Annotated in this window: 38 protein-coding genes (1 of these 38 running past the window's edge); 22 read left to right on the forward strand and 16 right to left on the reverse strand. The window is 62.5% G+C overall.

The features are described from left to right. Positions 1-253: 253 nt before the first annotated feature. The 8 genes from CKO42_RS06925 (at position 254) to CKO42_RS06960 (ending at position 10,043) form a co-directional block, all read left to right on the forward strand. Positions 254-1,069, forward strand: coding sequence for a F0F1 ATP synthase subunit delta (locus CKO42_RS06925; RefSeq protein WP_200241047.1), 816 nt, complete (start codon positions 254-256; stop codon positions 1,067-1,069). 31 nt (positions 1,070-1,100) lie between these two features. After that, positions 1,101-2,741 carry an alternate F1F0 ATPase, F1 subunit alpha gene (locus CKO42_RS06930; RefSeq protein WP_200241049.1) on the forward strand — a complete coding sequence of 547 codons (1,641 nt, stop codon included), beginning with the start codon at positions 1,101-1,103 and terminating at the stop codon, positions 2,739-2,741. Then, complete coding sequence (locus tag CKO42_RS06935; RefSeq protein ID WP_200241051.1) at positions 2,738-3,718, forward strand: F0F1 ATP synthase subunit gamma; 981 nt, start codon at positions 2,738-2,740, stop codon at positions 3,716-3,718. Before CKO42_RS06930 ends, CKO42_RS06935 begins: the two co-directional genes overlap by 4 nt. Before the next feature lie 120 nt (positions 3,719-3,838). Beyond that, positions 3,839-4,153, forward strand: a complete 315-nt coding sequence (locus CKO42_RS06940; RefSeq protein WP_200241056.1) for a DUF1840 domain-containing protein — start codon at positions 3,839-3,841, stop codon at positions 4,151-4,153. 204 nt (positions 4,154-4,357) lie between these two features. Beyond that, the gene (locus CKO42_RS06945) at positions 4,358-4,888 is read left to right on the forward strand and encodes a hypothetical protein (protein WP_200241058.1); all 531 of its coding nucleotides are present in this window, start codon (positions 4,358-4,360) and stop codon (positions 4,886-4,888) included. A 9-nt stretch (positions 4,889-4,897) separates the two neighbouring features. After that, the gene (locus tag CKO42_RS06950; RefSeq protein ID WP_242479181.1) at positions 4,898-5,971 is read left to right on the forward strand and encodes an HlyD family secretion protein; all 1,074 of its coding nucleotides are present in this window, start codon (positions 4,898-4,900) and stop codon (positions 5,969-5,971) included. A gap of 56 nt (positions 5,972-6,027) precedes the next feature. Next, positions 6,028-8,916: a ribosome-associated ATPase/putative transporter RbbA gene (rbbA, locus tag CKO42_RS06955; protein WP_476737467.1), complete on the forward strand. Its 2,889-nt coding sequence runs from the start codon at positions 6,028-6,030 to the stop codon at positions 8,914-8,916. 2 nt (positions 8,917-8,918) lie between these two features. Next, positions 8,919-10,043: an ABC transporter permease gene (locus CKO42_RS06960; RefSeq protein WP_200241060.1), complete on the forward strand. Its 1,125-nt coding sequence runs from the start codon at positions 8,919-8,921 to the stop codon at positions 10,041-10,043. Positions 10,044-10,063: 20 nt separating this feature from the next. Here the strand turns inward: CKO42_RS06960 and CKO42_RS06965 are convergent, their stop codons facing one another. Together CKO42_RS06965 and CKO42_RS06970 are read right to left on the reverse strand one after the other, a co-directional pair. Further along, the gene (locus CKO42_RS06965) at positions 10,064-10,417 is read right to left on the reverse strand and encodes a type II toxin-antitoxin system HicB family antitoxin (RefSeq protein ID WP_200241062.1); all 354 of its coding nucleotides are present in this window, start codon (positions 10,415-10,417) and stop codon (positions 10,064-10,066) included. Continuing rightward, positions 10,414-10,668, reverse strand: a complete 255-nt coding sequence (locus CKO42_RS06970; protein WP_200241064.1) for a type II toxin-antitoxin system HicA family toxin — start codon at positions 10,666-10,668, stop codon at positions 10,414-10,416. Before CKO42_RS06970 ends, CKO42_RS06965 begins: the two co-directional genes overlap by 4 nt. A gap of 191 nt (positions 10,669-10,859) precedes the next feature. On the opposite strand from CKO42_RS06970, the gene CKO42_RS06975 reads away from it, so the two are divergent. The 7 genes from CKO42_RS06975 to CKO42_RS07005 all read left to right on the forward strand — a co-directional run bounded on the left by CKO42_RS06975 (position 10,860) and on the right by CKO42_RS07005 (position 21,717). Then, positions 10,860-13,217: a phosphoketolase family protein gene (locus CKO42_RS06975; RefSeq protein WP_200241066.1), complete on the forward strand. Its 2,358-nt coding sequence runs from the start codon at positions 10,860-10,862 to the stop codon at positions 13,215-13,217. 330 nt (positions 13,218-13,547) lie between these two features. After that, positions 13,548-13,913: an STAS domain-containing protein gene (locus tag CKO42_RS06980; RefSeq protein WP_200241070.1), complete on the forward strand. Its 366-nt coding sequence runs from the start codon at positions 13,548-13,550 to the stop codon at positions 13,911-13,913. A 232-nt stretch (positions 13,914-14,145) separates the two neighbouring features. After that, the gene (locus CKO42_RS28245) at positions 14,146-17,319 is read left to right on the forward strand and encodes a chemotaxis protein CheW (RefSeq protein ID WP_200241072.1); all 3,174 of its coding nucleotides are present in this window, start codon (positions 14,146-14,148) and stop codon (positions 17,317-17,319) included. Between the two features lie 64 nt (positions 17,320-17,383). Then, entirely contained in the window at positions 17,384-19,114 is a 1,731-nt protein-coding gene (locus CKO42_RS06990) for a methyl-accepting chemotaxis protein (protein WP_200241075.1), read from the forward strand. A gap of 121 nt (positions 19,115-19,235) precedes the next feature. Beyond that, the gene (locus tag CKO42_RS06995) at positions 19,236-19,691 is read left to right on the forward strand and encodes a chemotaxis protein CheW (protein ID WP_242479182.1); all 456 of its coding nucleotides are present in this window, start codon (positions 19,236-19,238) and stop codon (positions 19,689-19,691) included. After that, complete coding sequence (locus CKO42_RS07000; RefSeq protein ID WP_200241078.1) at positions 19,673-20,878, forward strand: protein-glutamate methylesterase/protein-glutamine glutaminase; 1,206 nt, start codon at positions 19,673-19,675, stop codon at positions 20,876-20,878. The genes CKO42_RS06995 and CKO42_RS07000 overlap by 19 nt, the downstream gene beginning before the upstream one ends. After that, positions 20,875-21,717, forward strand: a complete 843-nt coding sequence (locus CKO42_RS07005; protein ID WP_200241079.1) for a CheR family methyltransferase — start codon at positions 20,875-20,877, stop codon at positions 21,715-21,717. The genes CKO42_RS07000 and CKO42_RS07005 overlap by 4 nt, the downstream gene beginning before the upstream one ends. 66 nt (positions 21,718-21,783) lie before the next feature. Here CKO42_RS07005 and CKO42_RS07010 read toward each other — a convergent pair whose 3' ends face one another. After that, on the reverse strand, positions 21,784-27,213 hold the full coding sequence (locus CKO42_RS07010; protein WP_200241080.1) for a PAS domain S-box protein: 5,430 nt from the start codon (positions 27,211-27,213) through the stop codon (positions 21,784-21,786). Positions 27,214-27,560: 347 nt separating this feature from the next. Between CKO42_RS07010 and CKO42_RS07015 the strand changes: the two genes are divergently transcribed. From CKO42_RS07015 to CKO42_RS28465, 4 genes are all read left to right on the forward strand, one after another. After that, a complete protein-coding gene (locus tag CKO42_RS07015) occupies positions 27,561-28,703 on the forward strand; it encodes an EAL domain-containing response regulator (protein WP_200241081.1) in 1,143 nt (380 codons plus the stop codon). A 33-nt stretch (positions 28,704-28,736) separates the two neighbouring features. Then, positions 28,737-29,462, forward strand: coding sequence for a response regulator transcription factor (locus tag CKO42_RS07020; RefSeq protein WP_200241082.1), 726 nt, complete (start codon positions 28,737-28,739; stop codon positions 29,460-29,462). A gap of 263 nt (positions 29,463-29,725) precedes the next feature. Beyond that, positions 29,726-30,946, forward strand: a complete 1,221-nt coding sequence (locus CKO42_RS07025; protein ID WP_420844279.1) for a protein-glutamate methylesterase/protein-glutamine glutaminase — start codon at positions 29,726-29,728, stop codon at positions 30,944-30,946. A 213-nt stretch (positions 30,947-31,159) separates the two neighbouring features. Further along, complete coding sequence (locus CKO42_RS28465) at positions 31,160-35,809, forward strand: PAS domain-containing protein (protein ID WP_200241093.1); 4,650 nt, start codon at positions 31,160-31,162, stop codon at positions 35,807-35,809. Positions 35,810-35,884: 75 nt separating this feature from the next. Here CKO42_RS28465 and CKO42_RS07035 read toward each other — a convergent pair whose 3' ends face one another. The 10 genes from CKO42_RS07035 to CKO42_RS07085 form a co-directional block, all read right to left on the reverse strand. Further along, complete coding sequence (locus CKO42_RS07035) at positions 35,885-36,025, reverse strand: DUF433 domain-containing protein (protein WP_200241095.1); 141 nt, start codon at positions 36,023-36,025, stop codon at positions 35,885-35,887. A 118-nt stretch (positions 36,026-36,143) separates the two neighbouring features. Further along, complete coding sequence (locus CKO42_RS07040; protein WP_200241097.1) at positions 36,144-36,473, reverse strand: type II toxin-antitoxin system YafQ family toxin; 330 nt, start codon at positions 36,471-36,473, stop codon at positions 36,144-36,146. Next, positions 36,445-36,723 carry a type II toxin-antitoxin system RelB/DinJ family antitoxin gene (locus CKO42_RS07045; protein ID WP_200241099.1) on the reverse strand — a complete coding sequence of 93 codons (279 nt, stop codon included), beginning with the start codon at positions 36,721-36,723 and terminating at the stop codon, positions 36,445-36,447. The genes CKO42_RS07040 and CKO42_RS07045 overlap by 29 nt, the downstream gene beginning before the upstream one ends. Before the next feature lie 72 nt (positions 36,724-36,795). After that, positions 36,796-37,986, reverse strand: a complete 1,191-nt coding sequence (locus CKO42_RS07050; protein ID WP_200241101.1) for a hypothetical protein — start codon at positions 37,984-37,986, stop codon at positions 36,796-36,798. A gap of 275 nt (positions 37,987-38,261) precedes the next feature. Continuing rightward, entirely contained in the window at positions 38,262-47,462 is a 9,201-nt protein-coding gene (locus CKO42_RS07060; RefSeq protein ID WP_242479193.1) for a GH36-type glycosyl hydrolase domain-containing protein, read from the reverse strand. Between the two features lie 243 nt (positions 47,463-47,705). Beyond that, a complete protein-coding gene (locus CKO42_RS07065) occupies positions 47,706-48,122 on the reverse strand; it encodes a hypothetical protein (protein WP_200241103.1) in 417 nt (138 codons plus the stop codon). Between the two features lie 311 nt (positions 48,123-48,433). Further along, positions 48,434-48,652: a hypothetical protein gene (locus CKO42_RS07070; RefSeq protein ID WP_242479183.1), complete on the reverse strand. Its 219-nt coding sequence runs from the start codon at positions 48,650-48,652 to the stop codon at positions 48,434-48,436. A gap of 57 nt (positions 48,653-48,709) precedes the next feature. Then, positions 48,710-48,886, reverse strand: a complete 177-nt coding sequence (locus CKO42_RS07075; protein ID WP_200241105.1) for a CsbD family protein — start codon at positions 48,884-48,886, stop codon at positions 48,710-48,712. Positions 48,887-49,121: 235 nt separating this feature from the next. Then, positions 49,122-50,195, reverse strand: coding sequence for a DUF2333 family protein (locus CKO42_RS07080; RefSeq protein ID WP_200241107.1), 1,074 nt, complete (start codon positions 50,193-50,195; stop codon positions 49,122-49,124). 22 nt (positions 50,196-50,217) lie between these two features. Then, positions 50,218-50,406 carry a Thivi_2564 family membrane protein gene (locus CKO42_RS07085; protein WP_200241109.1) on the reverse strand — a complete coding sequence of 63 codons (189 nt, stop codon included), beginning with the start codon at positions 50,404-50,406 and terminating at the stop codon, positions 50,218-50,220. A 146-nt stretch (positions 50,407-50,552) separates the two neighbouring features. Between CKO42_RS07085 and CKO42_RS07090 the strand changes: the two genes are divergently transcribed. The 3 genes from CKO42_RS07090 to CKO42_RS07100 all read left to right on the forward strand — a co-directional run bounded on the left by CKO42_RS07090 (position 50,553) and on the right by CKO42_RS07100 (position 52,873). Beyond that, on the forward strand, positions 50,553-51,269 hold the full coding sequence (locus CKO42_RS07090; protein WP_200241111.1) for a helix-turn-helix domain-containing protein: 717 nt from the start codon (positions 50,553-50,555) through the stop codon (positions 51,267-51,269). A gap of 192 nt (positions 51,270-51,461) precedes the next feature. Further along, a complete protein-coding gene (locus tag CKO42_RS07095; protein ID WP_420844278.1) occupies positions 51,462-52,211 on the forward strand; it encodes a Crp/Fnr family transcriptional regulator in 750 nt (249 codons plus the stop codon). 176 nt (positions 52,212-52,387) lie between these two features. Beyond that, on the forward strand, positions 52,388-52,873 hold the full coding sequence (locus CKO42_RS07100) for a sulfur globule protein CV1 (RefSeq protein ID WP_200241113.1): 486 nt from the start codon (positions 52,388-52,390) through the stop codon (positions 52,871-52,873). Positions 52,874-53,049: 176 nt separating this feature from the next. Here the strand turns inward: CKO42_RS07100 and CKO42_RS07105 are convergent, their stop codons facing one another. The 3 genes from CKO42_RS07105 to CKO42_RS07115 all read right to left on the reverse strand — a co-directional run. Further along, positions 53,050-53,901 carry a transglutaminase family protein gene (locus tag CKO42_RS07105; RefSeq protein WP_200241114.1) on the reverse strand — a complete coding sequence of 284 codons (852 nt, stop codon included), beginning with the start codon at positions 53,899-53,901 and terminating at the stop codon, positions 53,050-53,052. A 75-nt stretch (positions 53,902-53,976) separates the two neighbouring features. After that, on the reverse strand, positions 53,977-56,196 hold the full coding sequence (locus CKO42_RS07110; protein WP_200241118.1) for a diguanylate cyclase: 2,220 nt from the start codon (positions 56,194-56,196) through the stop codon (positions 53,977-53,979). 155 nt (positions 56,197-56,351) lie between these two features. Further along, positions 56,352-57,671: the end of a chemotaxis protein CheB gene (locus CKO42_RS07115; RefSeq protein WP_200241120.1), read on the reverse strand. It continues 1,356 nt past the right edge of the window; the window shows 1,320 of its 2,676 coding nt (coding positions 1,357-2,676); the start codon falls outside the window, past its right edge; its stop codon occupies positions 56,352-56,354.

Here is a 57,671-nt window from a genome sequence, read left to right on the forward strand (position 1 = left end):
CGTGATGGCCCGGTCTTTGTGAGTCTCTGTCATTGGTCTGCTCCGCTACCTTGGTTGACGATGGGTTCTCATCATCGCTTATTGTGCCCGCTCGGGGTGTGTTGGAGGAGCGGGGCGGACCATTCCATTACTGTTCGTCGGTCTGGCCATGGTTGAGTCCACGGCCATCTACTGCTTCGTGGTGTCGATGATCCTGATCTTTGCCAATCCCTTCTGGAACCTCGCGCTCGCCCAGGTCGCCGGGAACTAGGCCATGCTCATCGACTGGTTCACCGTCGGCGCGCAGGTGGTCAACTTTCTGGTGCTGGTGTGGCTGCTGAAGCGCTTTCTCTATCGCCCGATCCTCGATGCCATCGACGCACGCGAGCAGCGGATCAGCGCGGAGCTGGCGGATGCCGACGCCAAACGCGCCGAGGCCCAACAGGAGCGCGAGACCTTCCAGCACAAGAACCAGGCGTTTGATCAGCAGCGCGCGGCGCTCATGACTCAGGCGACGGAAGCAGCGAAGGCCGAACGCCAGCGGCTGCTCGATGAGGCGCGGCAGGCTGCCGACGCCCTGCGTGCCAAACGGCAGGAGGCGTTGCGACAGGAGGCCGATCAACTCCATCAGGCCCTGCGGCGCCGAACGCAGCAGGAGGTCTTCGCGATTGCGCGCAAGACCTTGGCGGATCTCGCTGGGGCGAGTCTGGAGGCACGCCTGGTGGCGGTCTTCATCGAGCGCCTAACGGCAATGGATGCCCAAGCGCACCGCGTCTTTGCCGAAGCACTGAAGGCGACGTCCGAGCCGATGCGGGTACGCAGCGCATTCGAGCTGCCGGCAGCGCAACGCGCGGCGATTCAAGCGGCGCTCAACAGCGCCTTTGCCACCGAGGTTCCGGTCCAGTTCGACACTGAGCCTGATCTGATCGGCGGGATCGAGCTGACCGCGAATGGACAACGCATCGGTTGGAGCATTGCCGATTATCTGAGAGCGCTAGAGCAAGGCGTTGGGGAATTGCTCAAGGCAAAGGACGAACCCAGCGCGGATCCCAAACCAGCCGAGCCCGAGCTTTCCATGCCGACGCCATGAACCGCCTACCCAAGCTACCCGCCCCCTCGCCATGAAGGCTGCTCACGACAGCTTGCAGTCAGTCGTCGACGAGGTCTTCGACGCCATCGATCAAGCAAACGACACCTTTGTGCCGCAACTCACCCCCCACGAGATCGGCACCATCGCCAGCGTCTCCACCGGCATCGCCAAGGTCTCCGGTCTGCCCAGTGTCGGCTTCGAGGAACTGCTCGCCTTTCCCGGTGAGGTGTTCGGTATCGCCTTCAACCTGGACCCAGACGAGATCGGCGTCGTACTCCTTGGCGACTACTGGCAATTACAAGCCGGCGATTCGGTCGAGCGCACCGGCCGGGTCATGGATGTGGCCGTCGGCGATGGCCTGCTGGGGCGCGTCATCGACCCGCTCGGACGACCGCTCGATGGCCTGGGGCCGCTGTCCACCAGCCAACGCCTGCCGATCGAGCGCCCCGCCACCGCCATCATGGACCGCGCACCGGTCACCGTGCCGCTGCAGACCGGCCTCAAGGTCATCGACGCCCTCATCCCCATCGGGCGCGGCCAGCGCGAGCTGATCCTCGGTGATCGGCAGACCGGCAAGAGCGCCATCGCCATCGACACCATCCTCAACCAACGGGGTCAGGATGTGCTGTGCGTCTATTGCGCCATTGGCCAGCGCGCCTCGGCCATCGCCAAGACGCTGGCGACCTTCCGCGAACAGGGCGCGCTGGAGTACACCCTGGTGGTCCTGACCGAGGGCAACGACGCGCCGGGGCTCACCTACATCGCCCCCTACGCCGCGACCAGCATCGCCGAGCACTTCATGGAACAAGGCCGCGATGTGCTGATCGTCTATGACGACCTCACCCACCACGCCCGCGCCTATCGCGAGTTGTCGCTACTGCTGCGCCGCCCGCCCGGTCGCGAGGCCTTTCCCGGCGATATCTTCTACATCCACTCGCGTCTGCTGGAGCGTGCCACGCATCTGCGCGAGGGGCTTGGCGGCGGCTCGCTCACCGCACTGCCCATTATCGAGACCGAGGCGCAGAACCTTTCCGCCTACATCCCGACCAATCTCATCTCCATCACCGACGGACAGATCTACCTGTCGCCGTCGCTGTTCGAACTGGGCGTGCTGCCGGCGGTCGATGTCGGCCAATCCGTCTCGCGGGTTGGTGGCAAGGCGCAGCGGGCGGCCTATCGCGCGGTGGCGGGCGATCTGAAGCTAGCTTATGCGCAGTTCGAGGAGTTGGAGACCTTCGCCCGCTTCGGCGCCCGGGTGGATGAAGACACCAAAACCCGCATCGCGCATGGACGCCGCATCCGCGCCTGCCTCAAGCAGCCGGAATTCGCGCCGGTATCGATGCCGGCGCAGATCGCCATCCTGCTGGCCTTGACCGACGGACTGTTCGACGCCGTGCCGCTCGAGCGGATGCCCGAGGCCGAGGGGGCGCTGCAGGAGGCGGCGACGATGATCCCGGACGAGGTCATCGAGCGGTTGGTCAGCGCCGATGCCCTGAGCGAGGCAGATCATCGAACCCTCGTCGACATCGGGCGCCAGGCGCTCTCCGCGTTCCAGCCCCGGCCTGACCGCAATCCCCAACCGAGCGTCAGTGTCCTCGGGGGGCGGCGCGATCAGCGCCATCACCAGGCCGAACCCCTCCCAGAATCGGCGGCATCATCGGAGCAGCCATGAGCGAGACCACCGCCAGCCTGCGCCACAAGATCGGAAGCGCCAGTGATCTGCACTCCGTGGTCCGCACCATGAAGTCGCTGGCGGCGTCGAGCATCGTCCAGTACGAGCAATCGGTGCAGGCCCTGGCTGACTATGCGCGCACCCTAGAGCTGGGCTTGAGCATCTGCTTCCGGGAGATTGGCAACGCCGACGTATCGGCTGGCAATCCGGACTTATCGGCTGGCAATACCGGCGTATCAGCTGGCGATTCCAATATATCGGCTGCTGAAGCCAAAGGCGCCAACTCGGGCGTGATGGGCGCGGTTGTGTTCGGCTCCGATCAGGGGCTGGTCGGCCAGTTCAATGATCTGGTGGCTGATCATGCGGTGAAGACGCTCGACAAGCTGGCCGAGCCGACAAGCGATGCATTACGGAAAGGGCCGCGCGTTTGGGCGGTCGGCGAGCGTGTTCAGGCACGTTTGACGGACGCTGGCCTGGCGCTGGCTGGCCAGTTCAAGGTGCCGACTTCCGTCGCGGCGATCACCGCGCTGGTCGGCGAGATCCTGGTGGAGACCGAGGCGCACCATGCTCAGGGCGAGTTCAGCGCGCTCTACCTGTTCTACAACCGCCCCTCGTCCGCCGCAGTCTACACGCCCGTCGGTCAGCGTTTGCTGCCATTGGATGAGCGCTGGCGGCGCTCGCTGGCCGCGGCCCCCTGGCCAACGAACACTCTACCCGAGGTCATCAGGGCCGGTACCGGTGCTGATACGCGCACCCTGCGCGCGCTCATCCGCGAGCATCTATTCGTCTCGCTCTTTCGCGCCTGCGCCGAATCCTTGGCTAGCGAGAACGCCAGCCGGCTCGCCGCCATGCAACGCGCCGACAAGAACATCGAGGAGCTGCTGGAGACCCTCAACAGCGCCTTCCACCAACAACGCCAAAGCGCGATCGACGCCGAGCTCTTTGATGTCATCGCCGGTTTCGAGGCGCTGGCCTAACGATCATGGCGCGGCGCCACCCCAGACAATGAATCGCGCGAGATTCACGTTAACTGCGGTGTTCCGTTCAGCGCAACGGCGTTGATCCATTCATCTCATAAAGACAGGAGTGAAGCGACCATGTTGATCACATTCAAAACCAAGGCCTATGCCAACATCACGATGTTCGGCGATGTCGCCATCTCATTGCTGAAGCTGATGGGGCATAGCGGAACGGTGCCTAGCGCACTGATGGCCGAGGATGTGCCGGGCGCGCTGGCTCGGCTAAAGGCAGCGGTCGAGGCGCATCCTGAGGAAACCCTGGAAATGCCCCAAGCCCCAGCGAGTGATGGTGAAGACGGCCAGCGCGTCAGCCTCGCTCACCGGGCATTGCCTCTGATCGAACTGCTCACGGCCGCAGCCGCAGAGCACGAGAACGTGATCTGGGACGGCTAGTCGGGCCGACTGCGGTTGGCTTCCTAGCGGGTCGGCGGGTCTCGGCGTTTCAGTGCGCTAACGAACAGACAGCTGCGGTCGTTTCGGCCAAGCTTGCCATGAAGTCTCGATGCGCGCCTGTCGTGCGGTCAGGGTCTGCAGCAGGAGGCGCGCGCCTACCCGATCGCGAATTACCCAATCGCGAACCACGAGAGGTCTCTCGTTATGACACCTATCGATGATGGAAGACGCCACCTGCCATGGTGGCTCTGTTGGGGATTGCTGAGTGGCGGGTTGCTGAGTTGGCTCGCCCCTTTACTGGTCGTGGCCGCTGACTGGCAAGGAACCTTGCCGGATGGCTCACAGATCGAGGTGGATGCGAGCACGCATCGTGCCTGGCATCGAGCAGGCAGCAGGGTCGAGCCCTTGTGGGATGGGGTACACCAGCTCGCGGATGGCTCGGTGGTGATCGTCCGCCATGGCACCGTGATCCCCACCCAGCGAATGCTGGAGACCTGGATGGCACTTCCCGAGGATGCAGCTCAGCCCTCGACATCGGCCTGTGACGACTTGATCAAAGCGGTCTGCGGTGCGGATCACCGCTGCGCAACCTCGCAACCCTGTGCGCTGGCACATCAGTTAGGCGAGATGGCAACAGGCAAATCTGCCCATGGGAGGGATGCGGATGCGGCGGGCAAGAACACTGAGCAGTGTCGCGAGGCGCTGGCAAATCCGTATTTCGTACGCTGCGATTGATGCATCATGATGACCCCACAACGCAAGAAAAGCGTCATTCTCATTGCCATCGCCATCGCGCTGGCCGTCGGTGGCGCGCTGCTGTGGAACGCCATGCAGCCATCAGGCCCAGGCGCCGGCTTCGTCAGCGGTAATGGTCGCATCGAGGCGACCGAAGTCGATGTCGCGACCAAGCTCGCCGGACGTGTGGACAGCATCCTGGTCAACGAGGGCGATTTCGTGCAGGCCGGGCAGCCGCTGGCGCAGATGCGGATCGCGACGCTCGACGCCCAACGTGACGAGGCGCTCGCGCAGTCGCGCCAGGCGGTCACGGCGGTGGCTAGCGCCAAGGCCCAGGTCGCCGTGCACCAAAGCGATACCGCTGCCGCAAAGGCCCGAGTGGGCCAGCGCGAGAGCGAGCTGGACGCGGCCCAGCGGCGCTACGCGCGCTCTGAGACCTTGTCCGAAAAGGGCATGACGACGCGCCAGATCCTCGACGACGATCGCGCCCAGGTGCATGGTGCCGAGGCGACGCTGGCCGGCGCCGAGGCGCAGGTGACCGCGAGCCAGGCGGCGACCACGGCCGCGCGTGCCGCGGTCGTCGGTGCCGACTCCGGTGTCGAGGCGAGCGAGGCGACGGTGGCCCGCGTCGAGGCCGATATCGAGGACAGCCTGCTCAAGTCTCCGCGTGCGGGGCGGGTGCAATACCGCATCGCACAGCCCGGCGAGGTGCTGGGCGCCGGCGGCAAGGTGCTCAACCTGGTGGATCTCAGCGATGTCTATATGACCTTCTTCCTGCCCGAGCGGGCGGCCGGGCGGGTGGCGCTGGGCAGCGAGGTGCATCTCGTGCTCGACGCGGCGCCGCAGTATGTGATCCCGGCGCGGGTATCCTATGTCGCCAGCACCGCGCAGTTCACGCCCAAGACGGTGGAGACCGCCAGCGAGCGGCAGAAGCTGATGTTCCGCGTCAAGGCGCGGATCGACCCGGCGCTGCTGGAAAAGCACCGCAACCTGGTCAAGACCGGCCTGCCCGGCATGGCTTGGCTGAAGCTCGACGCAGACGCGGCCTGGCCGGCCAATCTGATCATCAAGGTGCCTGATTGAGCGCCGGTCGGCGGCATCCGCCGTCGCCTGCGGCCGATCCCTCTGAGCGGGATGCCTTGGCGCCCGTCGCCAGTCAGGACGCTGGCGCCATTGCTCATCCAGACGCTCATCCAGCCCTCGATTCAGTTGGCAATCCGGCCGCCAATCCAGTCGGCAATTCGGTCGCCAATTCGGCTGCCCATTCAGTCGCCAACCCAGTCGCCAGCCTGGTCGGCGTCGGTCTGCGCTACGGCAAGGTGGTGGCGCTGGATGACATCACCCTGGACATCCCAGCCGGGCGCATGGTCGGCCTGCTCGGCCCGGACGGTGTCGGTAAATCCAGCCTGCTGGCGCTCTTGTCCGGCGCCCGTGCGATTCAACAGGGCCAGGTACAGGCCTTGGGCGGAGATATGGCCAGTGCGCGCCATCGCGGGCGCGTCTGCCCGCGCATCTCCTACATGCCCCAGGGCTTGGGCAAGAACCTCTATCCGACCCTGTCGATCGAGGAGAACCTCCAGTTCTTCGGTCGGCTGTTCGGCCATCCGGCTGCTGAGCGCCGCCGTCGCATCGATGCGCTGACCGCAAGCACCGGCCTGACCTCCTTCCTGTCGCGCCCAGCCGGCAAGCTCTCGGGCGGCATGAAACAAAAGCTGGGGCTCTGCTGCGCGCTGATTCACGACCCGGACCTGCTGATCCTGGACGAGCCGACCACCGGCGTCGATCCGCTCGCCCGCTCGCAGTTCTGGGACCTGATCAAAGCAATCCGCGTCGAGCAAACCGGCATGAGCGTGATCGTCGCCACCGCCTACATGGACGAGGCGCAGGGCTTCGACTGGCTGGTGGCGATGGACGCCGGTCGTGTCCTGGCCACCGGCACGCCGGCCGAGCTGCTGGAGCGCACCGGCACCGACTCCCTGGACGCGGCCTTCATCGCCCTGCTGCCGGAGGACCGGCGGCGCGGTCATCGAGCCGTGACCATCCCGCCGCTCGCCGCCGGAGTCGATGCCGAGATCGCCATCGAGGCGGAAGACCTCAGCATGCGCTTCGGCGATTTCGTCGCGGTCGATCATGTGAATCTCGCCATCCGTCGCGGCGAGATCTTCGGCTTCATCGGCTCCAACGGCTGCGGCAAGTCCACCACCATGAAGATGCTGACCGGACTGCTGCCGGCCAGCGCGGGCCGCGCCGCGCTGTTCGGGCAGACGGTCGACCCCAAGGACATCGCCACGCGCCGGCGCGTGGGCTACATGTCGCAGGCGTTCTCGCTCTACTCGGAACTGTCGGTGCGCCAGAACCTGGTGCTGCACGCGCGCCTGTTCCAGGTGCCGGAGACCGAGATCCCGGCGCGGGTAGACGAGATGGTTCAGCGTTTCGGTCTGGCCGACTCGATCGACGCGCTGCCCGGCACGCTGCCGCTGGGCATCCGCCAGCGTCTCTCGCTGGCCGTGGCCATGGTGCATCGCCCCGAGCTGCTGATCCTGGACGAGCCCACCTCGGGTGTAGACCCCATCGCGCGCGACAGCCTCTGGCAACTGATGATCGACCTGGCGCGCCAGGACCGGGTCACCATCTTCATCTCCACCCATTTCATGAACGAGGCCGCGCGCTGCGACCGCATCTCGCTGATGCACGCCGGGCGCGTGCTGGTCACCGATGCCCCGGCCGAGCTGGTGCGTCAACGCGGCGCGGCGACGCTGGAGGCAGCCTTCATCGGCTATCTGGAGGACGCCGGCGCGCGAGGCGAGACGGCGAAAGCAACCCCATCAGCTCCAGCCGCTTCATCGGCTCGATCCGTTCCGGCACCTACACCACACGCCCGCCGCCATCTCTTCAGCCCCGGGCGCGCCTGGAGCTACGCCCTGCGCGAGACGCTGGAGCTGAAGCGCGACCCGATGCGCGCCACCATGGCGCTGCTGGGGTCGGCGCTGCTGATGTTCGTCTTCGGGTATGGCATCAGCCTGGACGTCGAGGATCTGAGCTACGCCGTGCTCGACCGCGACCAGACCGGCTTGAGCCGGAACTACACGCTGAACCTGTCCGGCTCGCGCTATTTCGTCGAGCGCCCGCCGATTCTCGACGACCGCGATCTCGACCGGCGGATGCGGGCCGGCCAGCTCGCGCTGGCCATCGAGATCCCGCACGGCTTCGCCCGCGACATCGCGCGCGGTCACAGCGTGCAGATCGGCGCCTGGGTCGATGGCGCCATGCCGGTGCGCGCCGAGACGGTGCGCGGCTATGTGCAGGGTATGCACCAGGGCTGGCTGCTGGAGCAGGCGAAACACCGGCTCGGCCAGGACGCCGCGAGCGGCCCGAATGCGCTCCCGGCCAGCATCGCGACCCGCTTTCGCTACAACCCGGATGTGCGCAGCCTGCCGGCCATGGTGCCGGCGGTCATCCCGATGCTGCTCTTGATGATCCCGGCGATGCTGACCGCGCTCGCGGTGGTGCGCGAGAAGGAGCTGGGCTCGATCATCAATCTCTATGTCACCCCGGTCACCCGCAGTGAGTTCCTGCTCGGCAAGCAGCTCCCGTACATAGTGCTGGCGATGCTCAACTTCGCGCTGTTGACGCTGCTGGCGGTCACCGTCTTCGGGGTGCCGCTGAAGGGCAGCCTGCTGGCGCTGACGGCCGCGGCGCTGCTCTTCGTCACCTTCTCGACCGGCTTCGGGCTCTTCGCCTCAACCTTCACGCGCAGCCAGATCGCGGCCCTATTCGTGACCATCATCGGCACCATCATCCCGGCCATCCAGTTCTCCGGCATGTTGAATCCGGTGTCCTCGCTGGAAGGCGTGGGGTATCTCATCGGACAGGTCTATCCGGCCGCGCACTTCCTGACCATCACGCGCGGCGTCTTCAACAAGGCGCTGGGCTTCACCGGCCTCGAGGCCTCCTTCTGGCCGCTCGCGCTGGCGGTGCCGGTGATCCTGACCCTGTCGATCCTGCTGTTGAAGAAGCAGGAGCGCTGAGGATGCCGCATCTCGCCAACATCTATCGGCTGGGCATCAAAGAGCTCTGGAGCCTCGCGCGCGACCCCATGATGCTCGTCCTCATCGCCTACACCTTCACCGTGTCCATCTATGTGGCAGCCACGGCGATGCCGGAGACCCTGCACAAGGCGCCGATCGCCATCGTCGATGAGGACGCCTCACCACTGTCGGCGCGCATCGCCAGCGCCTTCTATCCGCCACGCTTCGATCCGCCAGCGATGATCAGCCTGTCCGCGATCGACGCCGGTATGGACGCCGGAACCTATACCTTCGTGCTGGACATCCCGCCGGACTTCCAACGCGATGTGCTGGCCGGGCGCGCGCCCACCATTCAGCTCAATGTCGACGCCACGCGCATGAGCCAGGCCTTCACCGGCAGCAGCTTCGTCCAGCAGATCGTTCTGGGCGAGGTCACGACGTTCATGCAGGGCCATCGCGGCAGTGTCGCGTTGCCGGTGGAACTGGCCCTGCGCAACCGCTTCAATCCCAACCTGGAACAGTCCTGGTTCGGCGCACTGATGGAGCTCATCAACAACGTCACCCTGCTCTCGATCATCCTGACCGGCGCGGCGCTGATCCGCGAGCGCGAGCACGGCACCATCGAGCACCTGCTGGCGATGCCCGTCACGCCCGCCGAGATCATGCTGGCCAAGGTCTGGTCGATGGGGCTGGTGGTGCTGCTGGCCGCCGGCGTGGCGATGGTGTTCGTCGTGCAGGGCCTACTGCGCATCCCGATCGAAGGCTCGCTCGCGCTCTTTCTGGTCGCCGCCGCGCTGCATCTCTTCGCCACCACCTCGCTCGGCATCTTCATGGCCACGCTGGCGCGCTCGATGCCGCAATTCGGGATGCTCGCGGTGCTCATCCTGCTGCCGCTGCAACTGCTCTCCGGCAACGCCACCCCGCGCGAGAGCATGCCGGAACTGGTGCAGGACGTGATGCTGGCCGCGCCGACCACACACTTCGTCACCGCCGCCCAGGCCATTCTCTATCGCGGCGCGGACCTCGAGGTGGTCTGGCCGCCGTTCCTCGCGCTGGCCGCCATCGGCGCGGTGTTCTTCGGCATCGCGCTCAGTCGCTTTCGCCGGACCATCAGCGCGATGGCCTAGAACGTGCCGGCTGCAACGGGTCAGTCCGAGCGACTTGCATGAGCCGCCTCGGCCAGCACCCGCGCGGCCCATTGGTTGAGGCTGGTGCGGCTACGCTTGGCAGCCTTGAGCGCGGCGGCATGAATGGCCGGATCGACACGTAGCATCAACCGGCCCGAGGCGGGCTTATCCGGCTCTTGGTCGAGCTTGGCGCAGGCTTCGAGGTAACTGTCGATCGATTCGCGAAAGGCTTGCTCGAACTCACTCACCGATTCGCCATGAAAGCCAATGATGTCGTCGATGCCGAGTACGCGTCCGACTATGATCTTGTCGTCCGGGTCGAAGGTCATGCTGGCCTGATAACCGCGATACTGCATCAGGTTGGTTGCACTCATGGAGTCACACCGAGTTGTTGGAGGTATTCGCGCACCTGCTTGACGCGGTATTTCAGCGCCTCTTTGCGCGGATGCGGCCGATGAAAGTTGGCTTTACGGCCTGCTTTCTCGAAGGTGACCGCCGATCCGCTGCCTTCGATTACCAGGCAGCCGACGGCGATCAGCAGCGCTTCGATCCTCGACCACTCCAGATTGCCGTTGACGGGCTCGGAGAAGATCGTCTCAAGGGTCTTGCGGTGCTTGCTGTTCATGGACGAAACGATAGCAGAAAATAGAACATCTGCAATCAGTCGATGGGAGCGGCCATGCTAGGCCTAACCTTCGACGCCTGCACTCCGCACCGTGCGTGTTGAAGCCTTTGAAACCCTAGGTTCTGTAGCGCACAGACCGGAGCGGCGGACATGGTGTCTTCTAAGCAGCCGCCCCCTTCAGGAATCAGCGCATGACCACGGCAACCCACACCCTCGACCCCGAACAATTGCGCAAGCTCGACGCCTGGTGGCGCGCGGCGAATTATCTCTCGGTCGGTCAGATCTATCTCTACGACAATCCGCTGCTGAAAGCGCCGCTGGCGCTGTCGCACATCAAACCGCGCCTGCTCGGTCATTGGGGTACGACGCCGGGATTGAGCTTCATCTACGCGCATCTCAACCGTGTTATCAGAGACTGCGACCTGAGTTGCATCTATGTCGCCGGACCGGGTCACGGCGGACCGGCGATGGTGGCGAATGCCTATCTGGAAGGCACCTACAGCGAGGTCTATCCGAACATCTCCCAGGATGAGGACGGGATGCGGCGGCTGTTCAAGCAGTTCTCCTTTCCCGGCGGCATCCCCAGCCATGTCGCGCCCGAAACGCCGGGGTCGATCAACGAGGGCGGCGAGCTGGGCTATGCGTTGTCGCATGCCTATGGCGCGGCCTTCGACAATCCTGATTTGATTGTGGCCTGCGTGGTTGGCGATGGCGAGGCGGAGACCGGTCCGCTGGCGACGAGTTGGCACTCGAACAAGTTCCTCAACCCGATCCACGACGGCGCCGTGCTGCCGATCCTGCACCTGAACGGCTACAAGATCGCCGGCCCCACGGTGCTGGCGCGCATCCCGCGCGAGGAGCTAGAGGCGCTGTTCATCGGCTATGGCTACGCGCCCTATGTCGTCGAGGGCGATGATCCGATGACGATGCATCAGCTCATGGCCGCCACGCTCGACACCGTGGTCGCCGAGATCCAGCGCATCCAGAATGATGCGCGTGCCTTCGGTTTCGAGACCCGTCCGCGCTGGCCCATGATCATCCTGCGCTCGCCCAAGGGCTGGACCGGGCCGGAGAGCGTCGATGGCAAGGCGACCGAGGGGACCTTCCGCTCGCATCAGGTGCCGATGGCCGACATGACGCACCCAGGGCATCTGGAGATCCTCGAGGACTGGCTGAAGAGCTATCGCCCGGAGGAATTGTTCGACGCCAGCGGCCGACTCAACGCGGACATCGCCGCCCTCGCCCCACGAGGTGAGCGGCGCATGAGCGCCAATCCGCACGCCAACGGCGGGCTGTTGCTGCGCGCGCTGCGAATGCCAAATTTCCGCGATCATGCGGTGGACGTGCCACAACCGGGATGCGTCGACGCCGAGGCGACCCGCGTCCAGGGCCGCTTCATTCGCGATGTCATCCAGCTCAATCCGCAGACCTTTCGCGTCTTCAGCCCGGATGAGACGGCATCGAACCGCTGGGACGCGGTGTTCGAGGTCACGGATCGCTGTTCAGTCGCAGAGGTCCTCACCGGCGACGAGCACGTCGGACCCGATGGCCGGGTGATGGAGATGCTGAGCGAGCATCAGTGCGAGGGCTGGCTCGAAGGCTATCTGCTCACCGGCCGTCACGGCTTCTTCTCCTGCTACGAGGCCTTCATCCATATCATCGACTCGATGTTCAACCAGCACGCCAAGTGGCTCAAGGTGTGCAACGACATCCCTTGGCGGCGACCGATTGCCTCGCTCAACTATCTGCTGTCGTCGCATGTCTGGCGGCAGGATCACAACGGCTTCAGCCATCAAGACCCCGGCTTCATCGACCACGTCATCAACAAGAAGGCGGCAGTCATCCGGGTCTATCTGCCGCCCGATGCCAACACCCTGCTGTCAGTCACCGATCACTGTCTGCGCAGTCGCAACTACGTCAATGTCATCGTCGCCGGCAAACAGTCATCGCCCCAGTGGCTGGACATGGACGCTGCCATCAAGCACTGCACCGCCGGCATCGGCATCTGGCCCTGGGCCAGTAACGACCAGGACGGCGAGCCGGAGGTGGTGATGGCCTGCGCCGGTGATGTGCCAACGCTCGAGACCTTGGCCGCCGTCACCCTGCTGCATGAGCATGTGCCTGACCTGAAGATCCGGGTGATCAACGTCGTCGACCTGATGAAGCTGCAGCCGCCCGCCGAACATCCGCATGGCTTGAGCGATGCGGAGTTCGACCTGCTGTTCACCACCGACAAGCCGATCATCTTCGCCTATCACGGCTATCCCTGGCTGATCCACCGGCTGACCTATCGCCGCACCAACCACCATAATCTGCATGTGCGCGGCTACAAGGAAGAGGGCACCACCTCGACACCCTTCGATACCGTGGTCAAGAACGATCTGGACCGCTTCGATCTGGTCGCCGATGTCATCGACCGCGTGCCACGGCTTGGCCCCCGGGCCGCCTACGCCAAGCAGGCGATTCGCGACAAGCTCATCGAGCACAAGCACTACATCGCCGAGCATGGTGAGGACATGCCGGAGATCCGGGATTGGACCTGGGATTAACCTGATTTTCCAAAAAACGCTTCCCTTTCGAATGCTTATCCTCGGGGATAGCACTTCGGAATGATGCTCTCCAGAGTGGTGATTGCCTTGGCCGCACTAACGATCATGGCGCGGTGCCACCCCGGAAAATGAATCTCACACGATTCATTTTCCGGGGTGGCTGGCGGAGAGCAGGTACATGAGAGCCTTGAGCGTCATCGCGACGCTCGGGTAGATGTTGTCTTAACAAGTCTTTACATCTCTTCGTACTTGTCTGATGTAGGCTGCAGTTCAAGGTTTGGGGTTGTTCGACCCCCCGTCCGTTTTCAACCCTAGATCAAGAGCATTCACATGAATCAGCCACAGCTTTTACAAGCCTCGAACTCAGTCCAGGCCATTGTCATCGATGAGCTGACAGCCGCCGTTGTACCTGTTCTGCAACGCAGGCTACGCGATGCGCTCACGACGAACGGCGCCAACCTGGTTGTCGATTTGGAACAGATTCAGGTCATCGACGCTGCTGGCATCGGCTTGTTGATCGCAGCAAAAAACAGCGTCGCAGAGCAACAGGGTCAGCTTCGCCTGATCAACGTCCCCGTCCCAGTCTACAATCTGCTCAAGACCATGCGCTTGGCTGGCTGTCTCAACGCCGAGCCTGCTAGCAACGACTCAGACGAGGATCTCGATCGCTACTTTGAGGAAGCTCAAGCCGCTTGAACGATGGCCTGGCTCAGGGAGACTAAAGCGCAGGCAGACTCACGAGAGCCAGCGGGCCTCAAGCCCCTAGAGCGCGCCCGCTACTGATAGGCGGCACATAGGACTGTTTGCGACGCGTCACTTCGCCAGCCATCCAGGCACTCTATCATTGCGACTCCTCCGCGCCCCCTCCGCGGCAACGATCGCACTTAGGGGACTAACGCAGGACCAGCCGTAAACCGAGAACCAGACGATGGATGAGCTGCTACAAGAGTTCATTAACGAGGCGCAGGAGCATCTTGCCACCATTGAGGAAGATCTCCTCACCATCGAGGAAGATGGCGCCAGCGCGGACAAGGAACTGATCAACAAGGTCTTGCGCGCAGCCCACTCGATCAAGGGCGGTAGCGGCTTTTTCGGCCTGGTCCAGGTGAAGGAGTTAGCGCACGTAGCCGAGACCGTCCTGGACATGATGCGCAGCGATAAGATGACGCCCAATGCGGAAGTCATCAATCTGTTGCTGAATGCCTTCGATACACTGCGCACGATGCTCGATGATCCGGCCAGCAGCGAACAGGCCGACAATACGGCGTTGTTGCAGAGCCTGAACGACCTGGCCTCATCCTATCTGCCCCAAGCGCAAAAGGCCTCGCTCAACGAGGATCAGATCCTCGACTCGCCGCTCGGTCCGGTCAGCTTACCCAAGGTCGATGTGGACCGGGTGATCCGCGACGCCCATTCCATCTATCTGGTGGAGTTCGACCTTGCGCAGGATATCGAAGGCAAGGGCAGCGACATCTTCCACTTTTTCGACAGCCTGTGGGACAGTGCTGAGCTGCTCGACTGCATCGTCAATACCCAAGTCGTCGGCACCTTGGAGCATGACCTGGACCGCCCCCTACCCTTGCAGTTGGTGATCGCAACCCCGCTCGAGAAAGCGACGATCAGCCACCTCTTTGCGGACATCGACCTGAGCCGCATCCATCCGCTGCTTGGGCCAGAACTGGAGCCAAAGCCGGAGCCAGAGCCGGAGAGAGCACCCTCCGCCCAAGCGCTCACTGATCCCGCTCCCACCGCGCTCGCGCAACCTGCCGCGAAGTGCCCTCCGGTGGCGACATCCGAGCGGGCAGCGACATCCGAGCAGGCGGCAAAGCCAGAGCCAACGGCGGATGCCGAGCGCTCCAAAGCGACCACGGACGATACCCTTAGGGTCAGCGTCAAGCTCTTGGAAGACCTGATGAATCTGGCCGGCGAATTGGTGCTGAGCCGCAACCAGCTCCGCACTGCGGTGGCGATGGATGACCGCCTGTTGTTATCGAGCGTGGATCAACGCATCAACCAGATCACCGCCGAGCTCCAGGATGTGATCATGCAGACCCGGCTGCAGCCGATGGGGAATGTCTTCGCCCGCTTTCCTCGGGTGGTGCGGGATCTCTCGCAGACGCTCGGCAAACAGGTCGATCTGCAGATCATCGGCAAGGAGGTGGCCCTGGACAAGACCCTGATCGAGGGACTATCCGATCCCCTGACGCACATGCTGCGCAACGCGGTTGACCACGGCTTGGAGACCGAGCCAGAGCGCCGCAGCAAGGGCAAGCCACCGATGGGTCAGCTGCGCATCGAGGCACGCTACGAGGCCGGTCAAGCCATCGTCGAGATCGCCGACGACGGCAAAGGTCTCGACCCCGATGCACTCGCCGACTCAGCGGTGCGCAAAGGACTAATTGCCCAAGAAAGCGTCCAGGGCATGTCGATGCCAGACAAGCAGGCCTTGATCTTCCTGCCCGGCTTTTCAACCGCTGAGCAGGTCACCGATGTCTCCGGTCGCGGCGTTGGCATGGATGTGGTCAAGACCAACCTCGACCGACTCGGCGGGCAGGTCGAGATCCACTCCGAGCTTGGCCAGGGCACCACCTTTCGCATCAAGCTGCCCCTCACCCTCGCGATCATCCCCTCGCTGATCGTCTCGGTGGAGCAAGAGCGCTTCGCCATCCCGCAGGCCAATATCGAAGAATTGCTGCGCCTGCGCCCGGAAGAGGTCAGTAAGCGCCTGGAGATCGTCGGTGATCGCGAGGTCTTGCTGCTCCGCGATCGCGTCCTGCCGCTGATTCGGTTCACCGATGTGCTGGGTATCCTGCCGACCTATCAGGTTCCAGGCAGCGATCAGCGCGAGATCGATCGACGCATCCGCATCGCTGATCGACGCGCGCCGAAGCTGAGACTCGATCAACCTGTCTCCGCACAGCCTGCGAAGAGCAGCGCACTGACCGAGACCCAAGCGCTGCAAGCGGATCAGGTGGTCCCCCGCCAGGGCATCGAGCGGCGGCGCGCAGCGGCCTCCGCGGTTGAAATCGCCATCGTCACGACCGGGACCCTGTCCTATGCCCTTGCCGTCGGCGCCTTCCACGACACCGAAGAGGTCGTGGTCAAACCGCTAGGCCGACGCTTGAAGCATCTGCACGAATACTCCGGGGCCACCATTCTCGGCGACGGCACGGTGGCGCTGATCCTGGACATCGCTGGCCTTTCGAGCAAGGCCGGCGTCACCTCCGTCTCGGGCTCGATGCGCGCCGCTCAGTTGGCAGCCCAGGCCGAGAACCGGCGCTTGCGCGATGTGTATTGGCTGCTCCTGTTTCACAATGCACCGGATCAGCCCTGTGCCCTGCCGCTCGACACGGTACAGCGTATCGAGCGCATTCGCCCCGAGCAGGTCCAGCACTTCGGCAATCGTCGAACCATGCACTATCGTGGTGGCTCCCTGCCCTTGGTGGCCATTGCCGATGTCACCGGCTCCGGCTCGATCGAGGCATCCTCTGATCTCGTGGTCTTGGTCTCGAGCGTCGCGGGCCGCGAGGTCGGCCTGCTCGGGACACTGCCGGTCGACGTGGTGCAAAGTGAGGCCGCGATCGATCAGCGGACACACCGGCAGCCTGGCATCACCGGCTCGACCATCTTCCAAGATCGAACCGTCTTTATCGCCGACATGCACGAACTGGTCACCGCAGTCCATCCCGACTGGCATGAGGCTGCAGGCGAAGACACGCAGGAACAGGTTGGCGAGGGCGTCAACGTGCTTCTCGCAGAGGATTCCGACTTCTTCCGCGCGCAGATGAAAAAATTCCTTGAGGAGTCCGGCTACAACGTCTGGGACGCACCCGACGGCGAAGCGGCTTGGTCGCTCTTGTTAGACAAACTCGACGCTGTACGCGTGGTAATCACGGATATCGAAATGCCACGCTTAAATGGCTTTGAGCTCGCCAGCCGCATTCGTAACGATAGCCGCACCGCAGCTCTGCCGATCATTGCAGTGACCTCATTAGCGGGTAACGAAGACCTTGCACGCGCTAAAGCCTCAGGTATCGAGCACTATCAAATCAAGCTCGACCGAGAGCAACTGCTAGCCCAGGTCAGGCAGCTCAGCCAATAGGCTGCGATCCACATCATCATCTTATTCACTAAAACACCGAAACACCATCAAGGCAGCACTACCGATGATTGGCCTCAACAACATTAGCATCAATGCCAAACTGCTTACCGGCTTTCTGTTTGTCGCCGCGGTGACCATGATCGTCGGTGGCGTCGGGATCTATGGCAAGAACCAGATCCAACAAAGTCTGAGTTATGTCGTGGACGTCCGCATCCCTGATCTTGAAGCCTTATCCCAGCTCAATGCTCAACGCATGAGCATCCGCGCTCAAACCCTGGACGTTTGGATCGATGAAAATGCTGAGCAGCAAGTTGCCCTGAACTCTTACAGGCGTATTCAGCAAGAGCGTAATGAGAGCTGGACGCTTGTGGATTCGGCATGGGAGCGATTGCAACAGACCCCGCGCGTGACTGAGCATACTCAGCAACTCATGGAGGAGTTAAAAGTCACCTATCAGGCTTGGCGTGATCACTACCAAGAGCTTGACCGCTATCTCGCGGGCTTTGTCAATAGCAATAACGATCTGCAACGCGCATCGCTTTATCGTCAGTACCGTACCGCAGTCGACCGCATGATCCCTACATCGGAGCGGCTTGGCGCGCTGTTCGAGCAGGTGATCGCCGCGGAAGACGAGCACTTTTCCGAGATGACAAAGGCTTCGGTTGCTTTAGCGAAGCGGCTCGAGCTGGTCATGCTCGTCGTCACCGTGATTGGCGTCTTGTTGGCCATTGCCCTGGGGCTGCTGCTCAATCGTCACATCTCTGGCCCAATGAAGCGAATCTCTTCCCTGCTCGCAACCATGGCGGAAGGTAATTTTTCCGTTGCAGCGGACAGCAACGATGTTCGCCGTGGCGATGAGCTGGGAGATTTAGCGAAAGCCGCCGCGACCTTGATCGCCAACATCCGCCAGATCATTAGTGACATCACCGGCAACGCGCAAACAGTGGCGTCCTCGGCAACGGAGCTGGCCAGCATCAGTACCCAGTCTGAACAAAGCGTGCAAGAGCTATCGAGCAGAACCAACACGGTAGCTGCCGCCGCTGAGGAGGCCAGCGCCAACACGGCTTCGGTCGCCGCCGCGATGCAGCAGGCGACAGCCAGTCTCTCGTCAGTGGCCAGTGCGACCGAAGAGATGAGCGCGACCATTGGCGAGATCGCCTCCAGCTCGGAGAAGGCGCGCTCCATCAGCACACAAGCCGGCACTCAGGCCAGCCAAGTCTCACAACTGATGCACAAGCTCGGCGATGCCGCGCAAGAGATTGGGCAGGTGACCGAGACCATCACCGATATCTCATCGCAGACCAATCTCCTAGCGCTGAATGCCACCATCGAGGCCGCTCGCGCCGGCTCTGCTGGCAAAGGCTTTGCCGTCGTCGCCAATGAGATCAAGGAACTCGCAAAGCAGACCGCAACCGCAACCGAGGACATCAAGCTCAAGATCAGTGGCGTCCAGAACAGCGCCGGCAGCGTGATCACCGACATTGAGCAGATCACCGGCGTGATTGGTGAGATCGGTCATATCGTATCTAGCATCGCCTCGGCGATCGAGCAACAGGCAACGGTCACCCAGGACGTCGCGGGCAATATCGCCCAAACCTCAGAAGGCGTGCGCATGGCCAATGATCAGGTGGGTGAAATCTCGACCGTCTCCGGATCGATTGCCCGTGATCTGGCAGCAGTGACCATCGCCACCGACGAGATCCGCACCGGCGGTGAGCAGGTCAGCGCGAGCTCGGCAGAATTGTCGCGCTTAGCGGAAGAGCTGCAGAGCATGGTGAGAAAGTTCTCGATGTAATGCGACCCCTGGTTTAGCGGGTGCTTTTACCGGACGCTTTTGCCGTGCATTTTTACCGGATAATTTCGCCGGATACCCTGACCAGATTGATGAGAACCGCCACGCCTCGAAGGCTATGCCCATGAACGCATCCAACCCACTAAAAGAAAAAGAATTAGTCACTGCGTTCCGACTCTGTGGCGGGCTGTTTGCCATCAATGCCCAACTGGTGCAGGAGGTGATTCGGGTTGGAGAGCTGACGCAAGTCTATGGGGCACCCGACGAGGTAGTTGGCATCCGTAATTTGCGCGGGCGCATCGTCACGGTGATTGACGCCGCGGCTCACCTCGATATTGGTCGCGTTGAGATCAGCCCGGAGGCTCGGTTATTAATCATTGAGCACCAGCAGGAGCACTATGGTTTTCTCGTCGATCAAGTCATCGAGGCCCTCAACCTAGACCAGGATCAGGTTGAGCCAGTCCCAAGTAGCCTCGAGCCGTCGCTGCGCTCCCGCCTGCTCGGGATCTGGCGCCACGGGGACGATTTGACAGCGATCCTTGATCCAGAGGTGCTGTTCAGATGGCCAGAGAAACAATGAACGTCCTGGTGGTCGATGACTCCAGCCTATTCCGCCGAGTCATTACCGAGGCGCTGAAGACATTCCCAGAGGTTGAGACCATCAGTCAAGCGCCCAATGGACGCCAGGCCTTGCTGAAACTGCAAGCGCTGCAGCCAGATCTAATGACGCTGGATATGGAAATGCCAGAAATAGATGGCTTAGCGGTACTGGAAGCGCTGAAGAAGCTGCCGAATCCGCCGATCGTCATCGTCTTGAGCACCCTGACCCACAAAGGCGGCCACCTGGCCATCAAGGCGATGCAACTGGGTGCGTTTGACTTTATCACCAAGCCGAGCGCAACCAACGCTGAGCAGAGCCTGAACCTTCTGCGAGAAGAGCTTGCCCCGCGCTTGAAGGCGCTCCGGGTGCGCGTCAACGTGCGCCAGATCCTCCGCGCGCAGCCGCAACGGCCGCCATCGAGCCCGCCCAGTCCAAGCGCAACGGCCGCCAAACCGCCAACAGCGAGCGCAGGTCTGCCACCAATTGGTCCGACGACCAAGAGCACCGACTTAGCGGCACCCCCCCACTCAGCACTGCAGCCTGAGGGAGTGCCAGCCTCGGCTCGCCAGGTCCGATTGCCCCCGCCCGAGATGGTCTTGATTGGTGTCTCCACCGGCGGGCCGAATGCCCTTGATTGTTTGATTCCGGCATTGCCCGCGGCGCTCGAGGTGCCGGTCCTGATCGTGCAGCACATGCCGCCCATCTTTACCAAATCATTAGCCGAGCATCTGGGTGAGCGCAGTGCGCTCAAGGTCTACGAGGCCGAGCATGACAGTGTCGCTGAGCCGGGCTCCGTCTATATCGCCCCAGGCGGGCGCCACATGAAACTTGCGCGTTCAGAACAGGGGCAGAAGATCATCCAAATCACCGATGCAGCGCCGGAAAATCATTGTCGGCCTTCGGTCGACTATCTGTTTCGCTCGGCCGCCAATCACTTCCCCGGCCGAGCCATCGCCTTGATCCTGACCGGAATGGGCAGTGATGGCACCCTAGGCCTCCGCCTATTGAAACGCCACGGCTGCTTTGTCATCGCACAAGACGAAGCCAGCTGTGTGGTCTATGGCATGCCCAAGGTCGCGATCGAGGCCGGGGTGGTGGATAGCGTGTTACCCCTCGACGCCATTGCTGATCGTGTGGTCGCCCGCGTCTCTGGGCGCGATCGGTGACCGTTCCGCCCCTCCAGGAGGATGAGCGATCCGCGTGGAGTAGCTTTATTGCCAGCCTATGCGGCGTGCGGCTGGATGCCAGCAAAGGCTATCTGATCGAGTCTCGTTTGGGTGCCTTGTTGCGCGAGACCCAATCGGGCGGATGGCGAGAACTCCTGCAGAAGATCAAGGCCGATCCGACCCGACAGCTGCAGGCCAAGGTCATCAGCGCCATCACCACCAACGAGACCTCGTTCTTCCGCGACCAGGCGCCGTTTCAGCTCTTGCGCCACAAACTGCTCCCGGAGCTGATCGATCGGCGCAACCGAGAGCGTATCAAGCCAGTCCCAATCCGGATTCTCAGCGCCGCCTGTTCGACCGGCCAGGAGGTCTACACGACCGCGATCGTCCTCAAAGAGGTGATCGGAGACCTCAGCGGCTATGACATTCGCATCCTCGGGCTCGACGTGTCTCAGGAGGCCATCGCCGCGGCCAGCTACGCGCATTACACACAGCTCGAGCTGACCCGAGGGATCTCGCCACTGCAGCTCAGCCGCTATTTTGAGCCAGCAGGGTCGCAATGGAAGGTGCGTGACGAATTGCGCGCAATGGCCACCTTCCGTCAAGCCAACCTGCTCGAGCCGATCGCGATCCCGGGCCGTTTCGACATCATCTTTTGTCGCAACGTCGCCATCTACTTCGACGAGCCGAACAAGATCCGCCTCTTCAAGGCCCTCGGCCGACTCCTCGCACCAGAGGGTGCGCTGCTCATCGGCAGCACCGAGTCGATCTCCGGCCTCTGTCCAGAATGGGAGCCACAACGCTATCTGCGCACGCTCTATTACACCAAGAAACGCTAAATCGAGGCAGGCCGGTTACGGCCAGCTCGCAGCCAATGTCTATCAGTCGTGCAGCCACGCGGCGACTCAACTGCCGTCTCTCGGTGGAGCGATCGTGCTGGGCCAATCAGCGGTTGCGCGGGATGAGATGTTTTGCTGAATCGCATCTTTCAGGGTACTAAACTCGATCGGCTTGCGCAGGATGAGGGTCGGCTCGCCCCAGTGATTAAGCGGCGAATCCCAGAGCGCCTGTTGGCCGGTCATCAAGATCACCGGTAGTGTTGGATACTGCCTGACCAAGCGCGCGTGCAGCTCCAGTCCGTCCATCACCGGCATCGCAATATCAGAGAGCACCAGGTCGACGGGCGTCTTCATCTGCGCCAATCGCTCAAGGGCCGCCTGGCCCTGCTCCGCGGTCTCGACCTCGATGCCGTTGACCCGCAAAACCCGTGATAACGCATCTCGCACGCGACGATCATCTTCGACCAATAGGATGTGCAGCCTATCCTTGTCTAACGGCGCTGCCTGGACGTCAGGGATGTCCGATTGCTCGATCAGCTCGCTCACGACCGACTGGCTCAAAACCGGCTCGCTCGCGGCTGGCTGGCTGGCATCTGGCTGGCTCGAGAGAGCATCCTTTGAGGGATTCTCAGCGCGAATCACCTCGCTCAATTCCAGCGCATGAATGCGAGGCTTCACGGTCGCTGGCTCAGTGGGCGGGGCCGCTGCTGGTGCATCGGCAGGCAGCAAGAGCCGGAAGCAACTGCCGGCACCGAGCTCAGAGTCGACGTTAAGGGCTGATTGGGTCCTTAACACGAATTCACGCACCATGAACAAACCAAAGCCATGCCCCCGACTCTTGGTCTTCGTGGTAAACAACGGCCGAAAGATTTTGCTGAGCAACTCCGGTGACAGGCCCGTGCCGTTGTCGCAGACCTGAATCTCAACACAATCCTGCGTCGGCAAGTCGCCAATGATCAGCGGAGTCTCCGCATCGCAGCGCCGGGGCCGGGCCGTTATCGTCAAGGTGCCTTCTTCATGGATGGCATCACGGGCATTCAACGAGAGGTTTAGCAGTGCCGATTGCAAAAATGCGCGGTTACTCAAGGCCTGCAATCCGGGCTTGAGGTCTAGCGCAAGGCGGATACGCGCAGGCAACACCTGCTCGATGATCTGCGCCAGCTCGGCGATCGTTTCCGTGATATCGAGCAGTTCAAGGGGAATCTTGCCGGAACTGCTCATTGTCAACATGCCAGAGGTGATGACCTTGGCTTGCCCTAAGGCACTGAGCGTCTCCGCAATAACTTGCTCGATCTCCGGGTCAGCATCCTGCTGATCCTCTAAGGCACTCGCAACGTAGAAGAGATTGGCGTCGATCACACCGAGCAGGTTGTTGAAGTCATGTGAGACGCCGCTGGCCAGGTGGCCAATGGTCTCGCGCTCCCGTGCTTCAACCAGATTCTCCTGCAGGTGCTGGCGATAGCGCACCGCGGCAATGCGCTGGGCCATCAGGCGTAACAACTGGCTCTGTCCAAGATCGAGCTGAGCAATCGCCGCGCTGCCATCAAGACTGCCATCGAGACTGAGTAATAGGCGCTCTGGATGACCGTCCGGCGTGAGTGAATCCAGCATCAAGCCGACCATGACCCGGTCATCCTGCTCCGTCGTCTGTCGCGCCTTCCTCGCATCGCTTCCTGAGATCAGTACTGGGCTGCCCAATTCGGCCTCGGCCTTGGCGACCAAGGCCTGCGGCAAGGCCGTCATCAGTGGATCATCGTCCTGAGAAACCCACAACAGGGGCTGATCGCTGCGACCATCATCGCCGATCAGCCAGACCGCGGCCTCCTGCAGTCTGAGGATACGACGTGCCATCCGGAGCACTGACTCGATCTGGTCCATATAGGGCTGTGACAGATTGACCACATCGATCATGTGCTCAAGCTGTTCAGCATAATCCGACAGCTCTTGCTCGGCCACACGCTGGCGATTGCGGGCGTCATGCAGCTCAGTAACGTTCTCGAGGATAGCCAACGCCAAGGGTTCGGCATCCAGGGTCGAGGATAACAGCGAGAGCCTCAGATCACCCCACAGCATGCTGCCGTCGCTACGCCAGTAGCGGCTAGTGAAGCGATAAGCCGGTTGTTCGGCGGCAAACAAGCCCTGAAACGCACCCAGCATCTCGCGCAGATCATCGGGGTGGGTAAAGGCGTCAAATCGCATCTGCATCCGGACCTCGGCCTTGGTACCAAGGAGCTGCAGCAAGGCCTGATTGACCAGTAGCGGACGACGATCTTGACCAACCAGCGCAATACCCAAAGGGGAATGTTCAAAGATCGCGCTCAGGCGCGCCTCGCTTTGGGCCACTCGCTGCAGCGCGCGTTGGCGCTCAGTGACGTCCCTTGTCGTGCCGCGATAGCCAAGCAGTTGACCATCATCGCCGAGCACAGGTGCACCGTCGATTGCCAGCCACAAGCGCTCGCCCGCCTCAGTTTGAAATGGCACGATGAGGTCTTCGAGCAGTTGTTGACGAGCCATGAGGTTGGCCAACTCGGCGTTGCGCTCCACCGCCTTATGCTGGCCCAGATAGTCGCTGTAATGACGCCCCAACAGCGCTGCAGGAGGATCACCGAGCACGGCCTCAGAGACATCGCTCACATAGGTAAACCGCCCCTGGGCGTCGACCTCCCAAGCGATCGTCCGGCTCTGCCGGGCAAGGGTGTCATAGCGCACATTGCTCTGGCGCAGCGCCCCCAGTGAGCGCGTGCGTTGTTCGCTCGCGACCAGGATGTTGGCGAACAGCTGCAGGAATTGCGTCTCGACGGTGCTCCATTGACGCGGCTGCCGCACCATCTCGACGCCAACAAATCCGAACAGCTGCCCCTCGAGCTGCAACGGCACCAAGACCAGGGCACAGGCCGTCTGCGCCTCATTTTTTTGCCGCTCCTTGACCCAAACGCTGGCGCCGAATTCAGCCACATCAGCAATCACTACCGGCTCACCGACGGCAAGCTGCGCGAGCATCATCGGTAGCTTGTCTGTGGCTTGACCTGCGTACTGCTGCAGCATCGGGGCAACGCCCTCAGCCGTGCACTCGAGGATCTTATCCACCTCGAGACCATCCGCACTGAACGCGAACAGGTAACTGCGGTCGGCACCGATGAAATCACCCACCCGCGCTAGCGCCTGCTCGGTATTGGCATGATTGGACTCATCGGACTCGCTGACAAAGCCGGTCGCCAGCGCCAGCAGTTCACTGACCATGGCCTCACGGCCGGCAAGCGCGGCCTCTGCCTGCTTACGCGCGGTGACATCGCGACCCACCCCAGTGATCGCCACCACATCGCCCTGGGCATCGCGAATCGCGGTGCTCGACCATTGCAGCCAGCGCCAACCATTCACGGTCTTCTCGCGCTGCTCGATGTTGTGGGTGTACGGCGGGACAAGCAGGCGTTCAATCTCTGCCGATGCGGTACTGCGGTCGTCAGGATGCACGAGCGGCAAGAAGCTATGGCCAAGCAGCTCATCCTCGCTATACCCGAAGGTGCGGCAATACGACGGACTCACAAATTCGAAGCGCCCCTGCAGATCGATGCGCACGATCAAGTCTTCGACATTCTCGACCATCAGCCGATAGCGTTCTTCTTGCCGGCGCAGCGAGTTCTCACTGTCACGCAAGCGCTCTAGGGTTTCGATCGCATCGGTCACATCCTGCTGCACCCCGATGTAATGCGTAACCTGTCCCTCATGGTCGCGCATCGGAGACAGATGCAGCGAGTTCCAGAACCGACTCCCATCCTTGCGGTAATTGCGCAAGATCACGCTGCAGGCGCCGCCATTACGCAGCGCATCACGCATCTGCTTGCGCGCCTCTTGCGAGCGATCCGCACCTTGCAGGAAGCGGCAATTGTTCCCGATGGTCTCAGCGGCGGTGTAGCCGGTCATGGCCTCGAACCCAGAATTGACGTAGCTCACCAGATCGTCGCCGTTGACACGCTCGGTGATCAGCACCCCTGTCTGCGCCTGCGACAGGGCCTCGATCAGCACCTGGTGCTTGTAGCGCAATTGCAGTGCGTCGAAGGCGACACCGGCAAGCCGAGCGGCAACCTCCATCACATCGTGGGCAAAGGCGGCATCGATCGCATCCTGCTGATGTCTGGCACCCTGCTCCTCGAGCGCGATCAGGACCCTGGTATGACCGGCTATCGGCAACACCCGTCCCTGTAGCACAAGGGCCCCAAGCTGCGCAGAAGGACCTGCAGTCGAGGCAGTCGCTGCAGCTCCGATGTTTGTCACCTCCACTGGACAGCACTCAGAGGTGCGCAGCGCTTGCTCACAGCAGGTGATGAACGTGGGATTGGCGGCGATGTGAGTCAGATCGACGCCAGCGACCGAGGTTCGCGCAGGTCGCATCGATTTGAGCTCACCATTGGGTGACTGCCTCAGCAGCAGACAGGCGTAGCCGGGCAACACCCTCTCCAGCTCGACAGCCAGCGACTCACTAAACCCGACCTCATCAGCCTGTTGCTCAATCAGCTCGGCGAGCAACTTGGCTTGCAAACTGGCAATCGCCTGCTGCTGGCTCTGGCGCTGTTTCTCTTGCTCGAGCTGCTGAAAGCTTGTGCGCAGGGAGAGCGCCATCCCGGCAATGGACTCGGCCAGCTCATCGGCCTCGCGGATGGGCGTCTTGCTCAAGCGCCCAATCGGCTCTGTACCGGCAATGACCTCTGGCAGATGCTGGGTCGACGCGATCAGCTGGTGCAACGGCCGCGTTAGCCAGGCGCTGAGCCAGCGGGCGATGGCGATCGCGAACAACGCCAACGCAAGCAAAACCGAGAACAGCTCCAACAGCCGTTGCTGGACCTGGTCACGTAATGGTGAGGCAAACGCGGCAGGATCGAGCGACAACCGCGGATCGAGGGTAAACGAGGACACCAAATCCTGGTTCTGCCAAACGCTGAGCGACAAGGCCGGCAACAGCAGCGATAGCACGAGCACGTTGAATGAGATCCGATCGAAGGTAATCGCTCGGCGCAGATCCAAAACCAACGCGACCGCCAGCGTCACCAGCCCAGCGGCGGCTGCATTGATGATGCCGTTGAGCGCCTGCTTGAGCGCGATCAGCCAGATCGCTACCCACTCCAGCCCAAGCGTGACATGGTATAAGACCAAGGTCAGCGGTATGCCGAGGGCCACCCAAAACAAGGCATCGGCCGCGGCGAATGCCGGTTGTTGACGGCAATGGCGTGCCTCGCGCAGCCGCAGCCAGGCGACGAAGCCGATCTCGACCACCTGAATGACCATGGCGTAAGGATGCCCCCAAAGCACCCAGGTCGCGCTGCCAGCGAGTGCGGCCACCAGCAGACCCGCACGCGGGCCAAGCCAAAACAGGGCCAGGAATGCTGGGATGGAGCCGAACAAGAGCGCGAAACCGAAAAATAACGGTAACGTGATCGTGTTCCCGACAACGGCCCATAGCCCCAGCAGCAAAAAGATCGCAAGCCGGATCGAAGGGGACACACTGTTGAGCAAAGGGGCAGCAGCATCGCAAGCGAGGCTGCTAGGAGATTTTTGGTGCAAAAAGACCTCGCAGAAAAGGTGAGGCACGTTTGGATCGGAGCCTAGCCTGAGAGCCCTAAGTCGGTCAGATCTTCACCGCAGCACTGTGATCTGGTTCACAGCTCAGAGCGCGCAGCGGTCAAACAAATTAACTATTCTCTCAGATTGCCGCCAGAGACTAGGCTAGAATCCGCAACGACGATTTTGAAGAAGAGCGAGAGCTGTTGCCGAGGCGCGCATAAGTCGCCATCACAACCAGGATTTACCAAGGCATCTCGCGTTCGCGAACTGCGACAAATGAAAGACTTATGATTCTCACCTGCTTGGATGATGACCCACGGATGGAGCGAACCCTGCGCCGGTTTGCCGGCTCGCTTGGCCACAAGGTCCGTTTTCAGACGACCAGCCGAGGCCTACGCGAAGACATGGAACACCAGGTGCCAGATGTCGTGGTGCTGGACTTGGGCTTGGGCACTGAAACCGGCGTCGACGTCCTCGGCTGGCTCGCTGAGCATCACGCGAACGTTCCGGTCGTCTTTCTGTCCGGACACGCTGACGAGTTGCTAGATACCGCCAGGCGCATTGCCCAAGGCAACGGGCTGGCCGTTTACGGTGCCATCAATAAGGCTAACCTCGTGCGCGAGCTTCCCGAAGTGCTCGCACGCTGCCGGCCACCAGAACGCCCCAAAAAGACGCCCGCGCAGCCGCAGGAAGCGCTTGATGTTGAGACCCTGCGTGAGCACCTGAGCGCCGGGCGCATCAAACCTTACTTCCAGCCGATTCTGCTGGCGAGCAGCCTGAAACCGGTCGGCGCCGAAGTCTTGGCCCGTTTATCCCTGCCCGATGGCAGCGTCCTCGGCGCCGGCGCCTTCATCCCGCTCGCCGAACGCTCAGGGCTGATCATGGAGCTGACCCGCGTCCTCAGCGAGCGACTGATCGAGCTCGAGCCACGCCTGAGGCCACTGGGGCTCGACTTTATCTCGGTTAATCTGTCGGCGGCTAACGTCGAAAGCACCCAGGCTGCAGCGATGGTGAAACACCTAGTCGATGCCTTTGCTGGCAGCAGCCGCATCATGATCGAGCTGACCGAGACCGCCGTTCTGCCGGACCTGCAACAGATGCGTGAGCTGACCACGCAATTGCGACTTGGCGGCGCCTCCTTGGCCATCGATGACTTTGGCATCGGCTACTCGAGCATCCGCGCCCTCGCCGAGCTCCCCTATGACGCTTTGAAGATCGATCTCTCGTTCGTTGCCGAGATGTTCGACTCCGAGAAATCCGCCAATCTGATCGCCTCAATGGTGCATATGGCCCACAGCCTGCACCTCAAGGTCGTGGCCGAGGGCGTCGAGACCGAAGCGCAACGCGATCGGCTGATCGAGATGGGCGTCGATCGCTTGCAAGGCTACCTCTTTGGTCGGCCGGTACCGATCGAGCAATTTGTGCTCTGACCACCGATTGGTCCACTGACAACCCTTACCACGATGGGCGACAAGGCCAGCATCATCGTCGTCGAAGACGATCACCGCATGGGCTCCGCGCTCCAGCGCAACCTGATCAAGGCCGGCTACCAGGTCACCCTCAGCGATAGCAGTCAATCGCTGCGCCTGGCCTACCGCAAAACCGCAGCCGATCTGGTCCTGCTCGATCTCAATCTCGGCAACGAGGATGGCATCGACATCGCGCGCGAGCTGGTCGCGACCACCTCGGTCGCGGTGATCATCATCACCGGACGCATGGAGCTGGAAGATCGCATCGAAGGCCTGGACGCCGGCGCTGACGACTACATCGTCAAACCCTTTGCGACCGATGAGCTGCTCGCCCGGATTCGCGCTGTCTTACGTCGACGCGCACTCGAGCGGGCGCCCGCGGGGATGATCGAGCTGGGCCCATTTCGCTTGGATACGACCAACCAATCCTTGAGCCGAGAGGGCGTATCAACCCCAGCCTTGACCCTGACCGGAACTGAGGCTCGCATCTTGGGGATCTTGCTTCGACAACATAACCGCGCCGTGAGTCGCGAACGGCTCAGCAACCGCGGCCCACAAGACCCGGGCGATCGCAGCATCGATGTCCATGTCGGCAATATCCGCCGCAAGCTCCGCGAAGCGGGTTTCGATGAGCTGGTCATTGGCCCGATACGCGGCTTTGGCTACCGCTTGCGGCTCGAAGGCAAGGACGCCGTCCCGAGCCAAGCAGACCTCAGCTGACATCCTCGACGGATATCCGCGACTGAGCCCTCGACGAAGCCCCTCGACCGACGGACTCGGCCGCTGTCATCGCGACAGCCAACCCACTCAGCCCGCTCGCCACCTCCGACCAACTTAACAACTCTTTACCAAACCCATCCTCGGGTTGTTTTAGCATCTTCATCAACGGTAGCAAGTCCGCGGGAGCAACCTCCCCGATGCATGCTCCAGGCGGCGAAAAGACCAACGCCGCCGCAGGCAGAACCAGCTCATTTTGGATGATCATTATGCTAAATACCCAGAAGATCAAAGTGCTTTGCATTGATGACTCGGCCAGCGTCCGCGAGCTGCTCTGCGAGATCATCAACGGTGAACCAGATATGCAAGTGGTTGCCGTCGCCTCTGACCCGATCGAGGCACGCGAATTGATCAAGATCCACAACCCGGACGTGCTGACCCTAGACATCAAGATGCCGCGCATGGACGGCCTAGACTTTCTCGAGCGCCTGATGCGCCTGCGCCCGATGCCCGTGCTGATGATCTCCTCGCGCACCCAGCCGGGTACCGAGGAAACCCGGCGCGCCTTGGCGCTCGGCGCACGGGATGTCGTCGCCAAGCCGCAGATCGGCATGCGTAAAGGCCTCGAAGCCGAGCGCACAGGGATCATCGCCAAGATCCGCGCTGCGGCGCGCTCGCACGCCCTGCTGCCCAAGCCACGCCCGATTTCAGCACCGATTCGGTTGGCCCGTCCGATCCCGGCAACCGCGGCGGGTCTCACAGCGAACGACGAGCTGCTCTTCATCGGCGCCTCCACCGGCGGCACCGAGGCCATCCGCAGCGTGCTCGAACAACTGCCAGCCGGCAGCCCACCGGTGTTGATCGTTCAGCACATGCCCGCCGGGTTCACCCGCTCGTTTGCCGAACGGCTTAACCGCAGCAGTCTGCTCTCGGTGAAAGAGGCCGAGGACGGCGAGCCCTTGCTGTGGGGACATGCGTACATTGCCCCGGGTGACCAGCACCTCAAGGTCGAACGCCGCGGCAACCAATACGTTGCGCGCCTCGATGCGGGCCCGGAAGTGAACCGCCATCGACCCTCAGTCGACGTGCTGTTTTATTCGGCCGCTGAGCAGGTCGGCAAGCGAGCCAGAGCCGCGCTCCTGACCGGCATGGGCAAGGATGGCGCTGCAGGCCTACTGGCGATGCGCGAGGCCGGCGCGCTGACGATCGCTCAGGATGAAGCCAGCTCGGTCGTCTTTGGCATGCCGCGAGAAGCCATTCTGCAAGGCGCCGCAAGTGAGGTCGCCGCGCTGGAACAGGTACCGCAACGGCTGATGGCCAACAGCATCGCTCGCGGTCAGCAGCAGACGCTCCAGCAGCCGACGCTCGATCGCCGTGAGCGACCAGTATCGCAAGCACCTGGGCTCATTCCCGGGCCCAAGCCCATTCGCAGGCTTGTCCAGCCACAACAGGGGTCCGCACGGGCGCGCCTCGCTGCAGCCCGATAGGTGCTAACACTACAACGGCCTCCGCCCTGCCGAGGCCGTTTCTCAAAATGGCCATCCATCCATCGATCCAGGAAGGTTTTATCACCCCCGGACTTTCGGTGATACTAGGCACATGTTGTTGCTCTGTTGTGTGGCCATGCGGGCCGACTCTCTGTTGGCCCAGCGACCTTGCCGATCCGCCGACAAGCAATGCCGTCTCAAGGGGCCGCGCTGATGGCTCGATGGTTCCGGGATCAGACATCCAGCCAACGCAAACAACAGTCGTCACTGCGTCAAGGCATCCAGTCGCTTAGCTTGCTGCTGCTATTGGCCGCTAGCGCGGCAGCGGGTAGCCTGTTTTATCTGCCCCTTTTTTACGGCCTGCACTTCACGTTCGGGCTCGTCCCCCTGCTGTTGGCCGTCGTCTGGCTTGGCCTGCCAGCGGCGCTGATCACGGCTGTCGCCTTGGCCAGCGTGACCTCGCTGCAATGTGGCCATCCGTTTGTTTTTGCGCTCATTGGAGCACAGGTTGTCTTCCTGTCTGCGTCCCTCGCCTGGGCCCGGCGAGCCGGGCGCGAGCGGCCCGCCCTGCCCCTGTTGATCGGACTCTTTTGGCTGCTGCTTGGCACGCCCCTGACCCTCGCTTGCACGTTGATCGGGCGCGAACTCAGCATCGATACCGCGCTGTTGTCCTTACTGACGCATGTCGTCAACGACATCATCAATGCGGTGCTCGCTGAACTGGTGCTGATCCTGGTCGCCGTGCTACAGAGACGTCCAGCCAGCATCTCCCATCGCGATCTGCTCTTTACGCTGATCAATGCCGGCACCCTGCTCCCGGCAGCGACCCTGATCTTGATCGGCACCCGTGACCTCCAATACCGGCTCGAGTCCGAACTGACCCAGCAGCTGCAGCTGTTTGGCGCCGCGGCGGAGGAGATGCTGATCGCAACAGCGGCGCAGTCTCCAGCACCAAGCGCGTTGGCTCAAGCCACTGAGCGGCTTGAATCCCGACTCGCCCAGCAGCTACCGCAGACCGCGGAGCCATCCATTCAAAGACTGCCGCTGGTCGTTGCTGAGGTTGATGACTTGGCACACCCCTTCGCCCAACACGACGGTCTGCAGTTGATCAACGCCACCGGTGAGCCACCCATCAACCTGGTCGACTGGCAACAGGTGCGCTACCGCTTTAGCCAGCCGTTAGCGGCTATCGAGGGTATCACCGGGCTCCGTATCGAACTCAACAGCGAGCCAGTGATCGACAAGGTCCATGCTTGGCTGCGGCCCTGGTTGGTGATGCTGACGGTTTGGACGGCGATCGCGCTCATCGCGGCCGCTTGGCTGAGCCGATGGCTGGCAAAGCCGCTGCAAGACCTGATCGCTGCGGCGGAATCACTCCCCGCCCTCATCGACTCCGGCGCCCCAATGCCAGCGTTGCCACCAAGCCGGATCAAGGAGCAGGTCATGGCCGCTCGCGCCCTGACCGCGATTGGCGAACGCCTCCAAGCCAGTTTCACGCGCTTGGTCGCGGAGCGAGATCAGGAGCGCGAGCAGCGCGCGCTGCGCCGCGAGCATCAGTTTATGCTCGATGCGCTCTCTCAAGCCGAGACCGGCATCGTCATCGCCGAGCGGACCGGCGATGGAGACCATCCGGTGCGTTTCGTCAGCAAGGGCTTCGAGAGCCTCACGGGCTATACGTCCGAGGAGATGCTCGGCCAAGACTGTCGAATACTGCAGGGTACCGATCGCGATCAGCCCGAACGCCAGGCGCTGCGCGCTGCGCTCGCCGAGGGCAAGCCCTGCCGAACCACGCTGCGCAACTATCGCAAGGACGGCAGCCTGTTCTGGTGCACCGTCAACCTGACCCCAGTGATCGATGCTGAAGGCAGGATCACCCATTATATCGGTGTGCAGCGCGACGACACCGAACGACGCGAGGCGCTCGAGCGGCTCAGTGCCAATGAGGCGCGGCTGCTCGAGCTGACCGAGACCATCGAAGAGGTGTTCTGGGTCTACGAGCTCGAACAGGATCGGCTGATCTATGTCAGTCGCGCCTTCGAAACCATCTGGGAGCGACCGATCGCCGCCGTCTGCGCGGATCGCAACGTCTGGCGCGAAAGCATCCATCCGGCTGATCGTGAACAGGTGCTCCTGAGTCGCGAGGCGCTGGTGACAGGAGGTCATCTCGATACCGTCGAATACCGGATTCTGACCCCGGCCGGCGAGCTCAAATGGATCGCTGACCGCCGCTTCCTGATCCGCGATGCCGCTGGCCGACCCTGTCGCGTCGTCGGCGTCGCCGCCGAGATCACCGACCGCAAGGCAGTCGAGAAAGCACTCTGGGAGCAGCGCCAGCGCCTCGAGCAGATCATCGAAGGCGCCCGTGTCGGCACCTGGGACTGGCGCTTGCAGAGCGAAGAGATCCGCTGCAACGATCGCTGGGCCGAGATGCTCGGCTACACCCTGACCGAGCTGCAGCCAACCAACCAGACCACCTGGAAACAGCGACTCCACCCTGATGATCAACCCAGCATCGAACAGCACCTGAAGGCCCATCTCGACGGCGACACGGCGCTCTTCGAGTGCGAGTTCCGGATGCAGCACAAAGCCGGCCATTGGGTCTGGATTCAGAGCACCGGCCGCATCGTCGAGCGCAGCCCGGATGGCCAAGCACTGCGCATGATTGGTATCCATCTCGAGATCAGCGAGCGCAAGCAGGCCGAGCTCGAGCTGATCGCACGCGAACGGCTAGAGCGCGAGCTCGTCGCCCTCACCACGGCCTTTGTCGGTCCTACCACGCTCGCGTCTGGCGACCTGATCCAACAAACGCTGGCAAAGATTGGGCAACTGACCAGCGCGGATCGCGCCTATCTGTTTCTGGCCGACAGTGGCACCGAATCCTTCAGCAACACCGACGAATGGGTCGCACCTGGCGTCACTGCCAGCATCGACAGCCTGCAAGGTATCCGCACCAGCGAATTAGGCCCAATGCTGAGCCTGCTCACTGAAGCGGAAGCCGTTGTCATTGCGCGTGTCGCCGACCTTGGCGAAGACTGGGCTCTGCTGCGCAAAGACCTCGAGCGGCAACAGATTCAATCGCTGCTGCTGGTGCCGCTCATGGACAAGCAAGGCTTGATGGGCTTCGTCGGTCTGGATGCCGTGCGTCAGCAACGCGACTGGGCAAGATCTGATTTGCATCTGCTCAGCGGCCTGGCCGGCGCCCTGGTTGGCGCCCTGCAGCGGGAGCGCGTCCTCGCCGATCTGCGCAGCAGCACCGAGCGCTACGATGCCCTAGCGTTACAGAGCCGCATGATGACCTGGGAGATCGACAGCGACGGCATCTACACCTATGTCAACCCGGTCGCCAAGACCCTGCTCGGCTATGCCCCCGAGACGTTGATCGGTCACAAGGCCTTCTACGACCTCATCCCGGAGCCCGAGCGCGCGGCGCTCAAGGCGAAGGCGTTCGCGCTGATGCAGCAGTCCCAGCCCTGGAACGCGCTGCTGTGTCCGCTGCTCAAGGCCGATCGCCAGCGACTCTGGACCAGTGTCGATGGTCAGCCGATCTTTGGCGCCGATGGCAGCCTGCGCGGCTATCGCGGCAGCACCCTCGATGTCACCGATGTGCAGCAGGCCGAGCGTCAGCGACGCACGGCCGAGCAAGCTCTGCAACACTATGCCGAAAATCTCGAGCGCTTGGTCGACCTCAGCAACCGTGGACTCGAGCCCACTGATGAGGCCGCTGCGCTGCTCGAGATCGCCAACGAGGCGCTTGACATGGCGATCTCGGAAACCGGTTGGCGCCGGCCTAACAAGCCCTATCACCGCTTGGTGCGCATCCCAGCCAACGCCGCCGAACCCTCTGGGCTCGCCGCACGCGCCGTCACTGAGGCACTGTTTGCCGACCCTGATCAGCTCTCCGATCAGCCACGGTTGATCACGGGCGAGTTGGTGCCAAAACCGATTCGCGCCCAAGGCTATAGCAGCCTGATTCTGCTCGCCTCACGCTGGCCAAGCGACGATTCACCACCGAGATGGCTCGTGACCCAACTCTGGAGCGCCAGACCGCACGTTCATCTCAGCAGCGCGGAGCGCGAGCTGCTGCGGTTCATCAGTCAGCGCATCGCTACCATTCAGCACGAAGCCCAGCTCGCTCAGGATCTCGTCAATGCCAAAGAACGCGAAACCATTGGTCATCTCGCCAGTGGCGTTGCGCATGATTTCAACAATGTGCTGGCCGTACTCGACGCCAATCTCTACTTTCTGCGCAGCTTCGTCAGCTCGAGCCCAGCGGACGACGAAAGCCATCAGGTGATCGATGAGATGACCAGCGTCCTCGGCCAGGCCAAGGTCATCACCTCGGGCATGCTGGCCTTGAGCCGAGCCGGTGGTGTACCGCTGCGCCCGACTCCGCTCGAGCCGCCACTCACAGAGCTCTCGGATATTCTGCGCATGATGCTGCCAGAATCGGTGCACTGGCAGCTCGAGATCGAGCCGGGACTGAGCGCCAAGACCAGCGCCGGCTTTCTGCAAGCGGCCTTGCTCAACTTAGCCCTGAATGGCCGCGACGCCATGCCCGAAGGCGGCGAACTCAGCATCACCGCTCAACGTAAGCATTGGCCGGGCTATCCGTCGCTGATGGTGGGCGATCTCAGCGCCGGCGACTATGCCATCATTCAGGTCAGCGATACCGGGAGCGGCATCCCCGAGCCGGTGATCCAGCGCATGTTCGAGCCCCTGTTCTCAACCAAGACGCAACAACGTGGCCACGGCCTCGGCCTCTTCATGGTGCGTGAGTTCGTCTCGCGCTCCGGCGCCGGCCTGACGGTTCGCTCGACCCTAGGTCGTGGTACCCAGATGCAATTCCTGTTGCCTCTAGCCTAGCCCAGTTGGCCCTTCCACCGTCCACCCTTCTTACTTCACCCTTCACTTATTTTGGAAGGCTTTTTTGCTCAAGCCTCAGCAAGTCTCGGTGATGCGCTCCCGGCTGATGCCCTCGGCCATGAGACCGAGCACGGTTCCCACTGTGACCCTAAGACCTCGGAGGCAGGGCTTGCCGCCCATCACCGCCGGATTCAAGGTGATTCGATCAATGTCCATGGTGATCCTCAAAAACCGGTTCGCGAACGGGTCGTGTTGTGAATCTGTGCATGGAAAAGGATGCGGATGGCCGCCAGGGCGCGTTCCTCCACGCTGACCAGGGTCACCAGCACCGCGGCTAGCCGAACAATTCAGCGTGCGTGCCAGCCCGCACCAAAATCACCAGACCACGCTTGCCGACATCCTCAACCCGGTAGGCCAACAGGAAGTCGCCACCGATGTGACACTCCCGATGCCCAATCCACTCGCCACCCAAGGGATGATCCTTCCACTCCGGTGCGAGCGGAGCATCGTTGGCGATCAATAGCATCATCGCTTCCTTGAGCCGGGTCATGTCGAACCGGCCAGAGCCTGTCAGCCGCTCCCAGTCCTTGCGAAAACGCTTCGCATAGTCAGCGGCACGCGGACAGACGGCGCGCTTACTGGCCGTTGTTCTTTTCGAGGTCATCAAAGAGTTCGGTCGCACTGTTGAAGCGGGCGCGATGCGCGCTGGCCATGACATCAGCCTCGGCCATTGCTATGCGTGTTTCAGCGTTCGGCACCTTCAGCGCAAAAGGCAGCTGCTGCTCCGCCACGACGCGGGTGAGAAAAACGCGAACCGCATCGGAAACCGACAAACCCATGGCCGCCAAGGTTTCCGTGGCCTGCGCCTTGGTTTGCTCATCGATACGAACATGAACCATCGACGTGGTGGGCATCATGATCTCCTGCTTTCTGTGTCATTGACTGAGATACAGCGTATCTCAGTCATTGTCGGCTTTCAATCGAGCTCACGCGCGAGCGCTACGCTGCGCCGGCTGGTGGCCGAGGGGACAGCGACGGTGGCTGGCCGCTCGGATGCCAGATTTGGGTGTGCGACGTTCTTCCCAAACAGACTCTTTCTCCACCGCATCCATGAAACCTTCCACCGTGAAACCTGTTGGGTAAAGCGATGCCTCGGCGTGAGCATCGTCCACTATCGCAAGCTCATCTTCTTGATATCGACCGGAAAGGATGCCCTCCGGATCGTTCAACAAATGCCGGTCGTCCCGCAGTGCAATCAATACCTCCTCCAGGGATACCTTGAGAAAGCCGCTGAATCGCTGATGGTCGCATTCGATCGAGGTATCGACGATCCAGCCATGGACCGAGACTGAGCCAGTGTCACCCGTGAGATTCAACGAAGCGGCCAGATCCGATCCCTCGGCCAGGGCACGCTCGACGGCTGGAACCTTGCGGCGCAATTGGTGGCCGGCTTTGCGCAGTGTCGTCGTTCCGTGCAGCCAGGCATCGCGCTGCGACTGTCTGATGAAAGTCGATTTCACTTCCAACACCAGTACGATCCTACCCAGTGCGCAGATGAGATCGACCTCGCCCACGCGGGCATCGGATGCGTTCACGGGTTGCCAGTTCAGCACGACGCGGAATCCACGCGATTCGAAGAGTCGGCCGAGTTGTTCCTCGATACGCCGCGTTTCGAGCCTGGCGTCGCCGCGTCGCGCGCCAATCCGTCGAAGATTGTTGATGGCGGCGGTGTTGTTGTTTTGCAGACCGAAGATCCAGGGTAACTGGATCAACAGTTGACCCAGTTTCAGGATCGGACGCTCAAACAATTTCGGATCAAGTCCCGGCTCTCCCCGGCGGAGCCGCGCAGCCAAAGTCAACCAATCGCTTGTCCAAAAATCAAGGATAGCCGCCGCCATTGATGCACTGCCGCGTGGCGACTGATTGCTGACGGTCCAGCCGATGATGTTCTTGATCTTCGCCTTGCGGTCAGACCAGGTAAGCGGAAAGCGGTTTTGCCCCGTTGCCATGCCTTCCAGAGCAAGCCGGCTCAGTGCCGGTGCCCAATGCCCGGCTTCCTTGAGATGTTTACCTCGGGTTGCTGGCTTGCTATCGAGATAGGCGTCGACGACGGTCTCGGTCGCCAAAAGCGCTGATGCGCCAGCTTCGAGTTGTTGTGCAAACAGCCTGTCGTACAAGTTGACTCTTGTTGTGTCCTCTGGGGATCGACTCATGACGGATAGCCTCTTCGGTCCATGAACTGCGGCCATGCAATGTACCAAATCGCGTTTTGCGACGGGCGAAGGAGTCGGTTCAGAAATCGGCGATCTGTGTCCACCTTGGCCAGCAGTTCCTCGGTGATGGCATCGGCGCGCGGCTCGACCCGCTCGCCCCGTCCCGCCGTACTGGCGGTGCGAGCCAGCAGAAGCTGCTCATAACGCCCGACCTGGACGCTGGCGAAGGACTGATTCGGCTATCCCGCGATCCTGACCTGAACGCTGTGCTCGTGATGGTCATCAACCAAATGGATGACCCTTTCGTCCAGATCGACGCCATCAACCGTCAGGCGCGCCACATCCGCTTCGTTCACCGGAAGCGCAGGGGTTTGCACGATGGTGATCTCGTAGGCGGTCGACCGATAGCGGTAGTGGATCTTGAACCCATCCCAATCCGCCGGTAGGCAGGGCTCGATGCGCAGGGTCTCTCCTTCCAACCGCAGGCCAAGCAAGGATTCGAGGATCAGCCGATACATCCAGCCCGCCGAGCCGGTGTACCAGGTCCAACCACCGCGCCCAACATGGGGCGAGACGCCATAGACATCAGCGGCGATCACGTAGGGCTCGACCTTGTACGTGGCGATCTCCTCAGCGGAGCGGCCATGGTTGATTGGGTTGATCATGCCGAACAGCTCCCAGGCGCAAGCCTGGTCGCCGAGGCGGGCGAATGCCATCGCCGCCCAGATCGCCGCATGGGTGTACTGCCCGCCGTTCTCGCGCACACCGGGGACATAGCCTTTGATGTAGCCGGGCTCGAGGGCTGACTGGTCGAACGGCGGGTCGAGCAGTTGAATCAACCCGGCGTCGCGCTGCACCAGATGCGTATTGAGCGCTTCCATGGCCTGTCTTGCGCGCTTGGGATCAGCGGCGCCGGAGAGCGCCGACCAGCTCTGGGCGATCGAGTCGATGCGGCATTCTGGGCTGGTCTTGGAGCCGAGCGGGGTGCCGTCATCGAAATAGGCGCGCCGGTACCAGCTGCCAGTCATTCCTAGGTCCAGGCTCTCGCTCAAGCCGCCTTCTGGGCTCCCATTCGGTCCGACGTCCAAATTCCCATCCAGGTTCTTATCCAGATTCCCGTCCAGGGCCTGATCCAGGTTTTCATCCGGTCCACCGTCCCAGCCATGCTGCTCCAGGTTCTCAAGCAGCCTCTCAGCCTCCTGCTCACAGCGCCCGAGCATGGGTGCATCGCCGCGCGAACGCGCCAGCTCGGCGAACTGCTTCAGCACCTCGTGCAGGAAGAACCCGAGCCAGATGCTCTCGCCCCGCCCCTTGATGCCGACCAGATTCATGCCGTCGTTCCAGTCGCCCGAGCCGATCAGCGGCAGACCATGCTCGCCCATGCGCAGACCGTGCAGGATGGCGCTCACGCAATGATCGTAGAGACTGGCCGACTCGTCGCTCTGAGCGGGCAGATCGTAGTAGCCATCGTCCTCACCACTGACTAGACGGCCGTCCAGGAACGGGGCCATCTCGTCGAGCACAGCGCTATCGCCGGTGGTCAGGACATAGCGGCAGGTCGCCAAGGGTAGCCACAGGTAGTCGTCCGAGCAGCGGGTGCGCACACCGCGACCAGAGGGCGGATGCCACCAGTGCTGGACATCACCTTCGCGGAACTGGCGGCCGGCGCAGATCAGCAGGTGCGCGCGTACCTGCTCGGGTTCGGCATGGATCAGCGCCATCGCGTCCTGAAGCTGGTCTCTAAAGCCGAACGCACCGCCGGACTGATAATCACCGCTGCGCGCCCAGAAGCGGCAGGCCAGGGTCTGATACAGCAGCCAGCCGTTGGCGAGCAGATCGAGCGCCGGGTCCGGGGTCTCTACCTGCACCGCGCCGAGCGTGCGCGTCCAATAGTCTTGCACCGCGGCCAATGCCGCTCGGGCTGCGGTCACACCCCGCTGCGCTGGCGCCAGCAGACGGGCATCATCGGTCCCGCGTCGGCCCACCACGCCGAGCCGGAAGACGATCTCCTTGGTCTGCCCGGGGGCGAGCTCAACCAACGTCTGCAGGGCGCCACAGGCATCCAGCGCCGGGCCGACGCGGCCGGACAGCCGGGTGCGCGTCAGCGCCGCCGGCTGGCTCAGGGTGCTATTGCGGCCGAGAAACTCGGTACGATCGCCGCTCAGACTGCGGTTCGGATCATCGACGTCGAAGAAGGCGAGTCGATCGGCAAACTCATGGTTGTAGGGATTGCGGGCAAAGAGCGCACCGCTGTTGGGATCGATCTCGGTGACGATGTGCAATGCCGACTTCGGCCGCAGATCCCCCAGCACCCATTCGACATAGCCGGTCACCGAAAGCCGGCGCAGTTGGCCGGAATCCCCTGGCTTGGTCGCACCTTGTTCGGCAGGGTTATGCAGCTTCAGCACCATGTATTTGACCGGTTCGTTCAGGTCGACATAGACCCACAGCTCTGAATCGATGCCGGCCTCACGATGCTCGAAGACGCTGTAGCCGAAGCCGTGCCGGCTGACATAAGGCGTGGCGCCAGCGGCGGGCAGCGGGGTTGGCGACCAGACTTGGCCGCTAACCTCATCGCGTAGATAGAAGGCCTCGCCATGCACATCGCTGACCGGATCGTTGTGCCAGGGCGTGAGGCGGAACTCATGCGCGTTCTCGCTCCAGGTGTAGGCGCCGCCGCTGGCGGAGACCACGGTCCCGAAGTGCGCATTGGCAAGCACGTTCACCCAAGGCGCCGGCGTGGTCTGGCCGGGCGCCGTGGTGATGACGTATTCGCGCCCATCGGCAGAGAAGCCGCCGGTGCCGTTGTCGAACTGCAGCGCCAACTCCGGCTTTGACGCGGTTGCAGGCTGGTCCGTCAGATGCAGCGAGGTTGCAGGCTGGCGCGTCAGACGCGGTGAGCGTGAAGGCTGATGCGTCAGATGCGGCGCGATCGCCTGTTGTGACGCCAGATGCGGCTCGGTTGCAGGCTGCTGGTGCATCGGGTGAGGCGTAGTTGCCTGCTGCGGCCTCAGATGCGCGACGGTCGCCTGCTGCAGCGCCCGCGCTAGGCCGCCGCCGCTGGGTTTGAAGGCCGGCATCTGCTTTTGCCGCGGGTCGCGCCGATTGAGCTGTTCCGCCAGCGTCCCGCGCTCGTCGCTGAGGATGGCGCGCGCCACGGTCTGGAACAGCACCCGGTCCTCATCGGAGATCTGATCAGCCGGGCGGATGAAGATGCCACCGGGGTGATCCACCACATGCGCCTCGACGCCGGCAGCGATGAGACCAAGGATCTGCTCCTGCAGCTGCTGGCGATAGCCGGCATGATCCTCGTTCCAGATCACCAGATCCACGGTCAGCCCCTTCAGCCGCCAATAGGCATGCGCCTGCACCAGCTGATGCACCAAGGCGATGTTGGCCTGATCGGCGATCTGACAGAGCACGATCGGCACATCGCCTGAAACCGCGTGACTCCAAAGGCCAGACTGACCGCGGCGGTTGTGCGCCAACACGCCGGGCGCCGCGCGCAACGAGGCGTTGGTATAGAGGATGGAGCTGGCCAGCCGGCCATAGAGCTGCGCATCGGCCGGGGTCGCATTGAGCTGGCGCAGCACCACCTGGCTATGGGTCCAAGCCAGATCGAAGACGCGATTGGCCAGGCGCGCGTCCTGGTATTTTTCGACCAGTCCAACAGCCTGTTCACGGGTCTCACCGATGCCTTGGATCAGGTCGATGGTCGCGGTTTGATCCGCGTCCAAGACGATGCACTGACGGATGGCGACCATCGGGTCCAGCACCGAGCCGGCACTGCCGGAGAGGGCGCCGGGGCGATCCATGGCCAGCGGGTCCGCAAGGGTACGATCACGTCCGATGAAACGCATCCGATCGGTCTCGGCCGAAGGCAGTAAGGAAGGAGAGCCACGCACCACCAGCGCATGGAACATCCAAGGCGAGCGTTCCTCTTGCGAGCGCGGCCGGCGATGGCAGAGGATCGCCGATCCGGGCTGCAGGATCTCGGTCTGGATGAACAGGTTGCTGAACGCCGGATGCAGGTTGTCGGCAGCTGGCGGGGCAAGCACCACCTCGCTGTAGCTGGTGACCTCGATCACCCGCCGACCGCGCGAGCGATTGGTCAGGCGTAGCCGGCGCAGCTCGAGATCGTCCTCGGGCGAGACGACGATCTCGGTATAGGCCTCGATCTCGTGATCACGGCGGCGGAACTCGGCGCGGCCTTCGGAGAAGATCGCCTCGAAGTGATCCGGCGTCGTCAGCGTCGGCTGGTAGGCCGTCGACCAGAACGCACCGCTGTCGAGGTCGCGCAGATAGCAGAAGCTACCCCAATGATCGCGCGTGCTGTCCTCGCGCCAGCGGGTGACGGCCAGCTCCTGCCAACGGCTGTAGCCACCGCCGGCGTTGGTCACCATGACGTGGTAGCGACCATTCGAGAGCAACTGCACCTCGGGATGCGGGCTGTTGGGCGTGGTCAGGACGCGGATCGGCGATTCCATCGCGCCGTCGTTGGCACGTTCGCTCGTAATCTCGCCGTGAGTATCCGAATAAAAGGCCGTCGTCTTGGGGATGCGCTCTTGCAGCAGCAGCGCCGTGGCCTGAAACGACGGGATTGCAGCAAAGCGGCGCTGCATCGGACGGTCGAGCAGCAGATGCGCCAACGACAGCAGGGTCATGCCCTGATGATGGGCCATGAAGGAGCGCACCACCGCACTCGTCTGCCCGCGCGGCAGCCGCGAGGGCGTGAAGTCGATCGCCTCATAGAAGCCATAAGGCCCCGCCAATCCACTGGCCGCGAGCCGCTGCAGATTCTGGCAGGCCGCCTCGGGCGCGACCATCAGCGCCAGCGCCGAGGCATAGGGCGCGACCACCAGATCCTCAGCCAGCCAACGCTTGAGCCCAAGCCCTGGCACGCCAAAGGCACGGTATTGATAATTGAGTTGGGCGTCGACACCGTTGTAGCCGGATTCCGACACCCCCCAAGGCACGCCGCGCTCCTTGCCATAGGCGATCTGCCGGGCGACTGCGGTGCGATAGGTCTGATCGAGCAGGGTGTTGTCGTAGCTCGGCATTACCAGCAGCGGCATCAGGTACTCGAACATCGAGCCGCTCCAAGACAACAGTGTGGTGTTGCCGACCGCTCGGGTCAGCAGGCGCCCAAGCGCGAACCAGCTCTCCTGCGGTAGCTGGCCCTGGGCGATGGCGACGAAGCAACCCAGCCGCGCCTCGGAGGCGAGCAGATCGTAGTAGCTCTCATCGCGGCGGCGCTCGGCGACGCGGTAGCCGATCGCCAGCAGGGACTGCGCCTCGTCGAACAGGAAGTCATAGTCAAGCCGGGCGAGGTTGCCAGCGGTGAGCGCCAGTTGCTCGATCTCACGGATGCGCGCCAGCGCGGGCCGGTCAGGCCTACTCTGTTCAAGCGCAGCAACTTGGCGCAGCGTCATCGCCAAATCGCTCAACAAACGCCTGTCGTTAAGGCCCTTGTCGTCATTAAGGCCCTTGTCGTCGTTATTACGACCCTTGTCGTCTTCGTCGCTTAAGTCCTTGCTGTCCATGCTGTCCCTGTCGTCCCTATCGTCCTTGCTGTCCTTACCCCCCTGACGACCCTCATCCAGACCACCCTCAAAACACCAAGGCACCAACAGCAACAGATCATCCAGCAACGCACGACACTGCTGAGCCAAACGTCGCGTCCAAGCCGCCATCTCATCGCTCACGCCAGCATCAACGGCCCGCACCGCCTCGTCAGACTCTGCGCTCAGCGTCTCAAGACAGCCGCAGGCCTCATTCAGATCAGTCGGTGGCGCCAAGCGAGCGGCTTTCAGCTGCTGATCAAAGCGCGCAAGCGGCGCCGACAGCGCTGGCCGCCGCCCGGACAAGGACGCCAACGCCAACTTGGAGGTCGGCGCAGTGAGCGTCTCCGTCAGCACCTGCCAGGTATCTTCAATGCCCTGCAGCCAGCGCGGATTCAGGATCGGTGCGTCGATCAGCGCCAGCAGCCCCGGTTGCAGGGTCGAGAGATGACCGGCAAGGTTGCCGCTGTCCACTGAGGAGATGTAACGGGGCTCGAGCGACTCCAGCGATTGGGTGTCATACCAGTTGAAGAAGTGGCCGCGATGGCGCTCCAATCCGGTCATGGTCTGCAACGCGGCACCGGTGCGGGCGATGAGTCCGCCGGCGGGCAGATAGCCAAAATCAGTCGCGGCCAGGTTCGCCAGCAGCGACAGGCCCATGTTGGTCGGCGAGGTGCGATGCGCCACCACCGCCACCGGATGCTCCTGCAGGTTATCCGGCGGCAGCCAATGGTCGTGGGCGCCGACAAAGGTCTCGAAGAAGGCCCAGGTCTTGCGAGCGTTGCGGTGCAGGAATCCGGTCTGCTCGGTGCTCAGGTGCGCTTCGCGCGGCGTGAGCGGACGACTCATCCACCAGGCCAGCAGCGGTGCCGCCAGCCAGGCCAGCAGGATCGGCGCGGCCACCAGCAAGGCCATCGGCGCGCGCAGCGCCAGACCAGCGCCCGCGATCAGCGCCAACGCCGGCGCAATCCACATGCTGCGGTAAATGGCGACGAGCCCCTGATCCCTGCGGACCAGATCGCCCGCCGCGGTCCATTCGAGCAGGCCGCGCCGACTGACACCCAGCCGCCAGAGGGTGCGGATCACCGCATCCAGGCTGAAGTAGGCCTCGTAGGGCAGACAGGCGAGGTTGAACAGCGCCTGCGTCAACCGCTGTCCAGCGGCGCGCACCGCTGCGGCCAGATGCGCCGGCCAGCGCAGGTCACCGGGCTTGCTGAGCGCGCCCAGCATCGCCGTCAGCAGCGCTGGAATCAGCAGGATGCCGAGCACCGCCAGGGTCCAGACGCCCGGCTTGGCGAGCACCAGCAGGCCGAGCATCAGCAGCGCGGTCAGGGCTGCGGGCACCAGGCTGCGGCGCAGGTTATCGGCCAGCTTCCAGCGCGACAGCGCCGAGATCGGGTTGACGCGCGAGCGGCCATCCCGACCCGGCACGCGCGGCAGCAGCCACTGGGCGATCTGCCAGTCACCACGAATCCAACGGTGGCGGCGGCTCACATCGGCGCTGTAGCAGGCCGGATAGTCCTCGTAGAGCTGCACATCGGAGAGCAGCCCGGAGCGCGCATAGCAGCCCTCGAGCAGGTCGTGACTGAGGATGCGATTCTCGGGGAAGTGATCGTCGAGCGCCTCCTCGAAGGCCTCCACCTGGTAGATGCCCTTGCCGATGAAGGAGCCTTCCTGGAACCAGTCCTGATAAAGGTCCGACACCGCTTGGGTGTAGGGGTCGATCCCCGCGTCCTGCCCGTGCAGACGGGCGAAGCGTGAGCGATTGGCACCCGGCAGGCTGACCGCCACGCGCGGCTGCAGGATGCCATAGCCGGCACGCACCCGACCCAACACGGGATCGAAGCGCGGCTGATTCAGCGGGTGCTCCATGGCGCCGACCATCTCTTGGGCGGCATCGCGCGGGAGCTGGGTATCGGTGTCCAGCGTGATCACATAGCGCAGGTTCGCGAAGATCAGCGGGTCGCCGATGATCAGCGAGAAGCGCGCGTCCTTTAGCGCTGCCGGTCCTGCGGTCACCGTTTCGCGCTTGACCTTGCCATCGCCAATAGAGCGATCACCAATAGAACCATCACTAGCAGGGCCAGCATTAGCAGGACCGCTACCAATTGGGCCATCATCGGTTGCCGGCATCCGTAGCGGGACGGCGTTGTCGCCGCGCAGCAGGGCGTTCAGGTCCATGAGCTTGCCGCGCTTGCGCTCGTAGCCCATCCACACCCCGGCGCGCGGGTTCCAACGGCGCGGGCGATGCAGCAGATAGAAAGCATCGCCGTTCGGGCGCGGGTATTTGGCATTGAGTGCCGCGACGCCTCGCGCCGCTTGATCGATCAGTGGCTGATCGCCCGGCAGCGTCTCAGTCGGCGCATCACGGACATCGGTCAGCAGAGCAAAGTGCAGATGCGCGTCGCGATTGGCGAGGAAACGCACCTCTAGCGCCTCCAGCAGGGCCTCGACCCCGGCTGCGCTGCTGAGCATGGTCGGTGTCACCACCAGGGTCCGCGCCTCCGACGGGATGCCGGCGGAATAGTCCAGACGCGGCAGCGCATGTGGAGTGGCCAGCAGACTCGCCAGCCAGTTCATCAGCGCGACCGCCAGTTGACTGGTGCCCAGCACAGCCAGCACCGCGAGAATGGGCAGCAGCCAGTTCGGTGCCCCCTCGGCCTGGGTCAGCAAGCTGAAGGAAAAGATGGTGGTCAGCAACAGGATGCCGCCAAGATAGGTGGCCAAGGCCGAACGCCCTGCCGGTCTGCGCAGCGATGCCAGACCCGATCGCGGCACCCCAGCGCGCTGCTCGAGTTGGGACAGACCGCGATCGACTAGGTAATAGCCGACATGGGCTGTGCAGGCGTCTGGCTCGATTTGGGCTTGGGCTTGGGCTTGGGTTTGATCTTGCGCCAACGCAATCGCCGCGCTCGCCACTTCGGGCTCGGATAGGCAACCGCGCTTGGCGATCCGCTCCACCACATGCCGGTAGCGATCTCGGGTCGCAAAATCCATCCGACCATAGACGCCCACCGGATCATCGCGCAGGGTGCGCTCGACCAGGCTCATGGTCTCGACCAGCTCGCGCCAGTCCATCGCGCCGAGGAAGCGCAGACTGCCGATGCTATTGCCGATGGAGACCTGATCAGCGGCCTGCTGCTGGTTCTCCAGCCGCACCAGCTGCTCGATGGTCAGCTCGGACTCGCCGAGCTGCTGCTCGATCCAGGTCAGCGGCAGGGCCAGGGCGGCGCTGCGCCCTTGCAGTCGGCGCGCCAGCTCGGCGACGAAGGCGCCCGACATCGGTGGCTTCGAGCGCGCCATGTCGGCGATCACCAGGATCAGATTCTTCGGGTCGCTGCCGGCCATCGCCAGCATGCGATCGGCCCAGCCGTCGGCCAGGTTCTGATCCCGGCGACTGACCGCCACACGCGCCGCGACGCGGCGGAGATTCTCGATCAACGCCAGGCGCAGCATGATCGGGATCGCCCACAGCTCGCCCAGACGCAAGACGGTGACGTCCTGATAAGCGGCAATGAACCGACTCAGATTCTCCGGGTCCACCCGACCATCGCCGTGCGCGATGATCTCCAGCGCCAGGTCATAGACCCGTGGCAGACCCGCCGAGGGCGCGTTGCGAAGACGCGGCAGCTCTTGGCTGTAGCCCTTGGGCAGATGCCGCTTGGCAGTGCGGATCTGCTCCTCGATCAGATAGAAGTTATCCAGCAGCCACTCGCCGGCCGGCGCAATCCGACGGTTCTCGGTGACCGCCACCATGAGCAGCCGACAGACATCCACCAGAACGTTTTCATTATCGGTGAGCCGAGCCAAGAGCCGATCGGGCGGGTGACCGGGCATCAACAGATGGGCGCTCGCGAGATCCTTGCCGTGCTGCTCCATCTGCAGGGTGCTGAACAACTCCGAGCGCAAGGGTGGCTCGTCAGCAATGGAATCCTCACCCTGAAGGCGACCGGTCAGCCGCAACCAAGCGTTGCGCGGGCCTGAAAGGATCGCTGGATTAACTGAATTCAACGGTGGAGACCCCCTTCTCGAAGATGTGCCTGCATGGATGCAATCTCACTCGCTCTCACGAAGGAGAGCGCAGAGCTCTCTGTCGGAAAGGAATCGCTTAGCCATTATTGATCACGGCGAATTTTTCCAATAGAAATCTAGCTGTGATGAGTTAGAGCGATCGAGACGCACAACCTTACGCTGGGTCAACTCATCGCCTCGGACACCCGTTGGCGTCACTTCCACCTGGTATTCGCCTGCTGGTAGCTGCGCGTAAAACCAGGGGCCTGTTGAGACCGCCGTCAGCACGGGGCTATCCTTGGTGTCTAGCACATTGACCTGAACCGCAGAGAGATACTCGCCACTGCCCTGGGTCGCGAACATCAGATGGAGGTTGAATTCATTGGCCATGGCATTGAGCTGAGTGCGCTCACTCTCGCCAACGCCGCCCGAGATATGGCGAATACCAGCTTCATTCGCGACCACCATCGCTCGCTCCTCAGCGGCCGACGAACTCGCCTCCATCGCCTGTTCTGCGCTGGCTGGCATGAGTGCGGCTCCGCCGAGGAGCAGCCCCAGTGTGATTGCCGTTGCCCTAGACTGTGGACGGATGACCATTGCAATACCCTATAAAATTGGTTGAGTGATAAGAACCAAACAGGCCTGATGGAGATTCCGCTTGACCATCCGGCGCCATTTGCGTAGATCGCCAGCAGGAATAGCGCCCCTGAAACGTCGGCTCATGGCCCGTTACCGGGCCATCAAGGGGACATTAAGGGGCCTAAAGCTTGAGCAGTCTCCGGATGTAGCTTTCAGCGCCCCCCCCATTCCAGCCAGCCTAGCGATCTCTTGTGCTTGACTTAGTCGGTGAGCGATTGCTTTGCTTCGTTCATCTTGTCGCCAGCATCTTCAGCGGTTTGATCGATCTTTTGCCCAGCTTCTTCGGCCGGCCCCTGTTGCTCACAGCCTGCGATTCCGAACACAGCAGACAGCAGGATCAACAGGAAAAGCCTCTGCAATGCAGTTGGCGCCGAACCAAGCAGGGGACTCACTAGAAAACGGCTACTTCTCTCTTTCATGGTTGTTTCTCTTTGTTGATAACAAAAAAAGACGGGTGATCAGATCAGCAACCTCCGCTAGATGTTGTCCTTGATCTCTTGCTGAACGTCGCCAACACCCGCTTGGATCTTGCCAGCTTCCTTTTGGATCTTGCCCTTCAGTTCCAACTCCTCGTTGCCGGTCAACTTACCGGTCGCCTCCTTCACCGCGCCTTTCGCTTCTTCGTAATGACCTTTGACTTGCTTTTTGTTCACAAGACTCTCCGATACGTTCAGTGGATTGCGGAACCGCGTGGGTTGCTATTCCCCATCGCTCAAGTTACAGACTACGCATGAAACTGGATGCAGTCGGTGCGGCATGACACATAAGCCAAGGCAGTTTCACGGTTTCACGGCGTGATCGGCAGCACTGTCGCGGCCCTCTGGGGCTGAGCTGCCAATCGGTCACCGATAATCGGGCACCGATGGAGCCTTCAGCCGATGCTCCCGTTCAGCCATCCTGCAACAGATTGCGCAGATCAGTGATCGCGGCATTGACCCGCGAGACATAGGAAGCACTGACCAGCGAATGATTACCCATTGGTCCATAGCCCGTGCCATTGAGGATGAGCGGACTCCAGATGGTGTTCTGCGTATTCTTCAATTCGCGGGTGATCTGCTTCATCGAGACTGCAGCACCCTTGTCCTCCAACACTGAGGCGAAGTCGATCGCCATGGCCTCCAGCACATGCAGCAGTGCCCAGCTATAACCGCGGGCCTCGAAGAAGATGTCATCAATCTTCATCCAGGGCGTTCTGGTTTCCTGCTGAGTGGACAATGGTGTCGACTGACTGGCCTTGGGCTCGCCAGCCATGGGGTCATCCAGATGATCCTGACCGACAGCAAAAGAGAGGCGCTGCGCCAGGCTGCCGAGGCGCTTTGAGACAACCTCCAAGTAGTTGGCGAGATTGTCGGCACGGGCGTAGAACTGGGCATGCACCACCCCGGTATCAGCGAGTCCATCGTGATAACGATAGAGTGCATCAATGCCTGTGCGGTATTCCGACTCGCTCGAGGGCAAGATCCAGGAATTCGATTGGTAGTTCGACTGCGGTTGCGCGATCTCCAAATCCTTGTTCTCGACCGACTGGGACTGAGAACGGCTAAAGTCATTGCGCAAGGCGTTGGTCAAATCACGCCAGGCCGTCAAGGCACCGAATTCCCAGTTGGGAATGTTATCCAAGAACATGCCCGGTGGTGTGGCATCGTTGGTGAGATAGCCACCCGGCTTATCGAGCAGGGTCTCGCCGATGCGGATGGCCGTAGCTGTAGTGATCGAGCCGACGACGAGTTGGCTTTCATCCTGATTCACCAACGACAGCGCTTGTTCGCGCACATCATAAACTCCCGGCGAGCGCGACCAATAGATACCGAGGACAACGACGAGGATCAAATAGGTGATCAGGAACAGTCCGGCGGTCCACCAGACACCCTTTTCTTTCCAAGTTCTGGGATGGTAGTAGGTTGCAACCTTGGCGACTCTTTTCGTCAGGGCCTCCTTTTTACGGCTAATATCAGCATTCATGGTGCGCTCCTGTTATGATCGACTAACCAATCCGCATGGCGGACATTGGCGCGATGAGTCCAAAGACCGAGAGTAGCCAGAGAATCACAATGATGACGACGACCACATTGAGGATCTTCTTGATCTTTCCGTCCATTGGTAGATAGTTATTGATCAGCCAGAGGATGACACCGACAACGACAAGCGTGACGATTAGGGTGATTAGAGGCATGTTGCTTCTCCCATCAGACGATCGATGCGTTAGGTAAGCCTCACGATAGCGCTCGTCAGTACAGGCGTCTGTTCGCTAGCGCACTGAACACCAGGCGCGCTGGGGGTATTGCTGTCCCCTCTCATCGACCAACGAGGAGAACGCAGGTGCAAACGGACTCCGAGAAGACCCCCAAGCAGTTTGTGAATCGGCTGCTGGCGGCACTACCCGAGCATGACCAAGGCCGGATTCTGGCCAACTGCGAGTGCATCGAGCTGCGCCGGGGCGAGGTGCTCAGCGAGCCCGGCGAGCGCATCCGCCAGGTCTATTTCCCGACCAACAGCGTGGTCTCCTTAGTGACGACCCTAGCGGATCACCCCGGTCTGGAGGTCTGGTTGATCGGCAATGAAGGGATGATCGGAGCGCCGCTCGTGCTCGGCGTCGACCTGACACGACTGCGCACCTTGGTGCAGGGCACGGGGCCCGCATGGCGCATGGGCGCCGGTAAATTTGGCGAGGCGCTACAGCAGAGCGAAGCCCTGCAACGGACGCTTGAGCACTATCTCGCGGTGTTGATGAACCAGGCAGAACGGATGGTGGCTTGCACCCGATTTCATGTCGTCGAGGCACGCCTTGCACGCTGGCTGTTGATGTCGCAGGATCGGGCACACTCGAACCGCTTCCATGTCACCCACCAGGTGCTATCTGCCATGCTCGGCGTGCGCCGCGCCGGCGTCACCAGGGCAGCAACGGTTTTGCAAGGATATCGTCTCATCGATTACCGTCGCGGGGATGTCACTATCCTTGACCGCGCGGGTTTGTTGGCAGTTGCCTGTGACTGTTATGGGGCGATGGAAGCCATCGACCAGCAGCTCATGGACTGAATGCGGGGTTCTGCCCTTGCATTTCGCACCCGATAGCCGATAGCGAAATGTCCGCAAGGCAAGCCAGGGCAGCGCAGACACCCTGGATGCGGCTCTCGGTTTGCTTCAGAAAACAGCCCTGTTCGAAGGTTAGTACGCTATGGTACAGAGAGGTCCGAATCTCTCGAAAAACGCTCACATGGGAAGCGACTCATGACCATGCCCGCCGCGCCCAAGCCAGCGTCTCCACGCCAAAATCACTTGCTCGACGCGCTGCCCAAGGCCGAGCTCGAGCATCTCTGTACCGACCTCGAACTGGTCCCGCTGCCCCTTGGCAAAGTCCTCTACGAATCCGGTGAGGGCTTGAGCCATGTCTATTTTCCGACCACCGCCATCGTCTCCCTGCTGTATGTGATGGAGAATGGCGCCTCTGCCGAGATCGCCGTGGTCGGCAACGAGGGCATCGTCGGCATCGCCCTGTTCATGGGCGGGGAAACCATGCCGAACCGGGCCGTGGTGCAGAGCGCCGGCCAGGCCTATCGCCTCAAGGGGCCCGTGCTCAAGAGCGAATTCGCTCGCTTCGGCGGACGCCGCCACAGCAGCTTACAGCCACTCCTGCTGCGCTACACCATGGCCCTGCTGACCCAGATGGCGCAGACCGCGGTCTGCAACCGGCATCACACGATCGACCAGCAGCTTTGCCGCTGGCTGCTGCTCAGCCTGGACCGACTGCCGTCGAACGAGCTGGAGATGACCCAGGAGCTGATCGCCAACATGCTCGGGGTGCGGCGCGAGGGCGTGACCGAGGCCGCCGGGCGTTTGCAGAGTGCCGGGTTGATCCGCTACAGCCGTGGACACATCAGCGTGCTGGATCGCCCCGGACTCGAGGCGCGAGTCTGCGAATGTTACGAGGTGGTGCGGCGCGAATTCCAGCGCCTGCTCCCCAGTCGGCCGATTGCCTGATGGCACCAAAGACTGATGGCACCAAAGCGTTGCTGAGCAATGTTCGCAAGCGCACAGACAGGGACGGGCCGCTTGGCGCAGCGTCGTCACACTCAGGCAATCACACTGAGCCATCCATCCTGGCGTGGTGACCAACCTGCGTGCTTGCACGCACCAACTCGAGAGGCAGATTTCTCATGACTAAGCTCTTCAGGAATGTCGGTATTGTAGCCATCGTCGGTCTCGCCGGCGTCTCCTTCTCGGCCAGCGCCTGGTGGGGCGGTCCCGGTGGCTATGGCGGCAACAACGGCATGATGGACGGTATGACCGACATGTTCGGGGACGGCTCTGGTGACTTCGATATGAGCATGAGCGGCAGTGGCTCCGGGCGCAGCTCAGGGCGTGGTTATGGCCGCGGCTATGGCGACGGACGCGGCTACGGCTCACCCACCGGTTACGGCTACGGTGGTCCGGGCGGATATGGCGGTCCGGGCGGCGGCATGGGCGGACCCTATGGCGGCTACGGCGCTCCGGGCGGCTACGGCGGTATGGGCGGACCTTATGGCGGCTATGGCGCGCCTTACGGGGGTGGTGGGTACGGAGCGCCCTATGGCGGGATGCCCTATGGCGCGCCACAGCAGGCGCCCGGAGCCCAGTTCGGACCGCCTCAACCCCAGCAATAAGCGCAACGAACTGCCTGCCCCGCTCCGCGGGGCGGTGGTCTGGCCCTCATAAGGCTGCCGACAATCTAGCGGCTCAAGCAAACGGGGTGCGCTTCCAAGCCGTCTTCCTACCCAGCATCTTCTGATCCCGACTTTTCGGGACACACCTCTTCCAAGATCGACAGCCAAATCCCTCGCTACAGCGCCGATACCCAAACACCGACGCTGAGGCCAGCCCCCGGCGCGCCGACGTAGCTGCCGGCAATCGGCGGGACGGATTCCGGCAGCCGCGCCACGGCCACGGGGATGTGCTGCGCACCGGCCATCTCGCCGATCGAGGGATCAAACCCCTTCCAACCCGCGCCGGGCAGATAGACCTCGGCCCAGGCATGTGTCGCGCCGTAGTTGAGCGCCGAAGGCTCGGCTTGTAGATACCCGCTTACAAAGCGTGCGGCGAGGCCCAGGCAGCGAGCGGCCCCGATGAACAGGGCAGCGGAGTCGCGACAAGAGCCGGTTCCCAGCGTGAGTGTCTGCGCGGCATCCTGAACACCCGGCTCTTCGCGCACTCGGTAAGCGACGCGCGCATGGATGCTGACGCACAGGCGTTGCAACAGCGCGTAGGTCTGGATGCGCTCGCCCGGTCTCCAGACCGATTCGACCCACGCCATTAGCGGGTCCGCGCTGCTGCGTCGAGAACCGTCCATGTAGGGCAAGAGCACCGGTTGATCCTCAACGGCATAGGCGAAGGGGTAGTCAACCGCTTCCGCGTCGACCAGGAAATCGAGCGGCTCCGCGTTGAACTGCTGAATCACGACATCGCTCTCGATCAGGAGCTGGCTGGCAGGTGTGTCGAAGGTTGCAATCGCCACGGAATTGTCTTCGACATCGCGATGCCAGCGCAGCACCGCGGTGGGCGTGGTGGTCAGCATTGCGGACTCGATGCGTACCTCGTGATCCTCCCGAGGTCGCAGACGCAGGACGTGCGGGCCAAGCTGTACTTGACTCGAAAAGGTGTAGTAGGTCCGATGCAGGATACGATAGCGGTGCATGATTTACCTTGCAGGCTCTGGCCAGAGCGCGCGCGCCGTGGTTGTCGAGCGCCTGCTGCCGGAGCGGACGCTGTCCTAATCCAACATCGGTTCCGAAGGTCGGCCAAACAGATAGCCTTGACCCCAGTCGACCCCCAACTCGAGCAACTGTTCACAGGTGGCCTCATCCTCGATGCACTTAACCAGCGTGATCAGGCCAAGGTCTCGAGCCGCATGCTGAAGGCCTTGAAGCAGCGTTCGGGCCCGTGCTGACTCGCGTGCCTGCCGGACTAGGCCAGCGTCCAGCTCGACGAACCTGATCGGCAGGGCGGCCAGGAAACGCAAACCACCCGCCTCGCCTCCGCAGCGTCCCAGCGCGAGCTGACACCCCACCTCGAGCAAAGGCCCCAGCGCCTTCGTGACCTGCGCCGTGCTCGTGACGACTTGCTCCTCGTTGATGGTCAGTACCACCGGCGGTGCCCGCCCGAGCAAGACCGACAGACCACTCAACGCCTCAGCTGCCCTGTTGATTTCCTCGGGATGCAACAGCAGGTCGCCAGATAGATTGATGAACGACAGCAGCGTCGGATCGCCCGTCCCCTGGCCGGCCCGTAACCGCTCGATCACGTTGTGCAGCAACAGGGCATCGATCTTGTGCATCAGCCCGAGCTGCTGGGCAACGCCAAGGAAAGCATCCGCGGCTAGATTGCCGTGCTCCAGATCGACCAGACGCGCCAGCGCCTCTTCGCCAACCAGATGCTGATCGCTGAGCGCGACGATGGGCTGAAAGGCGGGCCGAATCGCGGTGAGGCGGAACGCGTCCTGTAACCGCATGGCGATCGAGATCGCGCGCTGGCCCGCCTCGCTGCCATCGAACACCACCTGGTTGCGGCCGGCATCCTTAGCCCGATAGAGCGCTGCATCGGCACGGGCGATCATCTCGTTCGGGTCATCATTCGCGGCGCGCGAGCAGGCGAGCCCTGCGCTCAGGGTGACTTGGATCTCACCGGACTCGGTCGCGATCGACTCTGCGCTCACTGCCTCACGCATGCGCTCGATACTCTGCACCGCTTGCGCCACCGTAGTATTTGGGATCAAGGCGATCATTTCCTCACCGCCCCAACGGCCAATCCAGTCGCCCTGACGCAGCCCTTTATGCAACCGACCCGCCACCACACGCAAGACCTCATCGCCAGCGGCGTGCCCGTAGGCATCATTGACCAGCTTGAAGTGATCCAGATCCAAGATTGCCAGGCAATAGGGCGCGCTGGAGCGGGTCGCCTGACTGCGGATGCGTTCAATCGCTTGCCACATCCCGCGCCGATTCAGCAATCCGGTCAGTTCGTCATGATCGGCCAGATGGGCCAGCTTGACCTCGGCCTCGCGCCGACGTGTGACCTCGATATGGGTGCCGGCCAGCTCGAGTCCGCCAACCAGCTGATCACGGGCGAACACCCGGGCGCGATCGAGCACCCAGACCCAATGACCGACGCGATGACGGACCCGGTACTCGGACTCGAAGCGATCCAGCTCCGCCGCGAGCACCGGGCGCAGCCGCATCTCGACCCGTTCCCGGTCATCCGGGTGCATCATCGCGAGCCAGCCCGGCCAATCCAGTGTCAGATCACCGGGCCGGTAGCCGAGCATGTCGTAGAAGCGCACATCGCCATGTACCCTGCCCGCGGGAAGCGAGGCCCTGTAGGTGCCGATATCCCCCCCTTCGATTGCCAGGTCGAGGCGACGCCGGACCTCGTCGCGATCGCGCTCGACCTGACGCGTCTCGGTGACGTCGGTCAAGGTCGTCAGACAGCGACAGTCCTGGTCGGCGCCCGGATGTGCGCGGCTATCGAAACGCAGATCGCGCATGGGCCCAGCGGCCGAGGTCTGCAGCTTGATCTCGGTGGTGACCGAGGTCTCGGGCTCCGCCGCGAACACGGCCCGCAGGTGGGCGAACAGCCGCATGCTGTTGCCATTGACGAGAAAGCCACTCAGCGGTCGATCGACGACACCGGCGCGCTCGCGTCCCAACAGCTTCGCGGCGGTCAGATTCAGTGACCGGATGATGCCGTTGCGATCCAGCGTCAGATAGCCAACCGGCGCGAAATCATAGAGTTCGGCGTAGCGTTGGTGACTCTCCTCAAGATCGGCCTGCGCCTGCCCGAGATCCCGATTCTGGATCTCAAGCTCGATCTGATGGAGCTGAAGATCGTGCAGCAGTCGCTGCGTGCCATCGCCTTGATCGCTCTCGAGCGCGGCCTCTGCGCTACCCAACAGACGGATCAGGTCCACTCGACTGAGATTATCGTAGCGCGTCATGGGGACTCCGGGTGCGCGAGTGGGTGGACTGGCTTAAGAAAGTATAGGCTTCGAATGCTCTGCTTAGCTTCGAACAACGCTAGCACACTCGGGCGCCAGCGTCGTATTGCCCCATCCTTAACCAGCACGGCGCTGTAGCTGGATTGCCACCTGGGTCAAGGCGTCCGGGGCCTGCGATCGGCCGGCACGGCCGCTGTGGAGGCGGCACTCAAGCGCGGGATAAAGACCAGGATCGCACCATCGACGCGGTTATCGATCGTCTTGTACGGACGGATTCGCACCGAGTATCCATGGCCGCGGTCGTCCTCGATCTCAAGCGTGCGCAGGCTCTTCTCGTCGATCACCTCGAGCACCAGTCGCTCCAGGTTCGGAATCTCAAGATGCGACTTGATGTGGCTGATGCGCCGGCCGATGTCCGCCGGGATCAGGTTGAGCAGGGCTTCGGCCGGCTCGGTGAATTGGCGGATACTGAGATCCGCGCTCAGGATCAGGATCGGCAGCTCGACGCTGGAAAGCAGGTTGACCAGATCGTTGTTGGTCTGGGCCAGCTCGCGATTGCGGTTCTCGAGCTCATCGTTGACCGTGGCCAGCTCTTCATTGGTCGATTGCAGCTCCTCCTTCGCGGTCTCCAGCTCCTCGTTTGCACTCTGCAGCTCCTCGTTGGTGGACTGTATCTCCTCGCTAGCGGCACTGAGCGCCTCATTGGTGCCCTCTTGCGCCTCGATGATCGACTGCATCGACGCCCGCGTACTCGCCAGCTCGCGCTCCAGCTCGGCTTGGTAGCGCAGCAGCTCAGGCGTCGTGTCGGCGTCGCCGCCGGCATCCAGGTCGCCAGCCGAGCAGGTCAATGCCGCCGCCGCGCGCTCCTCAACAGCAGCGCTCACGGCCCTGGGCTCGAACAGCACGATGAGATTGTTCTCGCCGCGGATCGCAGCAGCGAGCGGCAGCACCTGGATATCCACCCGCTGCTCCTGTCCTTGCACCTGCAGGCGCACATGCTCCTTGCGTTGCTCACAGCCGTCTTTGGTCGCGGCATGGATCGCCGCGCGCAGCTCGACGATCAGATCAGGATGGGCCAGTTTGTACAGATTCAGTGTCGCCGCGCCGGCGCTCGGCTCGATGTAGGGCCATGTCCGGCCGAGAAACCGCAGAATCCACTGGTCGGGATCAATGACGACGCCGACCGGTGTATAGCGCGCTAACAGGCGGCGCTCGGTCTCGCGGTTCAGATCGTAGACCCGGCTTTCAGGCCCGCTCAGATCCGCCGTGACCGGCTCCTCTGCTGGCCTCTTGGTCGGCAACACCAGCTCGTTCATCGGGCTAGCGGCCACCGATTTCTTCCGGTAGAGCTTGGCCTGCTTGTCCTGCATGGCGAACAGCGCCGCCTGACTGCCGACGCTCTCCGAGCCGCCGAGCAGCAAGAACCCTTGCGGCTGCAACGCGTAATGGAAGAGCTGCAAGACCTTCTGCTGCAG

It is taken from the genome of Lamprobacter modestohalophilus (assembly GCF_016583905.1).
In the GTDB taxonomy this organism is placed as follows: domain Bacteria; phylum Pseudomonadota; class Gammaproteobacteria; order Chromatiales; family Chromatiaceae; genus Lamprobacter; species Lamprobacter modestohalophilus.

Coding starts and splice junctions, on each gene's coding strand:
- CKO42_RS06925 (WP_200241047.1), top strand. CDS start 254: ATGCTCATCGACTGGTTCACCGTCGGCGCGCAGGTGGTCAACTTTCTG.
- CKO42_RS06975 (WP_200241066.1), top strand. CDS start 10,860: ATGACCACGGCAACCCACACCCTCGACCCCGAACAATTGCGCAAGCTC.
- CKO42_RS07035 (WP_200241095.1), bottom strand. CDS start 36,025: ATGGACATTGATCGAATCACCTTGAATCCGGCGGTGATGGGCGGCAAG.
- CKO42_RS07045 (WP_200241099.1), bottom strand. CDS start 36,723: ATGCCCACCACGTCGATGGTTCATGTTCGTATCGATGAGCAAACCAAG.
- CKO42_RS07015 (WP_200241081.1), top strand. CDS start 27,561: ATGATTCTCACCTGCTTGGATGATGACCCACGGATGGAGCGAACCCTG.
- CKO42_RS28465 (WP_200241093.1), top strand. CDS start 31,160: ATGGCTCGATGGTTCCGGGATCAGACATCCAGCCAACGCAAACAACAG.
- CKO42_RS06950 (WP_242479181.1), top strand. CDS start 4,898: ATGACCCCACAACGCAAGAAAAGCGTCATTCTCATTGCCATCGCCATC.
- CKO42_RS07060 (WP_242479193.1), bottom strand. CDS start 47,462: ATGGAGCAGCACGGCAAGGATCTCGCGAGCGCCCATCTGTTGATGCCC.
- CKO42_RS06935 (WP_200241051.1), top strand. CDS start 2,738: ATGAGCGAGACCACCGCCAGCCTGCGCCACAAGATCGGAAGCGCCAGT.
- CKO42_RS07070 (WP_242479183.1), bottom strand. CDS start 48,652: ATGAAAGAGAGAAGTAGCCGTTTTCTAGTGAGTCCCCTGCTTGGTTCG.
- CKO42_RS07095 (WP_420844278.1), top strand. CDS start 51,462: ATGACCATGCCCGCCGCGCCCAAGCCAGCGTCTCCACGCCAAAATCAC.
- CKO42_RS06980 (WP_200241070.1), top strand. CDS start 13,548: ATGAATCAGCCACAGCTTTTACAAGCCTCGAACTCAGTCCAGGCCATT.
- CKO42_RS07080 (WP_200241107.1), bottom strand. CDS start 50,195: ATGAATGCTGATATTAGCCGTAAAAAGGAGGCCCTGACGAAAAGAGTC.
- CKO42_RS06995 (WP_242479182.1), top strand. CDS start 19,236: ATGAACGCATCCAACCCACTAAAAGAAAAAGAATTAGTCACTGCGTTC.
- CKO42_RS07000 (WP_200241078.1), top strand. CDS start 19,673: ATGGCCAGAGAAACAATGAACGTCCTGGTGGTCGATGACTCCAGCCTA.
- CKO42_RS07110 (WP_200241118.1), bottom strand. CDS start 56,196: ATGACGCGCTACGATAATCTCAGTCGAGTGGACCTGATCCGTCTGTTG.
- CKO42_RS07065 (WP_200241103.1), bottom strand. CDS start 48,122: ATGCCAGCCAGCGCAGAACAGGCGATGGAGGCGAGTTCGTCGGCCGCT.
- CKO42_RS06940 (WP_200241056.1), top strand. CDS start 3,839: ATGTTGATCACATTCAAAACCAAGGCCTATGCCAACATCACGATGTTC.
- CKO42_RS07100 (WP_200241113.1), top strand. CDS start 52,388: ATGACTAAGCTCTTCAGGAATGTCGGTATTGTAGCCATCGTCGGTCTC.
- CKO42_RS06930 (WP_200241049.1), top strand. CDS start 1,101: ATGAAGGCTGCTCACGACAGCTTGCAGTCAGTCGTCGACGAGGTCTTC.
- CKO42_RS07105 (WP_200241114.1), bottom strand. CDS start 53,901: ATGCACCGCTATCGTATCCTGCATCGGACCTACTACACCTTTTCGAGT.
- CKO42_RS06965 (WP_200241062.1), bottom strand. CDS start 10,417: ATGAGTGCAACCAACCTGATGCAGTATCGCGGTTATCAGGCCAGCATG.
- CKO42_RS07040 (WP_200241097.1), bottom strand. CDS start 36,473: ATGACCTCGAAAAGAACAACGGCCAGTAAGCGCGCCGTCTGTCCGCGT.
- CKO42_RS06970 (WP_200241064.1), bottom strand. CDS start 10,668: ATGAACAGCAAGCACCGCAAGACCCTTGAGACGATCTTCTCCGAGCCC.
- CKO42_RS07085 (WP_200241109.1), bottom strand. CDS start 50,406: ATGCCTCTAATCACCCTAATCGTCACGCTTGTCGTTGTCGGTGTCATC.
- CKO42_RS28245 (WP_200241072.1), top strand. CDS start 14,146: ATGGATGAGCTGCTACAAGAGTTCATTAACGAGGCGCAGGAGCATCTT.
- CKO42_RS06945 (WP_200241058.1), top strand. CDS start 4,358: ATGACACCTATCGATGATGGAAGACGCCACCTGCCATGGTGGCTCTGT.
- CKO42_RS06990 (WP_200241075.1), top strand. CDS start 17,384: ATGATTGGCCTCAACAACATTAGCATCAATGCCAAACTGCTTACCGGC.
- CKO42_RS07020 (WP_200241082.1), top strand. CDS start 28,737: ATGGGCGACAAGGCCAGCATCATCGTCGTCGAAGACGATCACCGCATG.
- CKO42_RS06960 (WP_200241060.1), top strand. CDS start 8,919: ATGCCGCATCTCGCCAACATCTATCGGCTGGGCATCAAAGAGCTCTGG.